Genomic DNA, 55,661 nt, shown 5'->3' with positions numbered 1-55,661 from the left:
CTCGACCGCCGTGGCCTCGATCAGCTCGTCCAGGCTGCTGCCCGGGTCGGCGGTCGATGTCTGGACGGTCACCGCGTTCGGGTCGCCTCGCTGGACGAGGTCCACGGTCCCGACCTCGGTGCCGGCGGAGTCGATCACCGGCATCCCGGTGGTGATCCGCGAAATGGTCGCCTGCTGCTTGTCCTGCTGGTCCATCCCAGTGCGGTTCCCGGGGCGGTACGCCGCTAAACGCCGTCGCCGACCCACCCGGCGCTCAGCCCGCCCGACAGCGGCAGCGGCAGCAGCAGCGGCGGCGGCTTACGGGGGCGACAGGCGTGGAGAGCGTGATGACTCTGCGGCCTATTTATGCCGCAGAGTCATCACCGTCGAAAGCAATACCGCCTCCAGGGCCCGGAGCGACGGTGGCGGGCGACGGACCGCGTCGCCAGAGGCGCACGGCACACCGCACCCGGCGGCCCGCGCAGACCGCTCGTTCAGCTGTTCGGGAGGGTCCAGCCGCCCGGCGGGCGAGGGGACAGCTCCCGCCAGGTGTCCGGGCCGTCGAGCAGCGCCCGGACCGTCTCCTCGGCCTCGTCCGCACTGCCGTACTCGTAGAACCGGGAGATGCCCTCGGCGCCGCCGGCCCGCTGCTCGACGTGCCACCGGTCGGCGTCCACCCGCAGGAAGACATCCCGCCGGGCCAGCCGCCCCCACTTCCCGTTCCACCAGTGCTTTCGCTGCTCCATGGCGGGACTCTATCGAACACATGTACGAGAAAGTGCGGCCCCTGCGGGAATCCCACAGGGGCCGATGTGCATCCGCTCGCGTCAGCGCGGCGCCGGCGGCTCGGTGCGGCGGCCCAGTACGTCGTCCAGCGCCCCGCGCTGCTGGCCCGGCGTGGTGTGACCGGCGGAGACCAGCGCGTCCCGGATCTCGGTGAGCAGCTTGACCTCCTCGCTCGGCGCCGCAGGCGGCGGCTCCTCGCCCCGCTGCCGGCGCTCGGCCAGCTTGTTCATCGGGAACACCACGAGGAAGTAGAGCACCGCCGCGGTGAGCAGGAAGGTGATGGCGGCGTTGATGAACCCCGCCCAGTCCACGAAGTTGCCCTCGCTGAGCTTCCACTGACCGGCGAACTGGTCCTCCCCGCCACCGACCAGCTTGATTACCGGCTTCAGAAAGGACGTGGTGAAGGCGGTGACCACTCCCGTGAACGCCGCGCCGATGACGACACCGACCGCCAGGTCGACGACGTTGCCGCGCATGATGAAGTCTTTGAAGCCCTTGAGCATCCGTACTCCTGAGGTGTCCGGTTTTCTGTCCGGCACAACCTATGCCCCTCCGGCGGGCTCCAGAAAAGCGCCAGCTTCGATTGCCGCCTGACCCGGATCGCCGGCCCGGATCGCCTCGACCAGCCGGGTGTGGTCGACGTAGCGCTCGGGGGTGAGCGCGTCCCCCATCGCCTGGGCGACAGTGCTGCGCAGTGCGGCGCCGACCGAGCCGTACAGCTCGCCGAGCATGGCGTTGTGCGCGGCGGCGACCACCGCCGTGTGCAGTGCCGCGTCCGCCTCGACGAACGCGTCGATCCGACCGCCGTGCCAGGCGGCCTCGCGTTCGGCGAGCGCGTCGTCGAGCGCCGCCAGGTCCTCCGGTGTACGCCGCAGCGCGGCGAGCCGGGCGGCCTCCACCTCGAAGGCGCGGCGCACCTCGATGACCTCGGTCATCCGGTCGTCGCCGAGCTGGCGGGCCACCACCGGCGCCAGTTCGTCGGTGGACACCACGTAGGTGCCGGAGCCCTGCCGGCACTCCAGCACCCCGGCGTGCACCAGGGCGCGGACCGCCTCGCGGACCGTGTTGCGCCCGACGCCCAGCGCGGCGACCAGTTGCGGCTCGGTGGGAATGCGCCCGCCGACCGGCCACTCGCCGCCGAGGATCCGGGCGCGGAGCTGCTCGGTGGTCTGCCGGACCCGGTGGCCGCGGGGCGGCACCGGCGGCGCGGAGGGGAAATTAACCGACGGTGGCACTGGTTACATCACCGGTCCCAAATTCATCCCATGATTGTAGGTTAGAGGTCATGACCCCGCCACCAACGGCCGCCTCGGCGCCGCCCGCGCCCGTCGCCGTCGACTCTCGCCCGACGCGCGACCCCGGTACGGGCCGTCGCACCCACCCGGCGACGGGCGGTGCGCTCGTGCTGGTCGGGATGCTGCTGGTCGCGCTCAACCTGCGCGCCGTGGTGACGAGCCTCGGCGCCCTGCTCGACGAGGTGCGCGACGGGCTGGGCCTCTCCGGCGCCACCGCAGGTCTGGTCACCACCCTGCCGACCATCGCGTTCGCCGGCCTCGGCGCGCTCACCCCGTGGCTGGTCCGCCGGGTGGCCCCGGCCCGGGTGCTGGTGGTCGCCATGCTCGCCCTCGCCGTCGGCCAGGTGCTCCGGGTCGTCACCGACTCGACCTTGATCTTCGTGCTCACCAGCGCGTTGGCGCTGTCCGGCATCGCGGTCGCCAACATCCTGCTGCCGATGCTGGTCAAGCAGCACTTCCCGCATCGCACCGGCCTGGTCACCGGGGCGTACACGATGGCGTTGACCGTGGGCACGACGGTGGCCGCCGCCTCCGCGGTGCCGATCGCGCACGCCTTCGGGTCGTGGCGGGCCGGGCTCGGCATCTGGGCCGCGATGGCCGCGGTGGCCGTACTCCCATGGGTGCCGCTGGCGCTGCGGGCTCGCGCCGCCGCGCGGCGAGCGACCCCGACGGCGGTCGAGGTCGCACCGGCGCGGGTCCGGCCGGCGCGGACCCGGCTCGGCTGGGCGATGGCCGTCTACTTCGGGGCGCAGTCGCTCAGCGGGTACGCGATCATGGGCTGGCTGGCCCAGCTGTTCCGGGACGCCGGCTACCAGCCGGAGTCGGCCGGGCTGCTGCTCGCCGGGGTGACCGCGCTCGGTGTGCCGATCGCGCTGGTGATGCCCACCCTGGCCGGCCGACTGGGCAGCCTGCGCCCGCTGGTGCTCGGGCTGACCACCGCGTCGACACTGGCCTACCTGGGGTTGGCGCTCGCCCCACACGGTGCCGCGCTGCTCTGGGTCGCCCTGCTGGCGATCGGTCAGGGCGCGTTCCCGCTGATCCTGACCGCCATCGGTCTGCGCGCCCGCACCGCCGAGGGGACTGTCGCGCTCTCCGCGTTCGCGCAGAGCACCGGGTACGTGATCGCCGCCCTCGGCCCGCTGATGGTCGGCATCCTCTACGGGGCCACCGGCGGCTGGACCGCGCCGATCGGGTTCCTGCTGGGCGCCCTCGCCGTGCAGACGACGGCGGGCATGGCGATCGCTCGTCCCCGCTACGTCGAGGACGAGTGACGAACGGCAGCGGTCAGGAGGAGGCCGGAGTCGGTTCGCCGGCGACTGCCTCATCCACCGTCGGGTAGGTGTGCAGCACCTCGACCAGCCCGCTCACCTCAAGGATGCGCAGCACACCCCGCTGCGGGGCGGCCAGCCGCACGACGCCGTCGGCCTCGTCGCAGCTGTTCTTGGCGCGGACGAAGACCGACAGGCCGGTCGAGTCGCAGAACGAGACACCGGCCAGGTCGAACACCAGCCGGTTGCGGCCCTTGTCGAGCAGGTCGGTGATCTGATCCTGCAGCTGTGGCGCGGTGGCCATGTCGAGCTCGCCCCCGACCGACACGACGACCACGTCGCCGCGTTGTTCCGTGTGCACCGTCAAGGACATTCGCCAGACCTCCTGTTATCGGGGGAACGGTATCCCACGACCGGGGTCGAACGCAGAACGGGAGACGTGATCCGGTGGCCATCATCATTCCGTTGCTACGGGGCAAGTAGTCGGTCAGTCCCCGGTGATAGAGTCCGCCCGGTCCAGGTCAAGGGGGTTCGAAATGGCGTTGAGCACCGAGGAAAGTGGTCGACTCGTCGCGCTGCTCGGCGGGAAGGCCGACCGGGTCACGGCCCGGTGGACCGAGATCGTCACCAGTTCGTTGCGAGGCCGACTGAGCCAGGCCGAGCTGCGCCGGCAGGTCCAGGATCTGCACGGCGCCATCGTCGTCACCGGCGAGCAGGGCGACATCGACCTGACCGCCGACAACGCGGCCGAGTTGCGGGCCGCGCTCTCCGAGTTGTCCCGTGGTCGGGCCCGGCAGGGCTTCTCCGCCACCGAGACCACGATCAGCGTCTTCGCGCTGAAGGACGTGCTGGCCGAGCTGGTGCAGGAGGCCGGCGGCGCCAACGCGCTGCATGACTACGTCGCCTTCTCCAAGCTGATCGACGAGATGGGCCTGTTCACCTTCGAGAGCTTCGTGCGCACCCGGGAGAGCCTGATCGCCGATCAGGCCGAGCAGCTGCTCGAGCTCTCCACGCCGGTGGTCAAGCTCTGGGAGGGCGTGGTCGCCGTTCCGCTGGTCGGCACCCTGGACTCGGCTCGGGCCCAGGTGGTGATGGAGCGGCTGCTGCAGACCCTGGTCGACACCGGCTCTCCGTACGCGATCATCGACATCACCGGCGTCCCGGCGGTGGACACCCAGGTCGCCCAGCACATCCTGAAGACCGTGGTGGCCGCCCGGCTGATGGGTGCCGACTGCATCATCTCCGGCATCCGCCCGCAGATCGCGCAGACCATCGTCGCGCTCGGCATCGAATTCGGCGACATCGCCACCAAGGCGACCCTCGCCGACGCGCTGCGCCACGTGCTGCGCTCGGCCGGCGTGGAGAACGCCCGCCGACAGCCACGCCGGGATGCCTGATGGAACGGGTTCCGATCCTCAAGATCGGTGACATCCTGCTCGTCTCCATCCAGCTCGACATGTCCGACCAGACCGCGGTCGCGCTCCAGGAGGACCTCGCCGAGCGGATCGTGGACACCGGCTGCCACGGCGTCATCATCGACATCACCGCGCTGGACATCGTCGACTCCTTCGTCGGGCGGATGCTCTCCACCATCGCGTCGATCTCCAAGGTGCTCGACGCGGAGACGGTGGTGGTCGGTATGCGCCCCGCCGTCGCCATCACCCTTGTCGAACTAGGGCTGTCGCTGAACGGCATCCGTACCGCGCTGAACGTCGAGCGCGGCATGGAGCTGATCGCGGCGGCCCGCGCCGACGAGCTCGACTACCAGCTCGACGACGATCCGGACGTCGAGACGGCCACGCCGTGACCGCGGGCATCGACCTGGGCCACCCGCAGGCACAGGCGATCCGGAGCGACGAGGACGTGGTGCGCGTCCGGCAGTTGGTCCGTGCCGTGGCGGTGGCCGTCAAGCTGTCACTCGTCGACCAGACCAAGGTGGTCACCGCCGCGAGCGAGTTGGCCCGCAACACCCTGGTGTACGGCGGTGGCGGCGCGGTCGAGGTGACGACCGTGGACAACGGCCGACGCAAGGGCGTACGGATCGTCTTCGCCGACTCCGGGCCGGGCATCGCCGACCTCGACCTGGCCTTGACCGACGGCTACACCACCGGCGGCGGCCTCGGCCTCGGGCTCAGCGGGTCCCGCCGACTGGTCGACGATTTCGAGATCGAGACGTCTCCGGAGACCGGCACGCGCATCACGGTGACCAAGTGGTCCCGATGATCGGCGACCCGGTCACCGACAGTGGCATCTGGTTTCGGGTGGAGGCCGGCAGCGCGACGAGCGCCGTCCGGCGCGCCGCCGAACGCCTCGGTGCGCAGGTGGCGATCGGTGAGGCGCGCATCGCCGACCTGGCCATCGTCGCCGCCGAGCTGACCAGCAACCTGGTCAAGCACGCCGACGAGGGCGTCCTGCTGCTCCGGCCGGTACGTCGCGCCGGGGAAGCCGGCGTGGAGTTGGTGGCCATCGACTCCGGGCCGGGCATGGCCGACCTGACCGTGTCGTCCCAGGACGGGCACTCCACCACCGGCACGCTCGGCATCGGCCTGGGTGCCATCGTGCGGCAGGCCAGCTGGTTCGACGGATACTCGCTGCCCGACCGTGGCACCGTCCTCGCCGTGCAGGTCTGGCCGGCGGAGCCGGCGCGGCCGTCCTGGGCCGAGGCGCTCTCCCGGCCGCTGACCGGCGAAACGGTCAGCGGCGACGGCTACGCCGTCCGGGTCGCCGAGGGCCGGCACCAGGTGCTGGTCAGCGACGGGCTGGGGCACGGCCCGCTGGCCGCCGCCGCCACCGAGGCCGCGCTGGCCGCGTTCCGCAACGCTCCGGCCGGCCCACCCGCGGCAGTGGTCGGTCACCTGCACCGGAGCATGTCGCACACCCGTGGCTCCGCGCTCGCGGTCGCCGAGCTGGTGCCGGCGGCCGGTGTGCTGCACTACGCCGGCCTGGGCAACATCTCCGGCGTGGTCGTCGAGGGCGACGGCCAGCGCCGAGGGCTGGTGTCGCTGCCCGGCATCGCCGGCCACCAGCGGCCGACAATCCGGGAGTACGACTACCCGTTCGGTCCGGGTGCCCGGCTGGTGATGCACAGCGATGGGGTGGTCGACCGTTGGCGGTTGACCGACTACCCAGGCCTGGCGGAGCGATCCCCACTGGTGATGGCGGCGACACTCCTGCGCGACGCCGCTGTGCGACGCGACGACGCGTGCGTACTGGTGGCGAGGTCCTGGGCATGACCGGGGAGTCGGCCGCGCTGCCGCTGCTGCAGATGGCGCTGCGAGTCGAACAGGACATCTTCGTGATCCGCCAACGGGGCCGCGAGGTGGCCGCGGTGGTCGGCCTGGAACACCAGGACCAGGTTCGGATCGCCACCGCGCTCAGCGAGGTGGCCCGGGATCTGCTGCGGACGGCCGGGGGCGCGGACGTTTCCCTCCACGTCGACGCGGGTGCCGACGGCAGGTTCCACCTGCGCGCTGATCTGGCCCCGGTGGCCCCGCTGCCGGACGGTCGCTACCAGCCGCAGTCCGGCGCGGTGTCCCGACTGGTCGACACGTTGAGCGTGTCGACCGTCGACGGGGTTACGGTCGTGAGGATGTCCCGACGAGTCCCGGCCAACGCGCCCATGCCGACCCTGGAGCGGCTCGCCGAGTTCCGTGTCGAACTCGGCCGTACCGCGCCGGCCAGCGCGCTGGACGAGTTGACCGCGCAGAACGGGCAGCTCATCGCGGCACTCGACGAGGTGCGCAGCCAGCGCGACGAGCTGGCCGTGCTGAACGACGAGCTGGCCGAGACCAACCGCGGTGTGCTGGCGCTCTACAACCAGCTCACCGAGGAGTTGGAGGAGACCAACCGGGGCGTCGTCGCCCTGTACGCCGAATTGGACGGGAAGTCGGCCCAGCTGCGCGCGGCGAGCGAGTCGAAGAGCCGGTTCCTGGCCAACGTGAGCCACGAGCTGCGCGCCCCGGTCACCGCGATCATCGGGTTGGCGCGGTTGCTCTCCGACTCCGCCTCCGACCCGCTCACCGCCGAGCAGGCCCGCCAGGTCGGTCTGATCCGCTCCTCCGCCGCGGACCTGCTCGGGCTGGTCAACGAACTGTTGGACCTGGCCAAGGCGGAGTCCGGCCGGATCGAGCCGGACCTGGCGGACGTCGACCTGCGCCCGGTCTTCGGTCAACTGCGCGGCACGTTGCGCGCGCTGGCCACCCGCCCGGAGGTGGAGCTGGTGGTCGAGGAGCCGACCGCACCGGCCGTGCTGCGCACCGACGAGGTGCTGCTCGGCCAGGTGCTGCGCAACCTGCTGCACAACGGGTTGAAGTTCACCGAGCGCGGCGAGGTGCGACTGCGGGCCCGCCAGCACGACGACCGGTGGAACTTCGAAGTCAGTGACACCGGGCCCGGCATCACTGCCGACCTGCGCGAGCGGATCTTCGAGGAGTTCTATCAGGTGCCGGGGGCGACCCGGGTCGGCGGCACCGGCCTCGGCCTGCCGTACGCCCGTCGGTTGGTGACGCTGCTCGGCGGGACGCTGGAGTTGACCAGCGAGCCGGGCCGGGGCAGCACGTTCACAGTCTCCCTACCGACAGACCGGGTGTGACGGCGTGGAGGGCATGCCGGCGACCGTCCTGGTGGTCGATGACAGTCGTACCAAGCGTTACCTGCTGGTCAGCTGGCTGACCCGGGCCGGGTTCACCGTGCTGGAGGCGGAGAACGGCGCCGAGGCGATGGCCCGGGTCGAGGTGGACCGGATCGACCTGGTGGTGCTCGACGTCCGCCTGCCCGACGTCAGCGGCTACGAGGTCTGCGAACAGATCAAGGCGCGGCATCCGGCGATGCCGGTGATCCACGTGTCGGCGCACGCGGTGGACGTGGCCGACCGCGCTCAGGGGCTGACCCGGGGTGCGGACGCGTACCTGACCGAGCCGATCGAGCCAGAGGAGCTGATCGCCACCACGCGGGCGGTGTTGCGCTACTACCAGGCACGGCAGCGCGCCGAACTGCTCGCCGAGCGGCTGCTCGGGCTGGCCGACACGACCGTGGCGGTGCACGCCGCGCCGACCTTCGTACGCCTGCTGGAAGCCGCCGCCGAGGGCGCCGCGCAGATCTTCAAGAGCCCGGCGGCAGTGATCGCCGAGACGTTCGACGGTGACTGTCTCGCGGGGATCTGCGCCGGTCCGGGTGCGGAGGCCGCCGTGGTGCCGTGGGTCGTCGACGACACCGGAGTGCCGACCGGCGCCACGGTCCGGGTGGAGACCCCGGCGAACTGGGCGCTGGTCGACTGGCCGGCAGGCGACTCGGTGACGGTTGCCGCCGCCCGGCTGCGGGAGGACCGGGCTCCGCTGTATGTGGTGGTCCCGACCGTCACCCAGACCGCTCGGACCCCGGTGCTGGTGCAGCTCGCCCAGGCGGTGGCGGCGGCGGTGGAGGGGCAGCGCTCGTTCGACGAGGAGCACCGGATCGCGGTCACCCTTCAGCGCAGCCTGCTCCCGCGTGGGCTGCCCACCGTGGTTGGGCTGGACCTCGCGGTGCGCTACGAGCCGGCCAGCGCGCAGACCGAGGTGGGCGGCGACTTCTACGAGTTGGTGATGCTCGACGGGCACCTGCTGCTGGCGATCGGCGATGTGGCCGGCCACTCGCTGCACGCGGCGACCGTGATGGCCGAGCTGCGGCACGCGGTGCGGGCGTACGCGGTCGAGGGCCACCAGCCCGGCGAGATTCTGCACCGGGTCAACGAGCTGATGCGGACACTGCTGCCCAACGAGCTGGCCACGCTCTGCGTACTGCTGCTGCACCCGTCGACCGGGCGGGTCCGGCTGGCCAGCGCGGGGCATCTTCCGCCGGTGCTCACCATGGACGGCAAGGTCGAATTCGTGCAGCACTCGGCGCCGTTGCTCGGCGTCCGGGCGCCTCGCCCGGCCGACCTGGAGTTCGTGCTGCCGGCCGGGGCCACGCTGGTGTTCTATACCGACGGGCTGATCGAGCGACGGGACGCCACAATCGACGAGGGGCTGGCGGCGCTCGCCGCGATCTCCGTCGCGGTCGACGACGACCTGGACCGGTTCTGCGCCCGGCTGCTGGTGGAGCTGGCTCCGCCGGAGATCCAGGACGACGTCGCGGTGGTCGTGCTGCGCCGCCGCTGAGCCGGTGTCGGCGGCAGTGCCCGGCTGGCGTCAGTGCACCGAGCGGGCGTACGCGGCTGGTGACACCCCGGCGACGGCGGTGAAGTCGCGAACCAGGTGGGCCTGATCGCTGTAGCCAAGGTCGGCGGCGAGATCCGCCCAGTTCAGCGGGCCACCGGCGGCCTGTTCGACGGCCTCCTGGAGCCGGTAGCGGCGGATCACCCACTTCGGCCCGACCCCCACGTACTCCGTGAAGAGCCGTTGCAACCGGCGGACCGGAAGGTCGTGCCGCGCGGCGAAGTCGTCGACGCGCAGCACTGACCGGTCGGTACGGATCGCCTCGGCCAGCCGGGCGACCTCGTCGGCCATCGCGTCCGGCTGCGGTTGCCAGGCGGTGAGCAGGGCGTCCAACGCGCGGCAGCGCTCGTCGTCGGTGCCCGCGCACACCGGGGAGTCGGGGAGTGTCAGCCGGCCGGTGGGCAGCGGCACCCGGCACCCGGTCAGCTCGGTGACCGGCTGCCGCCAGAACGCGTGGAAGCCACCGGGGCGGAACTGCACCCCACACACCCGGCCGGTGCCGGTCAGCGTGATCCGGAACAGATCGCGGCCCACCCCGGCCACCTCGCCGGACTCGGGCCCGTCGCCGTCACGCCGGAACACCACGTTCACCGCCGGGTGCGGCACGACCCGCTGCTCGAACGGTGTGCTCAACACCCAGTCGATCAACCAGTAGTGCTCGACCCACGGGCGTAGCGACTCCACCGGCAGGTGCCGACGGAAGCGGACCTCGCGCAGCATGCGCCCGGGGTCGAGAATTCCCCGGCTGTCGCCACGCTGTCGCATTCTTTCAAGACCACCCTCATACGCTGGCCCTATGACCACTCAGACTAGCGACCTGCTGGCGGCTGCCGCGCCGCGAACCGTCGATGTGGTGCGTGGCATCGCCGACGACCAGCTCGACCTGCCCACGCCCTGCCACGACTATGTGGTCCGTGACCTGCTCAATCACCTTTTCGAGGTGGTGGCCAACTTCCGGGATCTGGCCGTGAAGCGACCGGTGGAGTGGGCCGAGAAGCCCGACCACCTGGACGACGGCTGGCGGGACCGGTTCGAGGCGGAAACTGGCCGGTTGGTCGCCGCCTGGTCGGACCCGTCCACGCTGGAGGGGGTGTCCCGGGGCATGGGCATGCCGCAGACCGTCATTGGCGGCATGGCTCTGCTGGATCTGACCGTGCACGGCTGGGACCTCGCCGTCGCCACGGGCCAGCCCTACCAGCCGGCCCCGGAGGCGGTGGCCGAGCTGCACGGGCTGGTGGAGCAGCTGGGCCCCAACGCCCGCAAGATGGGCATCTTCGCCGACCCAACCCCAACCCCAACCCCAACCACCCCGACCCCCGATCTGGCCCACCTCCTCTCCCAAACCGGCCGCACCCCAACCTGGCCCACCCCCTAACGACCCCCCACCCCCCGGATCCCGCCGGCCCTCCGGACCCCCCTTCCCGGTTGATCATGAAGTTATTGCGCGCCCGTCCGGCGTGTCGTGGCAATAACTTTATGATTAACGGCGGGTGAGGGCGGGTGGGGTGCGGTGGGGTGGCGTGGGTTGTTGACTTGGGTATTCGCTCAGTGAATAGTGGAATGCGTGTCTACGCCGCATGTTCTGCTTGGGCTGTTGGCTGGTGGAAGCCGGCACGGCTATGAGCTCAAGCGTGCGCATGACGAGCGGCTGCCCCGGGCTCGGCCGCTGGCCTTCGGGCAGGTCTACGCCACTCTCGGCCGCCTGGAACGCGACGGCCTGGTGGCCGCTGCCGGGCAGGGTCGCGCGGCCGGGCCGGATCGCACGGCGTACGCGCTGACCGGCGAGGGGCGGGCCACGCTGGACCAGTGGCTGTCCACCGTGGAACCACCCATGCCGTACGTGGCCAGCACGCTCTTCGCCAAGGTCGTGGTGGCGCTCCTGGTCGCCGACGTCGACCGGGCCCGGTCCTACCTGATCGCCCAGCGCACCGCGCACACCGCGCGGCTGCGTGAGCTGACCGCGGTCAAGACCGACCCGGCCGCCACCCTCAGCGACGTGGTCGCGGCCGACTTCGCGATCGCCCACCTCGACGCGGATCTGCGGTGGCTGCACGCCACCCTGGGCCGGGTCGCCGACTGGCACCGGGAGGTGCATCCGTGACGCAACTCCAGGCTCGCGGCGTGGTTCGGGCGTACGGCCCGACACCCGCGCTGCGCGGTGTGACGCTCGACGTGGCCGAGGGCGAGATCGTCGCCGTCACCGGTCCGAGCGGCTGCGGCAAGTCGACCCTGCTGCACTGCCTGGCCGGGATCCTCCGGCCGGACGTCGGCGAGGTCACCTGGCGCGGGCACCGCATCGACACCTGGTCGGAGGCGGCCCGTTCCCGGCTACGGCGCACCGAGTTCGGGGTGCTGTTCCAGTTCGGCCAACTGGTCGCCGAGCTGACCGCCGCGGAGAACGTCGCCCTGCCCCTGCTCCTCGCCGGCACGGGGCGGCGAGAGGCGCGGGCGGCGGCGCTCACCTGGCTGGATCGGTTCGGCGTGGCGGAGCTGGCCGACCTCCGGCCGGGTGAGATGTCCGGCGGTCAGCAGCAGCGGTGCGCCACGGCTCGGGCGCTGGTCACCGAGCCCTGGGTGCTCTTCGCCGACGAGCCGACCGGGGCTCTGGACACGCTCACCGGCGAGCAGGTGCTCACCCAGTTGGTCCGGCTCGCCCGTGAGCAGCGCACCGCCGTCGTGCTGGTCACCCACGAGCCGCGGATCGCCGCGTACGCCGATCGGGAGATCGTGCTGCGCGACGGCCTGGTGGACCACACCGGCCTGGGGCTCGATGTGCCGCTGGCCGGCGGCGCCCGGTGAGACCGACGACGCTGGTCCGGCTCGCGCTGGCCGGCACCCGCACCGACACCGCCCGGGTGGTGCTCACCGCGCTCAGCGCCCTGCTGGCGACCCTGGCCGGGCTCGCGGCGCTCACCGTGCTGGCCATCGAGAAACCGGCCGGTGACGCCTGGGCGCAGTCCGAGCAGTACCGCAACGCGTTGCTGCGGGAGCCCGGATTGCGCGGCGGGACGGCGTTCGCGCTGGTGATGCTGATGATTCCGGTGCTGGCGCTGGCCGGCCAGTGCGCCCGGCTCGGCGCGCCAGCGCGGGACCGCCGGCTGGCCGCGCTCCGGCTGGCCGGCGCCACTCCCGGCCAGGTCACCCGGCTGGTGGTGCTGGAGACCGGCGTGGCCGCCCTGCTCGGCACGCTCGTCGGGCTGGGCGCCTACCTGGTCGGTCGCGAGCTGCTGCACCGACCGGACGAGCGCGGTCAACTGGCCCTGCCCACCGACGTGCTGCCGTCGACCGGCGCACTGACCGCGGTGGTGCTTGGTCTGCCGGTCGTCGCGGCACTGGCCACTGCCCTGATGCTGCGTACGGTCACCATGAGCCCGCTCGGGGTCAGCCGCAAGGCCGTCCGCGAGCGCGGTCCGCGGCCGTGGGCCGGGCTCCTGATCGGGTTGGGCGTGGCCTCGTTCGCAGTGGTCCGTCCGGTGATGTCCAGCTTGGACGGCAACGATGAAGTGCTGGGCTGGCTGGTGCCGCTGTTGTACGTGGCGGGTGGGTTCGCGGCGATGATCGGGGTGGTGATCGGCACCGGCTGGATCTCGTACACCTGCGGGCGGTTGTTGCGTCGGCACGCCCGCCGTCCCGCGGCCCTGCTCGCGGCGGGCCGGCTGATGGCCGACCCGTGGGCGGGCAGCCGCACGTTCGCGGCCCTGCTCGCGGCCCTGATCTTCGGTGGCGGGGCGGCCGCGCAGCGCGCCTACTTCGCGACCCAGGACCAGCTCGACCGGGAGCAGAGTCGGCTCGCCGGGGTGGACGGGGGTGGCGCCGACCCGTTCTACCTGTCCACCATGGATCTGGTCGACGCGGCGGTCGCGGTGGCCATCCTGATCGCGGCGGGCGGGCTGATCGTCGCGCTGGTCGAGGGGATCGTCGCCCGTCGGCGCGCGTACGCCGCGCTGGTCGCCACCGGGGTGCCCCGCGCCACGCTGAGCCGCTCGGTGGCCTGGCAGGCGTTGGCCCCGGCGGTGCCGGCGATCCTGCTCGCGCTCACTGTGGGCACGCTGCTCGGCCAAGGGCTCTTCCGGGAGGTGTCGACGGGCGTATCGTCGAGGGAGATCTGCGAGGCCACGGCCGCGCTGTGTGACGACCCGGCGACCCGCGACCAGTACACCCGTATCGTCTACACCCCCGAGATTGTGCGAGCCATCCCCGTACCCCTGGAGCAGTTGGCCTGGCTCGGCGCCGCTGCGTTGGTCGCGGTGCTGGTGACGGTCGGCGTCGGCCTGCTCTTCCTGCGCGCCAGCACGGCGCTGGACGAGCTGCGCACGACCTGAGCACGGGTGACTGGTCAGGTCGGGGCGTGGAAGAGGCCGGCGGACCAGGAGATCAACAGGCCGACGGCCGCGGAGCAGCAGCAGACGAGCAACGCGGCGGCGACCACCCCGAGGATCATCCACCCGGACATGCGGCGGGCCGCACCCGGCGTGTCGGTCCCCGATCCGTCCCGATCGCCGGCCTCGTCGCTCACGCCGGAAGTCTAGGTGGGCTGATCGCGCAGTTCCCTGGAAGTAGTGGCCTCGACGGACGACTGAGGCCACTACTTCCAGGATCGAGCGCGATCATGCACACCTGACGGGTCAGGCGCGGCCGATACGGTCCAGGATCCAGGCGTTGATGAACGCCTCCTCGCGCCAGGCGTCGTAGCGACCGCTCGGGCCACCGTGCCCGGCACCCATCTCGGTCTTGAGCAGGTAGTCGCCGCTCGGGGCGACCGCCCGCAGCCGGGCGACCCACTTCGCCGGCTCCGAGTAGAGCACCCGCGTGTCGTTGAGACTGGTCACCGCGAGGATCGCCGGATAGTCCACCGCGGCCACGTTCTCGTACGGCGTGTAGGACTTCATGTACGCGTACACCTCGGGGTCCTCCAGTGGGTTGCCCCACTCCTCCCATTCGGTGACGGTCAGCGGCAGCGACGGGTCGAGGATCGACGTGAGCGCGTCCACGAACGGCACCTGCGCCACGATCCCGGTGAACGCGTCCGGGGCGAGGTTGGCCACCGCGCCCATCAGCAGGCCGCCGGCCGAAGCGCCCCGGGCGACCAGCCGGTCGCTTGCCGTCCAGCCGGCCTTCACCAGGTGCCGGGCGCAGGCGACGAAGTCGGTGAAGGTGTTCTTCTTGGCCAGCAGCTTGCCCTGGTCGTACCAACGCCGGCCCAGCTCACCGCCGCCCCGGGTGTGCGCCACCGCGAAGACCACGCCCCGGTCCAGCAGGGACAGCCGGGCCACCGAGAACCACGGGTCCATGCTGGCCTCGTACGAGCCGTAGCCGTACAGCTCGCAGGGCGCCGAGCCGTCCCGGGGCGTGCCGACGCGGCAGACCAGCGAGATCGGCACCCGCGTCCCGTCGTCGGCGAGCGCCCAGTCACGGTGCTGCTCGTACTCGGCCGGGTCGTACGGTCGCCCGTCCGGACCGGGCAGCACCGGCTTCTGCTTGCGCAGCACCATCTGCCGGGTGACCAGGTCGAAGTCGTACACCGAGTCGGGGGTGATCAGCGAGGAGTAGCGCAAACGGACCTGCCCGGTGCGGTACTCCGGGTTGGCGTCCAGCCCGACGCTGTACAGCGGCTCGGGGAAGTCGATGTCGTACCCGTCGTCGCTGCCCACCGGCAACACCCGCAGCCCGGTGAGCCCGTCGGTGCGCAGCGAGACCACCAGGTGGTTGGCGAAGGCGTCGACGGCCTCCAGCCGGGTGCCGGGGGTGTGCTCGATCAGCGGCACCCAGTCGCCCGGCACGTCCGCCGAGGTGAAGGCCAGCGCGAAGTCCTCCGCGCCATCGTTGTGCAGGATCAGGAAACGGTGGCCGTGGTGCTCCACCGCGTACTCGATGCCCTGGCGGCGGGGTGCGATCACGGCCGGCGCGCCGGCCGGGTTGCCGGCGGGGATCACCAGCACCTCGCTGGTCACCTTGCTGTGGATGTCGATCAGGATGAACTTCTCCGACCGGGTCAGCTCCACGCCCACCCAGAACCGCTCGTCGTCCTCCTGGTGGACCACCACGTCGTCGGCGGCTGCCGAGCCGACGGTGTGCCGCCAGACCCGGTTCGGCCGCCAGGCGTCGTCGACCGTCACGTAGAACAGCACCGAGGCGTCGACTGACCAGGCGGTGCCGTAGAACGTGTCCGGGACCTCGTCCGGCAGCAACTCGCCGGTGGTCAGGTCCTTCACTCGCAGGGTGAAGCGCTCATCGCCGGAGAAGTCGGTGGAGTAGGCCAGCCAGCGACCGTCGGGGCTGACGTCGAACGCGCCCAGCGAGAAGAAGTCGTGCCCCTCGGCCAGCAGGTTGCCGTCGAGCAGCACCTCCTCGCCGTCGAGCGGGGCACCCTCCGCGCTGACCGGCGGCTCGGTCTCACCGTCGCGGACCGCGCGCCGGCACTGCACCCCGTACTGCTGGCCCTCGACCGTCCGGGTGTAATACCAGTGCCCGCCCTTGCGGGTCGGCACGGACAGATCGGTCTCCCTGGTGCGCCGGCGGGTCTCCTCGAACAACTCGGCGCGCAGCTCGGTCAGGTGCGCCGTTCGCGCGTCGGTGTACTCGTTCTCGACGGTCAGGTAGGCGATCGTCTCCGGGTCGTCCTTGGCGGCGAGCCAGGCGTACTCGTCGACGACGGTGTCGCCATGGTGGGTGCGCTCGCTGGGCACCCGCTTCGCCGCGGGCGGGGCAGTCTCGGTGGTCACGGCGGCCACGTTACCGGCCGGCCCCCGCTGTAGGCCGGACCAGCGGCATCCCAATAGCAACCACGAGGGCATTCGAACACATGTACGATGGCCGGCATGGCGGCAGCAGCAAGTTCCCTCGGCCGGTCCGGAGCCCTCGAGATCACCCGGCGGTTGGCGGCGATCTGCGGCCCGCCGTTCTCCCGCATGGCCGGGCCGGCCGACGAGGTGGCGGGGCGTCCGGCGCGCTGGGTGGCGGTGCCGGGCGGCCCGCACGCCGCTGCCGAGGTGCTGCGGCTGGCCGCCGCGCACGATCTGGCGGTGGTGCCCCGGGGTGCCGGCACGAAGATCGACTGGGGTGCCACGCCCGTCCAGGTCGACATCATGCTCGACACCGGCCGGCTGGCCGGCATCGGTCACGAGCCGGTCGGCGCGCTGGTGACCGAGGTGGGGGCCGGCACACCGCTGCGGGCGGTGCAGGCCACGCTGGAGCGCACCGGGCAGCGGCTGGCGATGGACGCCCCGTCACCCGGCGCGACCCTGGGTGGGGTGCTCGCCGCCGGCGAGGCCGGCCCGCTGCGCTACCGCCACGGCAGCCCCTGTGACCAACTGCTCGGTGTCCGCTACCTCGGTGCTGACGGTGAGCTGGTCAGCGCCGGGGGAGGCGCGCCCGGGCTCGACCTGGCCCGGCTGCTCTGCGGCTCCCAGGGTGCGCTCGGCGTGCTGGTCTCGGCAAGTCTGCGGGTGCAGCCGGTGCCGGCGAGCCGACTCTGGGTGTCCCGCCCGGTGTGGACGCCACTGGAGGTGCACGACCTGATCCGGACGATCCACGCCGCCCGGCTGGAGCCGGCGGCCATCGAGCTGGACCTGCCCGGAGGCACGCCCCGGCCGCGTACGCCGTACCCGCCCGGCCACCCGGCCGCCACCGCCCGTGAGCGTCACCCGTCGATGTCCGGCCGGGCCGGTGTCCCGTCCCGAGCGGGCAGCCTGGTGGTGCTGCTGGAGGGCGGCCCCGCCGACGTCACCGAACGCGCCGAGCGTCTCGTCGGTCTGCTGCACGGGGAGGCGACCGTCGCGCACTCCGCGCCGCCGTGGTGGCGCCGTTACCCGTTCGCGCCCGGCGACACGGCGCTGCGCCTGGAGGTGCCGATCGGCGACCTGCACGCCGCCGTCTACGCCCTGCGCGACGCGGCCGGCGCCCCGGTGCCGGTGCGAGGGTCCGCCGGGCTGGGCGTGGTGCACGCGGCGCTGTCCGGAGCGCTGGCTCCCGATCGGGTGGCGTCCATCCTGGCCGCCGTGCGAGGGGTGCTGCTGGCCCGGCAGGGCCGCTGCGTGGTCGTCTCCGCCCCGGCGGCGGTCCGCCAGGCGGTCGACCTCTGGGGCGAGCTGGCCGGCCTCGCCCAACTGCGAGCGGCCAAGGAGCACCTCGATCCGGAGCACCGGCTCGCCCCCGGGCGCCTACCTGGCGGCCTCTGACGCCAGCAGCACGGCGAGGAACGCGCCAACGGTGGCCAGCTGCGCGGTGCTCAACGCACGGACCACTGGCTGGGAGTACGGCGTGGCCTGCGCGACACGCGACATGACCGTCAATCTACCGAGCAGACCCGAAATTCGGGGGCCGCGTGCGGCGGTCAGGTCGCGTCGTTGCGCAGCACCAGGATGGCGATGTCGTCCCGGGGTGGCTCGACCGAGAAGTTGATCGCGGCGGCGCGCAGCCGAGCGGCCACCACGTCGGCTGAATACCCGGCCAGAGGTGCGGCGGCGTCCCGCAGCCGGTCGGTGCCGAACAGCTCCCGGCCGCGCCGCCGCTCGGTGACGCCATCGGTGTAGAAGATCAGCGAATCGCCCGCCGCGAGCGTGATCTCCGCCGTCGGCGAGGTGATCGTGTCGAGCAGGCCGAGCGCGGTGCCGCCGGTGCCCACGAACCCGGCGCCGCCCGCACCGGCCAGCAGCACCGGGCGGTCGTGCCCGGCCAGGTGCAGCGACACCTCCAACTGGTCGCCCTCACCCGGCCCGACCGCCGCCAGTGCCAACGTGCAGTACCGCCCGCCACCTCGCTCGACCAGCGTCTCGTTGAGCCGCGCCAGCGCCTCCGGCAACGGTTTGCCGTCACCGACGAGCACCCGGATCACGTCCCGGACCAGCCCGGTCACCGCGGCGGCCTGGACACCCTTGCCCGAGACGTCACCGATCACCACCAGCCAGCGCCCGTCGGGCAGCGGCACCACGTCGTAGAAGTCGCCCCCCACCTCCGCGTCGTCACCGGTCGGGACGTACTCGGCGGCGAAGCCGATCCCGTCCACCAGCGGCAGCACCGGCGGCAGCAGGGACTGCTGGAGTGTCTGCGCCACGCGGCGGCGCTCGGCGTGGATCCGGGCGTTCTCGATGGCCAGCGCGGCCCGCCGGGCCACGTCCTCCAACACCGCCATCTCGTCCGGGTCGTGCCGGTGCCGCTGGTGCCGCCCCACCGCCAGGGTGCCGAGCCGCTGCCCACGCGCGATCAGCGGGACCGCGAAACCCTCCATCGGCCCGCCCAGGGGGATCTGCGCCGCGTTGCGGGACGCCTCGCGCAGGCGGGCCTGGATCGAATCCGGCCCGGTCTCCGCCAGCACCTTGTGCAGCTGCGGCAGCACCGACTCGTCGGCGTGGCTGGCCGCCGCCAGTTTGAGCCGGCCCCACTCGTCGGTGGTGTGCACCGCGCACCACTGACCGAGCCGCGGCACCACCAGCTGCGGGACCAGCGCCATGGTCAGCTCGACGTCCAACGACTGGGCGAGCAGTTCGCTCGCCTCGGCAAGGAAGGTGAGCCACACCTGGCGGCGAAGGTCGGCCCTGCGCAGCCGGTCGTTCTCCAGGTGCAGCGACAGCCGCTCGGCGGTGAGCACCGCCAACGGCCGGGCGTACGCCGACGGTGCGGCGTCCAACTCCAGCTCCCCGGCGTACGGGCGGTGCACGGTCAGCGGCACCCGGAGCAGCTCAGTGCCGGGGCGGGGCGGTCGGCCGAAGCGGGCCAACACCTGACGGCCCTGCCCGTCGCCCCGGTCGAGGCGGATCGTGCCGCCAGCCGCGCCCACCATCTCCGCGACCCGGCTGAGCAGGCTGGTGGCGAAGTCGGGCAGCGGGTCGTCCGCGTACAGGTCGGGGGTGGTTTGCATGAGTTCGCTCATCGCGCTGGCGCTCGGCGCGGAGCTGTCGGTGCTCCCATGAGGGTCGGCGCTGGCCGGTGACGACTCGCCACCGACGGTGCCCTCGGCCGGCGGGTCGGCGCCGGGGCGGTCCAGCCGGAACCAGACGCCCTTCCCGGTGGGCAGGTACGTGGTGCCCCAGCGGCTGGCGAAGTGGTCGACCAGCAGAAGCCCTCGACCCCGCTCGGAGACCTCGTTGATCTCGGTGGAGTCGTTGCGGGTCCCGACGGTCAGCTCGTCGCCCGAGCCGGGTGCGAAGTCGGAGACGGTGACGGTCAGCCCGATCTCGTCGGCGACGACCTCGATGTCCAACTCGGTGCGGGCGTGTTCGACGGCGTTGGTGGTCAGCTCGGTGGTGAGCAGCAGGGCCTCGTTGGCCAGCTCGTCCAGGTGTGACTCGGTCAGCACCGAGCGGACCACGGCGCGGGCGGCGGCGGGCGTACGGCGGTCTGCGGGCAGGCGGACGCGCCGGACCGCCCCGTCCCGGGCCCCGGCCGTCGCGGGCCCCGCCTCGGCTGACACCCCCGTATCCTCCACCGTCGCCCTGCCGGGTGCCAAGCCGATCACTGATCCGGGCCGGCGCGTCTGCGGTAGCGCACGGGCCTCGTGCGCCGAAAGGACAGCTGCGGAATTCGCCGCGAGGTCTGCGACGCGCCGGGCCACTTCGGCGTCGATCGGGCGGATCCGGCGGCGATCCGGGCCACCTGGCGGGTCGCACACCCTGGCACCACGGCGCGCGCGGGCACAATATGGGGTGCCGGTGTGTCCGCACGGACCGGCGCCCCCGAGTTGAGCGAGGAATGATGACCACGGCGAAGCAGTCGGTGGCGGATCCGTCCGCGCCCGACCACGAGGCGCTCCTCGGTGAGTTGACCGAGGCACTGCGACGGGTCCGTCGCGGCGACCTGAAGGTCCGGCTTCCCCGCCGCGCCGGCACGGCCGGTGAGGTGGCGGACGCCTTCAACGAGGTGGTCTCGCTCCAGGAACGGCAGTACCTGGACCTGCGGCGGATCAGCCGGATCGTCGGTCGCGACGGCCGGCTCACCGAGCGGCTCGACGACGAGGGGTTGGACGGTTCCTGGGCGGAGGGGCAGCGGGCGATCAACTCGCTGATCGACGACCTGGGCCGACCGACCACCGAGATCGCCCGGGTGATCGTGGCGGTGGCGGACGGCGACCTGTCCCAGCACATGGCGTTGGAGATCGACGGTCGGCCGCTACGCGGTGAGTACCTGCGCATCGGGCGCACGGTGAACACGATGGTCGACCAGCTGTCGTCGTTCTCGAACGAGGTGACCCGGGTGGCCCGCGAGGTGGGCACCGAGGGCAAGCTGGGCGGCCAGGCCGACGTCCGGGGCGTCGCCGGCACCTGGAAGGACCTCACCGACTCGGTGAACACCATGGCGTCGAACCTGACCGGCCAGGTGCGGTCGATCTCGCAGGTGGCGACGGCGGTGGCCAAGGGCGACCTGTCGCAGAAGATCACGGTTGGCGCGCGCGGCGAGGTCGCCGAGTTGGCCGCCACGATGAACTACCTCACCGACACGCTGCGGCTCTTCGCCGAGCAGGTGACCCGGGTGGCGCGTGAGGTGGGCACCGAGGGCAAGCTGGGTGGCCAGGCCGAGGTGCCGAACGTGGCGGGCACCTGGAAGGACCTGACCGACAGCGTCAACTCGATGGCGTCGAACCTGACGGCCCAGGTCCGCAACATCGCGCAGGTTTCCACGGCGGTGGCGCGTGGTGACCTGTCGCAGAAGATCACGGTGGCGGCGCAGGGCGAGATCCTGGAGCTGAAGGACACCGTCAACACGATGGTCGACCAGTTGTCGTCGTTCGCCGACGAGGTGACCCGGGTGGCCCGTGAGGTGGGCATCGAGGGGAAGCTGGGCGGTCAGGCCCAGGTGCGCGGCGTCTCCGGCACCTGGCGTGACCTCACCGAGAACGTCAACCAGCTCGCCGGCAACCTGACCAGCCAGGTCCGCAACATCTCCCAGGTCTCCACAGCGGTGGCCAAGGGTGACCTGTCGCAGAAGATCACGGTGGACGCCCAGGGCGAGATCCTGGAGCTGAAGAACACCGTCAACACGATGGTCGACCAGTTGTCGTCGTTCGCCGACGAGGTGACGCGGGTCGCGCGTGAGGTGGGCACCGAGGGCAACCTGGGCGGTCAGGCCCAGGTGAAGGGCGTCAGCGGCACGTGGCGGGACCTGACCGACAACGTCAACTCGATGGCCTCCAACCTGACCAGCCAGGTCCGCAACATCGCCTCGGTGACCACGGCGGTGGCGAAGGGTGACCTGTCGCAGAAGATTACGGTGGACGCGCGGGGCGAGATCCTGGAGTTGAAGTCGACGGTCAACACGATGGTCGACCAGTTGTCGTCGTTCGCCGACGAGGTGACCCGGGTGGCCCGTGAGGTGGGCACCGAGGGCAAGCTCGGTGGCCAGGCCCAGGTACGCGGGGTTGCCGGCACCTGGCGCGACCTGACCGACAACGTCAACTCGATGGCCTCCAACCTGACCGCCCAGGTGCGCAACATCGCCCAGGTCTCCACTGCGGTGGCCAAGGGTGACCTGTCGCAGAAGATCACGGTGGACGCCCGGGGCGAGATCCTGGAGCTGAAGTCGACGGTCAACACGATGGTCGACCAGTTGTCGTCGTTCGCCGACGAGGTGACCCGGGTGGCCCGTGAGGTGGGCACCGAGGGCAAGCTCGGCGGTCAGGCCCAGGTGAAGGGCGTCAGCGGCACCTGGCGTGACCTCACCGACAACGTGAACTCGATGGCCTCCAACCTGACCAGCCAGGTCCGCAACATCGCCTCGGTGACCACGGCGGTGGCGAAGGGTGACCTGTCGCAGAAGATCACCGTCGACGCGCAGGGCGAGATCCTGGAGCTGAAGTCCACGGTCAACACCATGGTCGACCAGCTGTCGTCGTTCGCCGACGAGGTCACCCGGGTCGCCCGTGAGGTCGGCATCGAGGGCAAGCTCGGCGGTCAGGCCCAGGTGAAGGGCGTCTCCGGCACCTGGCGCGACCTCACCGAGAACGTCAACCAGCTCGCCTCGACGCTGACCACGCAGCTGCGTGCCATCGCCCAGGTGTCCACCTCGGTGACCCGGGGCGACCTGACCCAGCGGATCGCGGTCAAGGCGCAGGGCGAGGTCGCCGAGCTGAAGGACAACATCAACCAGATGATCGTCACCCTCCGGGAGACGACCAAGAAGAATGCCGAGCAGGGCTGGTTGGACTCCAACCTGGCCCGGATCGGCGGCCTGTTGCAGGGCCAGCGTGACCTCGGCGAGGTCTGCCGCATGATCATGACGGAGGTGACGCCGCTGGTCGACGCCCAGCTCGGCGCCTTCTTCCTGGCCGACGACACCGACGGCAGCATGCGGCTACGGCTGACCTCCTCCTACGGGTACGTGGCGCGGGGGAACGACGTCACCTTCGGGCCGGGTGAGGGGCTGGTCGGGCAGACCGCGCTCTCCCGCCGCACGATCCGGGTCAGCGCCTCCCCGAACAGCCGGCTCACCCTGCGCTCCGGCCTTGCCGAGACACCCCCGTCCGACCTGGTGGTGCTCCCCGTGCTGTTCGAGGGTGAGCTGCTCGGGGTGATCGAGTTCGCCAGCGTGTCGGCCTTCTCCGAGCTGCACCTGTCGTTCCTGGAGCGGCTGGTGCTCACCATCGGCATCGCGGTCAACACCATCCAGGCCAACCGGCGTACGGAGGAACTGCTGGCCCAGTCGCAGCGGCTGGCGCACGAAATGCAGGAACAGTCGGCGGAGTTGCAGCGCACCAACGCCGAGCTGGAGGAGAAGGCCACTCTGCTCTCCGAGCAGAAGGGCAACATCGAGACGAAGAACCGGGAGATCGAACTGGCTCGGCTGGGCTTGGAGGAGAAGGCGCAGCAGCTGACCCGGGCTTCGGCCTACAAGTCGGAGTTCCTGGCCAACATGAGCCACGAGCTGCGTACGCCGCTGAACTCCTTGCTCCTGCTGGCCCGCCTGCTGGCGGAGAACTCGGAGCAGAACCTCAGCCCGAAGCAGATCGAATTCGCCCGGACCATCCACGGTTCCGGCTCCGACCTGCTGCGCCTGATCGACGACATTCTCGACCTGTCCAAGATCGAGGCGGGCCGGATGGACGTCGAGCCGACCGAGATCCGCTTCGCCGAGCTGCGCGGCTACGTCGAGCAGGCGTTCGCGCCGCAGGCCGAGGAGAAGAACCTGGACTTCCAGGTACGCGTGAGCAAGGAACTGCCGCCGGCGCTGGTGACCGACGCGCAGCGGTTGCAGCAGATCCTCCGCAACCTGCTCTCCAACGCGGTGAAGTTCACCGACAACGGTGCGGTGACGCTGCGGATCGCCCCGGCGGCGGACAACGCGGTCTTCGACGTTCCGGCGCTGACCAACGCCCAGCAGGTGATCGCGTTCACCGTGATCGACACCGGGATCGGCATCTCCGACGACAAGTTGTCGATCATCTTCGAGGCGTTCCAGCAGGCAGACGGCACGACCAGTCGCCGCTACGGCGGCACCGGCCTGGGCCTGTCGATCAGTCGCGATCTGGCCCGGCTGATCGGCGGCACCATCACCGTGTCGTCCGCGCCCGGTCAGGGTTCGACCTTCACCCTGTTCGTACCGCAGGTGCTGGCCCCGGACGCGGTGGTCGCGCCCCAGTCTCCGTCCCCGCAGCGCGCCGGCCTGCCGTCGTCGCTGCTGATGCCGCCGATGGAGCTGCTGCCGGAGCGGCCGGAGGCTCCGGCCACCCGTCAACTGGACGGCGCCACCGTGCTGATCGTGGATGACGACGTACGCAATGTCTTCGCCTTGACCAGCGCGTTGGAGCTGCACGGGATGACCGTGCTGTACTCGGACAACGGGGCGGACGGTGTCCGCCTGCTGGCCGAGCATCCGGAGGTGGACATCGTGCTGATGGACGCCATGATGCCCGACCAGGACGGTTACGAGACCACCCGCCAGATCCGCCGCAACCACCGGTTCGCCGACCTGCCGGTCGTGTTCCTGACCGCGAAGGCGATGCCGGGCGACCGCGAGTCGGCGCTCGCTGCCGGGGGCAGCGACTACATCACCAAGCCAGTCGACCTGGACGACCTGATCGAGTTGATGTCGTCCTGGATCAGCGGCAGCCGGACCAAGGAGACCTCGTGACCCAGACGGCCAAGGCGCTGCTCGTAGACGACCGGCGGGAAAATCTGATGGCCCTGGAGGCGATCCTCCAGGGCCTGCCGGTCCAGTCCGTTGCCGTGGAGAGTGGCGAGGCGGCGCTCAAGCAACTACTGGTGGACGACTTCGCGGTGATCCTGCTGGACGCCCAGATGCCGGACATGGACGGCTTCGAGACGGCCAGCCACATCAAGCGCCGTGAGCGGACCCGGCACGTGCCGATCATCTTCCTCACCGCCGCCGACCGGGACGCCCAGCTCGCCCTTCGGGGCTACCAGGTGGGCGCGGTGGATTACCTGACCAAGCCGTTCGATCCGTGGGTGCTGCGGGCCAAGGTGTCGGTCTTCGTCGAGCTGTGGGTGAAGACCCGGCAGTTGGCCGCCCAGTCGGACCTGGTCCGGGAGCGCGACACGCAGTGGCGGCGGCTCACCGACGCGGTCGACGAGGCGACGACCCTGCTCCGTTCCGACGACCCGGAGGCCCGAAATCGGGCGGTGGATCTAATCGAGCAAGCCCGCTGGGGCAACACCGCCTAAGCCCTTCCCCCCGCCTCCCCCCTAAGCCGTCCCCGCCGTCCCCCCCAAGCCGTCCCCCGCCGATCTAGGGCGAATCGCTGTTCGCAGAGATCAACTCGCGAGGATTTCCCCTAGATCGCCGCGAGCATGGGGCGGGGGGAGGGGACGGGGGCGCGGGGACGGGGGCGCGGGGGTAGGGGTGGGGCGGGGCGTTAGCCGGTGGGTTGGTCGTTGCGGATCATTAGGGCGCTGCGGAGGCCCGTGATGTCCAGTACTCGGATCAGGAAGTCGCCCACGTGGGTCAGCATCAGCAGGCTCTGCGCGTGGCTGGCCTTGCGGCTGAGCACGACCAGGGTGCCCAGCCCCTGCGAGTCGCAGAAGGTGACGCCGCCGAGGTCGAGCACGATTCGCGGGGGCGGGTCAGCCAGCACCTCGTTGACCACGGTGGAGAGCTGCGCTGCCGTGAGCATGTCGATCTCACCGGCCAGGCGCAGCACTGCTTCGTCGCCCGTCCGGTGTAGCGTGATGGACAGTTCGGCACGATCCACCCGGTCAGCCTAGCGCGATCCGACCGCCCCGGCCTGTTGAGGCCGCGAGCCGTCGCCTCGCCCGTGTCGCCGCTGCTGGCGAGCACCGGCCATGGGTGAGCCCGGTAACCCCACTGCGGGGTGGCTGCTGGTTGGCCGTTCGGCGCTGACACAATGGCGGCATCGTGACCGACATCTTCCCAGCCGGACCCGGCCGTTACCCGGCCGAAGCGCCGGCCTCCGAGGCCCTGTTCGACCGCGCCCGCGCCATCGTGCCGGGCGGGGTGAACTCTCCCGTGCGCGCCTTTCAGGCGGTCGGTGGCACCCCGCGCTTCATGGTTCGTGGCGAGGGCCCGTGGCTGTACGACGCCGACGGCCGCCGCTACGTCGACCTGGTCTGCTCCTGGGGCCCGCTGATCCTCGGGCACGCCCACCCGGAGGTGGTGGACGCCGTGCAGGCCGCCGCTGCCCGGGGCACCAGCTTCGGCACTCCCACCCCCGGTGAGGTGGAGTTGGCCGACGAGATCGTCGCGCGGACCCCGGTGGAGCAGGTTCGCCTGGTCAACTCCGGCACCGAGGCGACCATGTCGGCGGTCCGGTTGGCCCGTGGCTTCACCGGTCGCTCCAAGATCGTCAAGTTCGCCGGGTGCTACCACGGGCACGTCGACGCCCTGCTCGCCGCCGCCGGGTCCGGCGTGGCGACCCTGGGCCTGCCCGACTCACCGGGCGTGACCGGCGCGACGGCCAGCGAGACGATCGTGCTGCCGTACAACGACATCAGGGCCGTCGAGGAGGCGTTCGCCGCCGAGGGCCCGCACATCGCCGCGGTGATCACCGAGGCCGCCGCCGGCAACATGGGCGTGGTCGCCCCCCGCGATGGCTTCAACCAGCAGCTCGCCCGGATCGCGCACGCGCACGGCGCGCTGCTCGTGGTGGACGAGGTGATGACCGGGTTCCGGGTCTCCCGCGCCGGGTGGCACGGCCTCGACGCCTCCGACGCCGACCTGTGGACGTACGGCAAGGTCATGGGTGGTGGCCTGCCCGCCGCCGCGTTCGGCGGGCGCACCGAGATCATGGCCCGACTCGCCCCGGCCGGCCCGGTCTACCAGGCCGGCACGCTTTCCGGTAACCCGCTCGCCTGCGCCGCTGGCCTGGCCACGCTGCGGCTCGCGGACGACGCGCTGTACCACCGCCTCGATCAGACGGCCGCCGTCGTGGGCAAGCTGGCCTCCGACGCGCTGGCCGCCGCCGGGGTTCCACACCGACTGTCGTACGCGGGCAGCATGTTCTCGATCTTCTTCACCGACGCCGACGTGGTCGACTACGACAGCGCCCGTACCCAGCAGGTGCCGGCGTTCAAGGCGTTCTTCCACGCGATGCTCGCCGCTGGCGTCTACCTGCCGCCGAGCGCGTTCGAGTCGTGGTTTGTCTCGGCGGCGATCGACGACGCCGCTCTGGAGCACATCGCCGCTGCGCTGCCGACGGCGGCGAGTGCGGCGGCAGCGGCTGGTCACGGGGGGTAGTGGTGAGCGCGAGGAGTGAGCCGGTTTTGCGAGCCCCGCAGTCGCGAACGAAGGGGGTCCGGTGAGCGCGAGGAGTGAGCCGGTTTTGCGAGCCCCGCAGTCGCGAACGAAGGGGGTGCAGCGGTGAGCAAGACGGTGGTCCACGTGCTTCGGCACGGTGAGGTGCACAACCCCGACCAGATCCTCTACGGCCGGTTGCCCGGGTTCCGCCTCTCCGAGCTGGGCGTGCAGATGGCCAAGGCCGCCGCGGAGGGCCTGGCGGAGCGGGAGATCGTGTACGTGGTGGCCAGCCCTCTGGAGCGCGCCCAGCAGACCGCCGAACCGATCGCCGCCCAGTTCGGGTTGCCGGTCGGGGTGGACGAGCGGCTGATCGAGAGCGCCAACTGGTTCGAGGGCAAGAAGGTCTCCCCGGGCGACGGGTCGTTCCGCGACCCGCGCAACTGGTGGGTGCTGCGCGACCCGATGACCCCGTCCTGGGGCGAGGCGTACCAGGTGATCGCCGAGCGGATGTTCGCCGCCGTGCACGCCGCCCGGGTCGCTGCCGAGGGGCGCGAGGCGGTGCTGGTGTCGCACCAGTTGCCGATCTGGACGCTGCGCCGGCACGTGGAGCGCAAGCGGCTCTGGCACGACCCGCGTAAGCGGCAGTGCGGGCTGGCGAGCCTGACCTCGTTCCACTTCGACGGCGCGAAGGTGGTGGGCATCGGCTACAGCGAGCCGGCCGCGCACCTGATCGCTCTCTCCGCGACCGCCAGGACGGCCAAGGGGGCCTGATGAACGCCCGGAGGTGGACCGCCGGTCTGCTCGCCACCGTCGCCGCGGTGGCGCTGGTCGGCTGCACGTCGAAGGGGCAGGAGAAGGCCTGCACGACCACCACCAACGGAATCTTCGAGTGCGCTCCGGACCAGCGTTCCGCGCCTCCGAAGCTCGCCGGTGAGCTGCTCCTCGGCGGCGAATACGACGTCAGCCAGGCCCGCGGCCAGGTGGTGGTCGTCAACTTCTGGGGCTCCTGGTGCGCGCCCTGCCGGGCCGAGGCGGACGACCTGGAAGCCGTCTACCAGGCCACCAAGGGCTCCGGGGTGAGCTTCCTCGGCATCAACGTCCAGGACCAGCGGGACAAGGCCAAGGCATTCGAGGAGGGCCGGGTCACCTATCCGAGCCTCTTCGACCCGTCCAGCCGACTGGCGCTCGACCTGGACATCCCGCCGAACACCGTCCCGGCGACGGTGGTGCTCGACCGGCAGGGCCGGATCGCGGCGGTGATCCGGGCCGCCGTCAAGCAGGAGGGCCTGCAACCGATCGTCGAACGGATCGCGGGCGAGAAGCCGGCGCCGAACTGATGGGCGAGACCTTCAAGGAGTTGGCCCTCAGCGGGCCGCTGCTGCTCGCCATGGGCGCGGCGGCGCTCGCCGGCCTGGTCAGTTTCCTCTCCCCGTGTGTGCTCCCACTGGTCCCCGGCTACCTCTCGTACGTCACCGGCCTCGCCGGCACCGACCTCGAAGGCCGCGCGAAGGCTGGCACCCTGGCAACGCCGAAGGCCCCGCTCGACACCGCCGCCGAGCCCGACGGCGGCGGGAATGTGGCGGTGCGGGAGCGGATCGTCCAGGTCGGCGCGGTCAAGGGCCGGGTGCTCGCGGGCACGCTGCTCTTCATCGCCGGCTTCACCGCCGTCTTCGTCGCCACCGCGATCCTGTTCGCCGGCATCGGCCGGGTCTTCTTCGAGTACGAGCGGCAGCTGGAGATCGTCGTCGGCGCGCTGATCATCGTGCTCGGGTTCGGCTATCTCGGGTTGATCCCCGCACTGCAACGGGAGTTCCGGATCTCTCGGCTGCCGTCGGCGGGGCTGCTCGGCGCACCGGTCTTCGGCGCGGTCTTCGCACTCAGTTGGGTGCCCTGCACCGGGCCCACGCTCGGCGCGGTGATGGGGATGGCCACCGCGTCCGGCCAGAGTGACCGCGCCGTGGTGCTCGCCGTGGCGTACTGCCTCGGGCTGGGGATACCGTTCATCGTCTTCGGGCTGGGCTTCCAACGCCTGCTCGGGGTCTTCCGCGCCGTCCGGCGCAACAGCCGCTGGGTCACCCGGGTCGGCGGCGCCCTGCTCATCCTGATCGGCCTGGCGCTGGTCACCGGCGGATGGCAGAGCTTCGTGATCTGGTTGCAGACCACCGTCGGGGTGGGCGAGGTGAGCATCTGATGACCGTCGTCGACGACCGGCCGGAGACCGAGGCCCCGGCGCCCCGGCGCCGGCCCAACCGGTTGTTGGCGCTGCTGCGCAACTCGTGGCGGCAGCTGACCAGCATGCGTACGGCGCTGATCCTGCTCTTCCTGCTCGCGGTCGCCGCCATCCCCGGCTCGGTGCTGCCGCAGCGTGGGGTCAGCCCGGAGAGGGTCAACGAGTACTTCATCGACCACCCGGACCTGGCCCCTCGACTGAACCAGATCGGTGCGTTCGAGGTCTTCGGCTCGGTCTGGTTCTCCGCGATCTACCTGCTGCTGTTCACCTCCCTGATCGGCTGCATCACCCCCCGGCTGCGTGACCACGTCCGGGCGTTGCGGTCCCGGCCGCCGGCCGCGCCGAAGCGGATGGCCCGGCTGCCGCAGCACACCGTGCTGCCCGCCCCGCCCGGTGGGGCGGCGGCGATCGCCGAGGTGCTGCGCAAGCGGCGCTGGCGGGTGGAGGTGCGCGGCGACGAGGTCTCCGCCGAGAAGGGCTACCTCAAGGAGACCGGGAACCTGCTGTTCCACACCTCGCTGATCGCGGTGCTGATCGGCGTCGCGCTCGGCTCGTGGTACGGCTGGAGCGGCAACCGCCTGCTGGTGGCCGGCGCGGACAACGCCTTCTGCAACACCCGGCAGCAGTACGCCGAGGCGAAGCTCGGCCCCCAGGTGGACAGCGCGGACCTACCCCGCTTCTGCCTGCGGTTGGACGACTTCGAGGCCCGGTTCCTGCCGTCCGGCCAGCCGGAGTTCTTCAACGCCACGGTGGCCGTCGACGGCCCGGACGAGCCGACCCGCAGCGCTGACTTCTCGGTGAACTCGCCGCTGCGGCTGAACGACGCGAACGTCTACCTGCTCGGTCACGGGTACGCCCCGGTGATCCGCTACACCGACCGGTTCGGCAACAGCCAGATCAGCGACGAGCCGTTCCTGACGACCGGCGACATGGGTCTGACCAGCGAGGGGCTGGCGGCCTTCCCGGACGCGAACGTCGACCCGGCCACCGGCAAGCGGGCACCGGATGAGCAGATGGCGTTCACCGGCATCTACCTGCCCACGGGACCCGAGCAGGCGCCGTTCGTCCGCTCGCAGTACCCGACCGAGCGCAACCCGATGCTGAACCTGGTCGCCTACCGGGGCAACCTCGGCCTGGACGCGGGCATCCCCGGCTCGATCTACCAGCTCGACCAGCGGCAGGTACGGACCGGCAAGGTCCAGGAGGTCGGCACCAAGCTGCTCCGCAAGGGCGAGACCTGGACGTTGGACGACGGCACGACTGTCGAGTTCCTGGGCACCGAGCGGTACGTGACCCTCTCCATCCGGCACGATCCCGGCTCGACGCCGCTGTTGATCAGCTGTGGCTTCCTGCTGGTCGGGCTGATGGGCTCGCTGTTCGGGCGTCGCCGCCGGGTGTTCTTCCGGGTGATGCCGGCCGACCCGGCGGAAGGATCTCCGACGGGCGGTAGTAGCTTGATGGAGGTTGGTGGCTTGCCGCGCACCGACTATCCAGGGTTCGCCGACGAGTTCGCTCAACTCGTCGCCGCGGTCAGCGGTGACGAACGGGCGGCCGAGCGGGCCGGCGCGAGCGCTGACTCCAGTGACCGGACCGGCGTGCGAGAAGGAGCCGAGTGATGTCCGCACTCTCCGACAATCTGGTGACCTTCGCGATCCTGGCGTATCTGGTCGCGATGATTGGCCACGCCGTGGAGTACGCGCTGGGCAACGCGCGTACCCGGGTCGCCGTGGCGGCTCCGGTCCGCGAGCTGGTGGGAGCCGGCGGCGGCGCTGTTCCGACGCCGCCCGCGCCGGTGCAGCCGTCGACCGCGGCCGACCGCTCGGCGCGGCGTGCCCGCCTAGCGGGCCTGATCGCGGTGGGCGCCACCGCCGTCGCCGCTGTGCTGCACCTGGCGGCGCTGGTCACTCGCGGCCTCGCCGCAGACCGGATGCCCTGGGGCAACATGTACGAGTTCGTGCTCACGGTGACGTTCATCGGGGTCGTGGCCTGGCTCGTGGTGCTCTGGAAGCGACCGTCGCTGCGCAAGCTCGGGCTGTTCCTCACCCTGGTGATGGTGCTGCTGGTGGCCACGGCCGAGCTGGTGCTGTACGTGCCGATCGTGCCGCTGGTGCCAGCTCTGAACTCGTACTGGTTCGTCATCCACGTCTCGACCATCGTCTTCGCGTCCGGCATCTTCCTGCTCGGTGTGGTGCCGGCGGTCGGCTTCCTGATGCGCAACGGGTACGAGCAGGGCAAGCGGAGCTTCCCGTACACCCTGGCGAAGCGGCTGCCCGGCGCGGCCGGCCTGGAGCGGTTGACCTTCACGCTGCACGCCTTCGCCTTCCCGGTCTTCACCTTCGCGGTGATCGCCGGTGCCATCTGGGCCGAGGCGGCGTGGGGTCGGCCGTGGGGCTGGGACCCGAAGGAGACCTGGGCGTTCATCTCCTGGGTCGTCTACGCCGGTTACCTGCACGCCCGGGCCACGCCCAGCGTGAAGCGCAACGTGGCCACCTGGCTGGCGGTGCTCGGCTTCCTCACCGTGCTGATGAACCTGTTCGGCGTGAACATCTTCTTCACCGGCCTGCACTCGTACGGCGGCCTGGACTGATCACCCGCGGGGCGCGGCCGGTGGCCGGGCCGCCGGTCGTCAGCGTTGCCTCCAGACCGGAGGCAGGTCGAGCGCCTCGTCGATCGCGTCGAGCACCTCCGGCCTGTCCGCCCCGGCGCTGCGCAGCAGGTCGAGGACGGCCATCCGGAGCTGACCGATCATCGTGCTGACCGGCAGTGGCTGCTCGTGCCGGAGCAACGGTGTCATCGCCCGAGCGGTGTCGACCGCGATGACGCCCGCCCGGTCGACGTGCTGGTCGGCCGTGTCGCGGTCGCCCGCGACGACGGCGACGAGCACCGCGGCGGCACATGTCGTCAACTCGTGCAGCGCGGTCAGCGCGGTTCCGAGCTGGGTCGGCACCGGATCTGGCAGACGGGTGACCGTCACCGTCAGGCGCGCCAGCGTCCGGATGTTGCGGACGGCGTAGTCGACATGGTCGACGGCAGCCCGCACGGCCTGGATACGCGGGCGGCTGTGCCGGTCCCAGGGCGCGAGACGCAGGTTCTCCTCGGCGACCAGCACGGCCCTGCGCAGCGCCTCGGTGCGCGAGTCCAGTTGCCGGGCCCGGTCGAACACGGCCTGAGCCGTCTGCTCATCGTGTCGCCGCAGCGCCTGCCGGATGCCGTCCACCACCCCGGAGAGCTCCGTGAACGCCTGCCGTCCCTCGGTCTCGAGCGGAGCCAGCGGCGAGCGTCCGACGGCGATCTGACTGATCAGCAGCGCGATCGAGCCGCCGATCAGCGCGTCGTAGAAGCGGGTGGGTGCCACCTCCTGGTTGCCCGGGGGAACCACGGCGACCAGGAAGAGCGCGGACATGGTCAACTGGTTCCGGACGACGCCTGCGGCCCCGGCGGCGACCGAGAGCCCGACCGCGACCAGGACGACGACGAAGATGGCGGCGGTGGAGCGGGCGCCGAGTGCCTCGATGGCGACTTCGCCGGTGAGTGCCCCGACGGCGATCCCGATCAGGACCTGGACCGCCTTGCGCAGTCGTACGCCCCGGGACTGGGCCAGCACGATCAGCGCTGCGGCCGGGGCGAAGAACGGCCCGCTGTCGTTGTCGCCGCCGCCGAGGAGACGGCTGGCGACGAACCAGGACGCGGTCGCGGCCAGCGTCACCTGCGCCACCAGCGGCCAACCGGTACGCAGGCGACCCCAGGCGCTGCGCAACCAGCTCGTCATCCGGGACACGTCGGTCTCCCTCGTCGTCCTCGCCGGCTGGTTAACGACTCGACTCGGATGCCGGTGACCGGGCTTGCCAGCCGCGCAGCGTGCGGTCCACCTGAACGGTGACCTGGTAGGCCACCTCGGGCACGTCGGCCAGCTCGATCCGTTCGGCGCGCAGCGCAAGCTGGGCGTGCAGCTCCCGGGCGATGGCGTCGCGTAGCTCGACCAGCAGGGGCGACAAACCGTCCGGGTCGCCGACGACGTAGGCATCCGACATGCCTTCCAGGCTGCGCCCCGGCCGGCGAGGCACGCCAGGGCCGGTGAGATTCGTCCGCTCTGCTTGACCCGCGCCACGTCGGCGATGTCGCGGTATCCCGCGCCGAGGACGCCGCCAGGTCGGCGATGGTGCGATGTCCCGCGCCGGGGACGCCGCCAGGTCGGCGATGTTGCGGTGTGCCGCGCCGACGACACCGCCAGGTCGGCGATGTTGCGGTGTGCCGCGCCGGGGACAGCGCCACGTCGGCGATGTTGCGATGTCCCGCGCCGACGACGCCGCCAGGTCGGCGATGTTGCGGTATCCCGCGCCGGGGACGCCGCCAGGTCGGCGCCATGGTGTCGATCAACCCTGGCGCGGTCAGTCGCCGAACCAGCCCGGTACGTCGAGTCGGAACCAGTTGGCGGCGGCCATCGTCCGCAGGTCGTCCTCCAGGGCGTCGACCCGCTCCGGGCCGAGGGTTTCGGCCCACCGCTCGCGCAGCCGGTCGAAGATCTCCGCCGAGCGGCGCAATCCGTCGACACCGCGCGGGGTCATCATGACCAGCCGGCGGCGGGCGTCCCGGGGGTCGTCGACCCGTTCCAGGTAGCCGACGGCGACCAGCCGGTCGACCGTCTTGCCGGCTGCCTGTTTGGAGATGCCCAGCCGCTGGCCCAACTCGGTGGCGGTGGTGCCGTCCATCCCGACCGCCTGGAGCACGAAGCCGTGCAGCGGACGCAGCTCGGGATGCCCCTGCCGGGCCAGCTCGGCGTGCAGGTCGTCGATCAGCGTGCGGAAGCCGGCGAGCAGCAGCAGCGGGAGCTGGAAGCCGGGGCGGGCGGGATCAGCGGTTGCCATGTTCGACAACCACGTTTACTATTTCGTCAACCACGTTGACCATCCTACGGGTCCACGGACAACGTGGCGCTCCCGCCCCGCTGCTGAAAGCAGGTAAACCCGTGCCCGTCTTCACCGCACACACCGCCGAGACCGCCCCCGCCGCCGCCCGATCGACCATCGAGGGCGTACGCCGCCGGTTCGGCTGGCTGCCCGCCCCGGTGGCGCTGATGGCCGACTCGCCACAGTTGCTCGCCGGCTTCCTCACCGCCAACGCGGGCTTCGAGCAGACCGATCTCTCGCCGCTGGAGCGGGAGGTCGTCGTTCTCGCCGTCGCCACCACCAACGAGTGCCACGTCTGCGTCGCCCTGCACACCGGCACGCTCACCCGGCTCGGCGCGACCGCTGAGTTGATCACCGCGCTGCGGGCCGGCACGGCGCTTCCGGAGCCACGGCTGGAAGCGCTGCGCCGCTTCACGCTGGCCGTGCTCGACCACCGGGGTGCGGTGCCCGACGACGAGCTGGACGACTTCCTGACCGCCGGCTACCAGCCCCGGCACGCGTTGGACGTGGTGCTCGGCGTCGGCGCGTACACCATGTCGACCTTCGCCAACCGGCTCACCCGGGCACCGCTCGACCCGCCGCTGGCCGCGCACGCCTGGACGCCCGCGGCCTGATCGGGAACGCCTGCCGGCCGCCCACCTCGATGCTCGAGACCACGTTCCGGCTCGCGGCCCTCTCCGCGCTGCACTGCTCAGGACGCCCCGAGGAAGTCGCGCAGCAGGGCGAGCATCTCGTCCGGGCGCTCCTCGTACAGCCAGTGCCCGCAGTCCTCGATCACCTCGCCGCGGACCGTGTCGGCGTACCGGCGAACCTGCTCGGCGACCTGCCTACCGAGGCTGGCCGCCGCGCCGACGGCCAGCACCGGCATCGTCAGCTTCGTGTCCCGGTACGCCACGTTGTCGGCGATGTCCTGCTCGAACGCCCGGAAATAGGCGAAGCTGGCCCGCAGATGCGCCGGGTCGCGCAGATGGTTCGCGAACTCCTCGATGTCCGGCGCGGCGATGCTGCCCTTGCGCACCATCAGGGCGTCGGTGAACCGGTCCACCCAGAGCGACTCCCGCCCACTGACCAGCTCCTCCGGAAGCCCGTTGCCGATGGAGAAGTAGCCGAAGTTCCACACCCCAGGCCCGGCCGAGGTGAGCGCGGGGAACGTGTAGATGCTCTCGTCGGGGATCGGCGCTTCGCTGAGCACCAGCCGACTCACCCGCTGCGGATGGGCGGCGGCGTACGCGTACGCCACCATCGTCCCCAGGTCGTGCCCGACCAGCCGAAGGTCACTGTCCAGGCCGAGCTGGTCGAGTAGTCCGTGCAGGTCGGCGGCGACCGTCTTCTTGTCGTACCCGCCGTCCGGGGCCTCGCTTCCCCCGAAGCCGCGCAGGTCGGGCGCGACCACGTCAAAGGAGCGCCCCAACTCGGGCAGCAGGTGCCGCCACATGTACCAACACTGCGGATACCCGTGCAGCAGCACCAGCGGCGGGCCGGCACCGCCTCGGACGTAGTTCATGGTGATCTGGCCGACCCGTGCCCGTTGCTCGGTGAACCCCGCCGGGACCCGCTCCCCGCCCATCGCCGCCTCCGTCCACCGTCCGCCAGTGCGCGTCCGTCTGCCGTCTGCCCGCGCGCGTCCGTCTGCCGTCCGCCCGTGCGCCGTCATGCCGTCTGCCCGCGCGCGCCGTCTGCCCACCGCCTGGCCGGCTACCCGCTTAACCGCCCGCCATGCCCGCCAGGTGCGGGCCCTGCTCCTTGATCCACCCGGCTTCCATGAAGTCGCGGTGTCCTGCGGCCTGGGACACCGCGGTTTCATGAAGCCCGAGTGGATCTAGGCTCGCCGCCGCCTGCCGCCGCCGCCCGCCAACCCCGCCTGCCGCCCGTGGCTGGCGGCTGTCCGCCGCCTGCCGGTTGGTGCTCACGGCGGGCAATCGCGAGCGTCACAGCACCCGGCTTGGGCCGGGCGGGAGCCGGTGCGGGAGACTGGGCGACATGGCGGCTCGTGGCTTCCCGTACACCGATCTCAAGGACTTCCTCGCGGCGCTGGAGCGCGCGGGGGAGCTGCGCCGGGTCGACGTCCCGGTCGACCCCACCCTGGAGATCAGCGAGGTGGTCACCCGCACCGTGCGCGCAGGCGGCCCGGCGCTGCTCTTCGAGCGCCCGACCCGGGGCGAGATGCCGGTGGCGATCAACCTGTTCGGCACCGAGAAGCGGATGGCGATGGCGCTCGGGGTGGAGAACCTCGACGAGATCGGCGCGCGGATCGGCGAGATGCTCAAGCCGGAGCTGCCGCAGGGCTTCTCGGGCGTGATGGGCGGGCTCGGCAAGGTCATGCAGCTCAAGTCCATGCCGCCGAAGAAGGTCAAGACGGCCCCCTGCCAGCAGGTGGTCTACCGCGGCGACGACGTCGACCTCAACCGGCTGCCGGGGCTGCAGGTCTGGCCGGGGGACGGCGGGATCTTCCACAACTTCGGGCTGACCCACACCAAGCACCCCGAGACGGGCAAGCGCAACCTCGGGCTCTACCGCCTCCAGCAGCACTCGCACAACACCATCGGCATGCACTGGCAGATCCACAAGAACTCCACGGCGCACCACGCGGTCGCCGAACGGCTCGGGCAGCGGCTGCCGGTGGCGATCGCCATCGGTGCCGACCCCGCGGTCGCCTACTCGGCCAGCGCGCCGCTGCCGGCCGACATCGACGAGTACCTGTTCGCCGGCTTCCTCAGCGGCGAGCGGGTCGAGATGGTCGACTGCCTGACCGTGCCGCTACAGGTGCCGGCGCACGCGCAGATCGTGCTGGAGGGCTACATCGAGCCGGGCGAGCGGCTGCCGGAGGGCCCGTTCGGCGACCACACCGGCTTCTACACGCCGGTCGAGCCGTTCCCGGTGATGCACATCGAAGCGATGACCATGCAGCGCAACCCCGTCTACCACTCGATCGTCACGTCGCAGCCGCCGCAGGAGGACCACGGTCTCGGCAAGGCCACCGAGCGGATCTTCGCACCACTGCTGCGCTTCCTGATCCCGGACATCGTCGACTACAACCTGCCCGCCGCCGGGGTCTTCCACAACTGCGCGATCGTGTCCATCCGTAAGCGCTACCCGAAGCATGCCCAGAAGGTGATGAACGCGATCTGGGGCGCGCACATGATGTCGCTGACCAAGCTGATCGTGATCGTCGACGAGGACTGCGACGTGCACGACTACAACGAGGTGGCCTTCCGCGCCTTCGGCAACGTCGACTACTCGCGCGACCTGCTGCTGACCGAGGGCCCGGTGGACCACCTCGACCACGCGTCGTACCAGCAGTTCTGGGGCGGCAAGGCGGGCGTCGACGCGACCCGCAAGCTGCCCACCGAGGGCTACAACCGCGGCTGGCCGGAGGGGATGACCATGAGTCCCGAGGTCACGTCCCTGGTTGACAAGCGCTGGAAGGAGTACGGGATCTGATGGTGGTCCTCGACGCACCGGCCGAGAAGCCGGGCCGGGTCAAGTCGTTCCTGAAGCTCGTGGCGATCGAGCACTCGGTGTTCGCGTTGCCGTTTGCTTTCCTCTCCGCGCTGACCGCCATGCAGGTCAACGGCGGGCGGGTGCGGTGGTGGGACCTGCTGCTGATCACCGTGGCGATGGTCGGGGCGCGGACGTTCGCGATGGCCGCCAACCGGATCCTCGACCGGCGGATCGACGCACGGAACCCACGTACCGCCGGGCGGGAGCTGGTCACCGGGGCGGTGAGCGTGCGGACGGCCTGGACCGGCGCGGCCGTCGCGTTGGTGGTCTTCCTCGCCGCCGCCGCCCTGCTCAACCCGCTCTGCCTGGTGCTCGCGCCGCTCGCCGTGGTGCCGCTGGTCGTCTACCCGTACGCCAAGCGGTTCACCAACTGGCCGCACGCGGTCCTCGCGGTTGCCCAGGCGGTCGGCCCGGTCGGCGCCTGGCTGGCGGTCACCGGCACCCTGGACGGCTCCTGGCCGGCCTGGCTGCTCGGTGCCGCGGTCGGGCTGTGGATCGGCGGCTTCGACCTGATCTACGCCTGCCAGGACTCCGAGATCGATCAGGAGATCGGCGTGCACAGCGTGCCCGCCCGGTACGGTCGGCGCTTCGCGCTGCACGCCTCCACGATCGCGCACGTGGTGACCTTCGCGCTGTTCATCTGGTTCGGCGCGTTGATCGGCTTCGGCTGGCTCTGGTGGATCGGGCTGGCGTTGACCGCGGTCGCGTTCGGCTACCAGCACCTGGTGGTCACCCCGACCGACCTGAGCAAGGTCAACCGGGCGTTCTTCACCGCCAACGGGTTCGTCGGCATCGCGCTGTTCGTCTTCGCTCTGCTCGACCTGGTGATCCGGCTCGACCTACGTCCCTGAGGCTGGCTACGCGGTGCCGGCGGGGTAGCGGGCGCTCTCCAAGGTCCAGTCGATGGTGCCGCGGACGGCGTACGCGACCCCGTCGAGATGGTCGGTGACCGCCTCGTCCAACATCGGACCGAACGACGGCACCGCGGCCCGCAACGCGACGAAGCGCCGCATCGACTCCCGCCAGCGCTCGGCCGCCCGTTCGACCGCCTCCGACGTCGGCACGGCCAGCTCGGCCTGCATGGCCAGGACCAGGCTGTGCCCGCCCGCGGTGGCCCGGTCCCGCTCCAACGAGGCCAGGTCGTTGTACCAGGAGAGCAGGTCGTTGCCGAGGTGGGCGATCTGGCGCAGCAGCGGGTGGTGGTAGACCGGGTCGGGCAGCGGTCGCCCGCTGGCGAACTCCACCAACGGGTACGACACCTCCGCCGCCGACGTCGCCCGACGCAGCTCGACGTACTCGTTGACGCTGGGCCGGCGGCCGGTCTCCTTGTTGACCGCCTCCTGCCAGGTGCCGTCGAGGTGCCGGGCCACCGCGTCAGCGAAGCGCAGCCGCCACCGGGCCGGCATCCGGCGACGCGGCTCCCGCCAGGCCAGCACCAGCAGCCGCCGTAGCGGGCCGGTCAGCCCGGCCTGGCGCAACCGGGGACCGTCGTGCAGCAGCGCCAGCGTGCCGTTGCGCAGCGCGCGGATCTGCTCCGGTGCGAGCCGGGCCGGCCCGTCGCAGGCGTCGTCGACCAGGAAGAACCAGGTGAACAGTGCGGTCAGCACCCGCAGGTCGGCTTCGGTCGCGTCCGGGTAGAGCCTCCCGGCGTACCGGGCGAAAGCCCCCCGGGACAGCCGGTGCAGCGCGGCGTCGTCCAGTGGGAGGCCAAGCTCGGGCAGCAGGCCGAGCAGCCACTCCTGCACGCGGTCGGCGTGCGGTGAGAGCCGGGACGGGATCGGACATTCGGCACGCAGCGCCCAGAGGATCTCGCCGGTCGTCACCGATGCCTCCTGTGCGAGATGATCCGGTGCGAATCGCCACTGGAGCATGTCAGGTGACCGGGATGCACAGGTACCCGCCGGATATGTCGGACCCACCATCCTCGGGGGTGCTCACTGGCCGGCCAGCCGGACCAGGCAGGCTGGGGGGATGCGGGAACCATGGGTGGTCGGGGTCTCCGGGGCTTCGGGTACGCCGTACGCGGCGGCCGTCATCGGAGGGCTGCTCGACGCGGGCGAGCCGGTGGACCTGATCGTGTCCCGGGCGGCACGACTCACCGTGCTCGACGAGACCGGCCGACCGTTCCGCGACGGGCACTGGGCCGAGGACCTCACCGCCTGGCTCGACCGGGACCTGACCGGTGCGGATGTGCGGCACTGGCCGGCTGGCGACCTGGCCGCCGGGCCGAGCAGCGGCTCCTACCGGGTACGCGGGATGGCCGTGGTCCCGGCCAGCACGGCAGCCTGCGCGGGTATCGCGATCGGGCTCTCCAAGGACCTGTTGCAGCGCGCCGCCGAGGTCAACCTCAAGGAACGCCGACCCCTGGTGGTGGTGCCCCGGGAGACACCGGTGACCCGCAGCCACCTGGAGCACCTGATCGCCCTGCACGACGCCGGCGCGGTGGTGCTGCCAGCCAGCCCCGGCTTCTACGGAGCCGGCGCGGCGGCCAGCGCACAGCAGTTGGTCGACTTCGTGGCCGGCAAGGTGCTGGACGCGCTCGGCGTCCCACACACTCTGTTCCGACGGTGGTCCGGCCAGCTCGGCGCGGCCCGGAGCTGAGCCGCCCGCTCAGCGAGCATCGGCCTTCCGCTCAACGTGCCTCGTGGTGCCGTCTGGCAGTCCGCAGAAGCGGGACGCGGACCGGACTGGTGTCCGGTCCGCGTGACGTTGTCCGCACCAGTTCAATACATGCCGGCGTTGGCCGGACCCGGCCCGGTGGATGCTGCCGGCCCCACATTGCGTGGCTTTCCGACCTCGTCCACCTCGTCCAGCATGCCCTCCCCCTCAAGCAGGGCTCGCACCTCGGATTCCCGAAACCGGCGATGCCCGCCTGGAGTCCGGATGCTTCCTATCCGGCCGGCCGCCGCCCATCTCGTCACAGTCTTCGGGTCCACCCGAAACAGCGCGGCGACCTCACCCGGTGTCAGCAGGCGATCTCCAGTGTCCACAGCCCCCTCCTCGCGTCGACGAAGCCCCTGGCTGAACACACTGCCCCCGGCTGGTGCGAGCCCAGAGCCGTCATGAGGGACGTATGGCAATTACAGCACCAGGGACCTGGCCTGTCCGCCAAACGCGAAAAATGCACTGACTTGGAAGTTAGTAAATGGTACTGGTGCAACCCCTGCTTTGACCGTCGGTTTGTTAACACTTACTCACTGCTCAGTCCAACGGATGCCGAAGGCACCGCGTTACGCCTAACCGGTTAAGGTCACTCTCCGTGGACGCCATCGACCTGAGCCTCGTCGACCTGCTGCGCGGCAACGCCCGCCTCTCGTACGCCGAGTTGGCCCGGCAGGTGGGCCTCTCCGCCCCGGCCGTTCACGAGCGGGTCGGCAAGCTGGAGAGCAGCGGCGTGATCCGTGGCTACCGCGCGGACGTGGCGCCGGAGGCGATCGGGCTGGGTGTCACCGCGTTGATCGGCATCGTCGAGGACTCCGGCGCGGACAGCGACGACATGCTGGAGTCGCTCCGGGTACTGCCCGAGATCGAGTCCTGCTACTTCATGGCCGGCGTGGAGTCGTTCCTGCTCAAGGCGCGGGTCGGCACGATCGCCGAGCTGGAGCAACTGATCGTGCGGCTGAACCGGACCCCCGGGGTCGCCTCCACCCGCACCGCCATCGCGCTCTCCACGAAGTGGGAGAACCGCCCCCAGCCCGTCGGCCCGCACGCGGCCTGACAGCCGCTGGTGTCGCCCGGTTGGTCGGCGGTAGCGTGCGCCGATGACCCGACCGGGACGTCGAGTGGCCGTGGTGACCGGCGCTGCCGGAGGTCTGGGCCACGCCATCGCCACCGCGCTGCACGCCGACGGCTGGTCGGTGCTGCTCACCGACCTCGACCCGGCGGCGGTGGCCACCGCCGCAGCACCGCTCGGCGGATGGTCTGCCGCCTTGGACGTCCGGGACGAGGACGGCTGCGCCGACATCGCCGCGACCGCGGCGAGCCGGGGCGACCTCGCCCTCTGGGTCAACAACGCCGGCATCCTGGTCACCGGGCCATCGTGGGAGCACGACGGCCCGACCCGCCGCCGGGTGCTCGACGTGAACGTCCTCGGCGCCATGAACGGCACCCTCGCCGCGCTGGCGGTGATGCGCGAGCAGGGCCACGGCCACGTGCTCAACGTCGTCTCGCTGGCCGGGCTGGTCGCCGCGCCCGGCGAGACGGTGTACGCGGCCAGCAAGCACGCCCTGCTGGCGTTCAGCCTCGGTACCCTGTCCGACCTGCGGATGGCCGGTTACCGCCGGGTGCACGTCTCCTGCCTCTGCCCGGACGGCATCTGGACTCCGATGCTGCACGACCGGCTGGACGACCCCGGGGCGCTGGCCTCGTTCACCGGGTCGATGCTGACCGCGCAGCGGGTGGCAGCCCGGGCAGTCCGGCTGGCCCGCCGGCCCCGCCCGGTGGTCAGCCTGCCCCGCTGGCGGGGAGCGCAGGTGCGCCTGCTGGACGCCCTGCCCGGGCTGGCCGTCGCCCTGACCCCGCTCGTCCAGGCCGCAGGCCGGGCCGGTCAGCGCCGCCAACGTCGCCGGACCGCGTCGCCGGACCGGCGCTGACCACCTCTGGCCTGCTTGCTACGTTTCCGGCGTGACTCATCTCGACCGGTCCGACGAGGCCAGCCGGACCTGGGTGACGGAGGCGATCGCCGCCGTCGAGGCGGACGCGAACCGCTCGGCCGACACCCACCTGCTGCCGTTCCCGCTCCCCAGGGCATGGGGGATCGACCTCTACCTCAAGGACGAGTCGTCACACCCCACCGGCTCGCTGAAGCACCGGCTGGCCCGCTCACTCTTCCTCTACGGTCTCTGCAACGGCTGGATCGGGCCGCGCACCACGATCGTCGAAGCGTCGTCGGGCTCCACGGCGGTCTCCGAGGCGTACTTCGCCCGGATGCTCGGTCTGCCGTTCATCGCGGTGATGCCCGCCTCCACCTCGCCGGAGAAGATCGCGCAGATCGAGTTCCAGGGCGGCCGGTGCCACCTGGTGGACGACCCCGCGACCGCGGTGGTCGAGGCCCGCTGGCTCGCGGAGGACTCCGGCGGGCACTTCATGGACCAGTTCACCTACGCCGAGCGGGCAACCGACTGGCGGGGCAACAACAACATCGCCGAGTCGATCTACGCCCAGCTGGAACTGGAGCGGCACCCGATCCCCGCCTGGGTCGTGGTGGGCGCCGGCACCGGGGGCACCAGCGCGACAATCGGCCGGTACGCCCGTTACCGCCGGCTTGCCACCAGGCTCTGCGTGGTCGACCCGGAAAACTCCGCGTTCTACCCGGCCTGGATGGCCGCCGACTGGTCGGTGCGTACCGGGAAGGGCTCCCGGATCGAAGGGATCGGCCGTCCCACCGTGGAGGCCTCGTTCGTGCCCTCGGTGGTGGACCGGATGGTCCAGGTGCCGGACGCGGCGTCACTGGCCGCCATGCGCGCCGGATCGGCGCTGCTCGGTCGCCGGGTTGGCGGCTCCACCGGCACCAACCTGTGGGGTGCGTTCGGCCTGATCGGCGCGATGCTCGCCGAGGGCCGCACCGGCTCGGTGGTCACGCTGATCTGCGACCCAGGCGACCGGTACGCCGACACGTACTACGCCGACGACTGGGTGGCCGCCCAGGGTCTCGACCTGAAGCCGCACCTGGCCACGATCGAACGCTTCCTGGCGAGCGGCGCCTGGCCGGTCTGAGCCCTGCCCGCGCCGTTCAGCGCGGGTCGATCCGTTCGGCCAGCCCGGGGTAGCGCACCACGTAGCCGCTGTCGTCCAGATCGATGTCGGCCGTGAAGGTGCCGCTGGCGAACCGCACCCGACCCGGCCCGAGCCCGGTGTAGATCTGCTCGGCCGGCACCACCTCCAAGCCGGGCAGCAGCACCCACGCGACGGTGATCCGGTGTGCCAGGTCGGCCGGCTCGGCGGCCAGCCCGAGCCGGTGGACCGGCAAGGAGTTGAACAGCGGCGAACCGCTCAGGTCGACGTCGAGCGCGTCGGCCAGCCGGTCCGGGTCATCTGTGCCCGGCAGACCGGCCCGGGGATGACCGGCCGCGACCAGCGCCGCGTCCAGGTTGCCCTGCTCCGCGGTGGTCACCCGCCACCGGTCCGTGGCCCGCTCCAGCGTCACTCTGCGCAGCCAGCCCAGCCCTTCGGCCTCGACCTCGACCCGGGCGGTGGTCCAGTCCGGCGTGGTGGTCAGGTGGTAGCGAGCGGTCCAGGGGATCGGGTCCACGGCGAGCAGGGTTCCCCGGGCCGACAACCCGTGGCCGTCGTCGAGCAGGACCTGCTCGCTGCCGGCGGTGTCCGTCCGGGACCAGAAGATCGACTTCGGCATGGTCGGCATGAGCGGGACGTTACGCGACCGGGACGGCATCGGCAGGGCATGCGCGAACGCCGCCGCGAAGCGTGTGCTCCGCGACGGCGTTCGGTAGATCAGTGGATCAGTGGATCAGTAGGTACGCGCCGGCGGTCGCCCGCCAAAACCGCGCCGGTCGTCACGCGGCCGGTCGTCCCGAACACGGCTCTCCGGGCGGAAGCCACCCCGGGCGTCCCGGTCGCCGAAGCGCCGCTCGCCGGTCGGGCGGTCGCCCTGGTGCCGCTCGCCCTGAGGGCGGTCGCCTCGGCCGTCCCGGTCACCGAACTGCGGCCGGTCACCAAACCGCCGCTCGCCCTGCGGCCGGTCACCGTAACCCCGGGTGTCCCGATCGCCGTGACGCCGGTCGCTGGCAGGCCGGTCGCCGTAGCCCCGCTCGCCCTGCGGACGGTCGCTGTGCTGCCGGTCACCCTGCGGCCGGTCGCCGTACTGGCGGTCGCCCTGTGGGCGGTCGCTGTAACGGCGCTCGCCGGTGGGTCGGTCGCCGTACTGGCGGTCACCCTGTGGGCGGTCGCCGTACTGGCGGTCGCCCTGTGGGCGGTCGCTGTAACGGCGCTCGCCGGTCGGCCGGTCGCCGTACTGGCGGTCACCCTGCGGCCGGTCGCCGTACTGGCGGTCACCCTGTGGGCGGTCGCTGTAACGGCGCTCGCCAGTCGGCCGGTCGCCGTAGCGGCGCTCGCCGGTGGGTCGGTCGCCGAACCGGCGCGGGCCTCCGGCCCGGTCGTCGAATCGACGCGGACCGCCGGAGCGGTCGCCGTAACCCCGGGGCTCTGCCTCAAGGCGAACCGGGACGCCGCTGGGTTCGCGGGCGCCGATCAGCTCGGCCAGCGCCGGGTCTCCGAGCCGGACCCGGGTCTCGGCCGGCGCGACGCCGGCCTTCTCCAGCATCGCCAGGGTGGTGCGGCGCTGCTTGGGCAGCACCAGCGTGGCGACCGCGCCCGACTCGCCCGCTCGGGCGGTGCGCCCTGCGCGGTGCAGGTAGTCCTTGGGGTCCTTCGGCGGGTCGACGTGCAGCACCAGGGTGACGCCGTCGACGTGGATGCCCCGAGCCGCCACGTCCGTGGCGACCAGCACGTTCATCCGGCCCTCACGGAACTCGGCCAGCGTCTTGGTACGCATCCGCTGGGTCTTGCCGCCGTGCAGGCCACCGGCGCGTACGCCGACCGCCGCGAGCTGCTCGACCAGCCGATCCACCCCGAGCTGGGTACGGGCGAAGACCATCGTCCGGCCGTCACGGGCGGCGATCGAGGCCGCCACCGGGAACTTCTCGTGCGGCGGGATCAACAGCATGTGATGGTCCATGGTGGACACCGAGGCGGTCGACGGTGCCGTGGAGTGGGTCACCGGGTCGGTCATGAACCGCCTGACCAACGCGTCGACGTCACCGTCCAGGGTGGCCGAGAAGAGCAGGCGCTGACCGTTTGCGGGCGTCTTCGCCAGCAGGTCGGTCACCTCGGGCAGGAAGCCCATGTCGGCCATCTGGTCGGCCTCGTCAAGCACCGTGACCTCGACGTCGTCGAGCTGGCAGATGCCCCGCTCGATCAGGTCGCCGAGCCGGCCCGGGGTGGCCACGATGACCTCCACGCCGCGCCGCAGCGCGTCGATCTGGCGGTCGTACGGGACGCCGCCGACGGCGGTCTTGAGGAAGATGCCGACGGCCTTGCCCAGCGGCACCAGGGCGTCGTTGACCTGCATGGCCAGCTCGCGGGTGGGGACCAGGACCAGGGCGCGGGGCCGCAGCGGCCGGGCCCGGTTGCGGTTGGCGAGCCGGGCGATCATCGGCAGGCCGAAGGCGAGCGTCTTGCCCGACCCGGTCTGGCCGCGGCCGAGCACGTCCCGGCCGGCGAGCGCGTCCGGAACGGTGGCCCGCTGAATCTCGAACGGGCTGGTGATGCCCTGCCGCGCCAGCGCGCGGACCAGCGGCTCGGGCAGGCCGAGTGCGGCGAAGTCGGGCTCAGTCGCCGTGGGCTCAGTCGCCGTGGACTCCGCCGGCGTGGACCCCGCCGGAGCGGGCTCGGCCGGTTGGGCGGCGGTCGCCGCCGGCGCGGTGCCGGCGTCGCTCGGAGCGGCGTCGAGCGGCTCCCGCGCGGTGTCGGTCGCCGCGGCTGCGTTGGAAACGGACGTAACGGTGCTGGGGTCAGCAGAGGTGGTCAACAAAAGCCTTTCGAGCGGGGCGCATCTTCGCGATGGCCTGCCGCGGCTGTGCCGCCGGATCGCCCGCAAGATCGCCCAGGGTCGCGCACCACGCGCGCCGGGTCAGTGATCTCAGCCAGTGTACGGCGGTCTGGCGAAGCCGCCAGCCGGTTGCCCGACGGTAGTGGGCGGACTCACCATCATTCCCGCTCGTCGGCTCACCCGTTGAGCACGCTGCCCACCAGACCGTCGAGGGCGTCGCCAGCCAGAAGAACGATCATGACACTGATCGCCACCAGCAGCCCCAGAGCGGCGGCCAGCACGATCATCACCCGGGCGTTACTGGACCGTTCGGCCGGCGTGTCCGCCCAGCCCTGGGCCAGGATGTGCCCGGTCAGGGAGCCTGAATTCTCCACCGCGTTGGCGGGAATCGCGATCGTGCTGAAACCCGGCCCCTCGCCGCTGCCGTAGACGGTGCCGGCCAGGTCGGAGCCACCGTCGCGCCGCCCACCGTGGGCACCGCCCGCAGCCCGTCCGGCAGGGCTACCCGACGGGCTGCCCGTCGGCACGATCGTTCGGGAGTTTCCGGTGCCATTCCCAGTCGAGCGGGGAGCGTCGGGGACGGACGGCGGCCAACTCGGCAGCGCTGGCGCGGGTACCACCGGCGGTGCGGAGGCGGGTGTCGCAACCCACCCACTGCTGGACCTCGGGCCAGCCGTCACTGGGGTGGACGGCCACCCGGCCGGTGGTGCGGAGACCGAAGCACTGGCCCGTACGCCGGGCGTGTCGGCCATCGCTGGCGGCGGCGGGAACGGCGGTGCCGGCATCGGGCCGGGCGGAGCTGGTGGCGCGGGCACCGGCGGACCGGGTGGCGGCATCGGCGGGCTCGGGACGGGCGGCGCCGGCGGACCCGGAATGGGCGGCACCGGCGAGGGCGGCGGTATGGGTGGACCCGGGACGGGAGGCACCGGACCGGGCGGCGGTGTGGGCCGTGGCCCCGGCGTCGGCATCGGGCCGGGCGGGTACGGCCCCGGACCCGGCGCGGGCTCCGGTTCGGGTGGCGACGGCTGAGTCGGCCCGGGGCCGGGTGGCGTGGGGGTCGGCTCCGGCTGCGCGGGCTCGGACGGCTCGGGGTTCACCGGGGCGGATCGGTAGACGGCGGGCGTGCCCACCCGGGGATCTGGGGTGCCCATGGCACGGGCCGTGCCCCGGCTGCTGCCGGGAACCGTGGCGCTGGCCCGGGCCGGCGCGGTCGAATCGTTCCGCTGCCCGGGCAACGGAACGTCGGCCGGGCTGGCCGAGCCGGTCGCACGGTAGGTGGTCGCGGTGACCGGAGCGCTGGCCGGCAGGTCACTGCGGAGAGCCCCGGCGGTCGCGACGCTGGCGCGGGCTCGCACCGGCGAGGCGGCCTTGTCCGGGCGAGCGTCGGAGGGCGCTGGCTGCCCGGCGGCCGTGTCAGGAACGTCCGTGGCGACGTCGGTGCCGGCGGGAGCGGCGTCGGAGGCGTCGTCGTCAGCGGTCTCGGCGGAGGCGCTGCTGGTGGCCGGGGCGGCATCGCTCGTGGCCGGGGCTGTGTCGCTGGTGGCCGGGGTCGTGCCGCTCGAGGCCGGGGTCGTGCCGCTGGTGGCCGGGACTGTGCCGCTGGTGGCTGTGCCGTTGGTGGCCGGGCCGGCGTCAGTGGCATCCGGGACGGCGTCGGTGGCGGGCACCGGGTCGGCGGTGCCCGGCCCTGACGGGTCGGCCCGGTCGACCACGGGGTCGACAGTCTCCGCCGGATCTCTCTGCTCGGCCATCTCCGCCCTCCGTGCCACGCTCGCACCCGGACCCGTGACGTCGAGTCGGATGTGCCTGGATGTCACGGTGCCACAGATCGCCCCGAGCGGACAGCCGGAGCCGGTCGTGGCGAATCAGCCGTCGGTGCTCGGGCTGCCCGTCGCGCTGCCGCTCCCTGTCGCGCTGCTGCTGGCCTTCGGCGTGGTCGTCGGGGACGTGCTGCCCGGCGCGCTGGCTGGTGCCGAGGGCAGGGTCGTCGGCGTGTTGCTCGGGCTGCTCGACTGGCTCGGCGAGGTGCTGCCGGTCGGCGTAGGCGTGGGCGTCGCGCTGCCGGTGGGCTTCGGGGTGGCTGACCCGGTCGGTGTCGGCGTGGGCTTCGTGGTGGGCGTCGGCTTGGTGGTGGGCGTGGGCTTCGTGGTGGGCGTGGGCTTCGTCGTCGGCGTCGGCTTCGTGGTGGGCGTCGCGCTCGGCGTCGGGACCGGCGGGGTCGGGACGGTCACGATGGGCCCCGGCACCGCGCCGATCACCCGGGTGGCGGCGTACAGCCGGGACCAGCCGACGACCGAGATCTTGACGACGTCCCCGGTGGTGGGCGCCTGCACCATCTTGCCGTTGCCGATGTACATGCCGACGTGGTGGATCGTCGTCCAGCTGCTGCCGGAGGCGAAGAAGAGCAGGTCGCCGGGGAGCAGCGCGCTCTGCGGCACGGTCCGGCTCCGGGTGGCCGCGTACTGGTCCCGGGAGACCCGGGGCAGGTCGAAGTAGTCGGCGCCCGACGACCGGTACGCCGCCCACATCAGACCCGAGCAGTCGAACTGGTTCGGACCCTCCTCGGACCACTTGTACGGGTCGCCGAGCTGGGCGAGCGCGTACCGGACCGCGGCCAGTGCCCGGGGGTGCGCGGCCATGCCGCTGATGTTCTGGCTGGAGACGTAGCCGGCGCCGATCTGCTGCTCGGTCGCTTCCTGCTGTCGTTCGATCTCGATCAGCTGGGCGGCGTTGTCGCGGCGCAGCTTGAGCAGGCTCGCCTCGGCCGTGCGCAGAGCCGTCTCGCCCGCGGTGAACTCCGCCTGGGCGGCGGCGAGCAGATCCTTGGCCTGGGTGTGCTTCTGGTAGGCGTCCTGCTCACCGACACGGGCACGGGACAGCTCCCCGGCCACTCCGGTGGTGCCGCCGTCGACCTTCTCGCCGCGGGTGATCTGCTGGAGGCGGCTCAGCCCCCGGATGTCCTCGGCGAACTCGCCGGGCGGCAGCGCGGCGGCCGCCTTGAAGGCGTCCGCGGCGGCGGAATCGGCCGCCTGCTGGGCCCGGAGCAGGGTGTCCTGCGCGGTCGCGAGCACCTTGCCGGCCGCGTCGAGCTGCGCCTGTGCGTCGGTGCGTTTCTGCTGGCTCACCAGCAACGCATCGCCGAGCGCGCCGACCTGGGCCTCACCCGCGGAGATGGCGGCGGCCAGCGGGCCGGTGCCAACGTTGACGACTGGCGGAACGGGCACGCCGGCGACGGGAGCACCACCGGGCAGCTGGAGTGCGCCGGTCACCGCCGGGCGGGAACCGCTGTCCGGAACGGTGGTGGGCAACCCTGGCTCGGCGTACGCGGGGGTGGCCAGCACGGCGGCGGCGATCGCGCCGAGCAGGGCGGCCCAGAGCTTCGGACGCAGCACCGGCGAGATCACCGGGCTCCGTCGTCGCTGCCGTCGCCCGCGCCCGCTGTCGACCATGCCGCTCCCCGTCCCGCCGCTCGTCGCCGCGCTGGGTGGGCGCGGTCGTCGGGACGGTACCAGTGTGTGTGTTCCGCCCCACCTTGTCTTACCGCACGCCGCTACAGATGTCGATGCGTCGCCGGGTTACGGGAAGCTGAGAGTCTGGTGAAGTGGGTCGCTGTCGCCGACCGCGCCGCCGGGGCTGTCGGCGTCCCGACGTACGCTCGACCGGGACCGCAGGTGGAAGGGACGTGCCATGGACGCCGGACTCAAGCGTGAGCTCGAAGCGAAGGTGTACGCCGGTGAGCGGCTGACCCGGGAGGACGGGGTCGCCCTCTACGACAGTGACGACCTGACCTGGTTGGGGCGGCTGGCTCATCACAAGCGCACCGAGCTCAACGGCGACCGGGTGATGTTCAACGTCAACCGGCACCTCAACCTGACCAACGTCTGCTCGGCGTCCTGTGCGTACTGCTCGTTCCAGCGTAAGCCGGGCGAGAAGGACGCGTACACGATGCGCATCGACGAGGCGGTCCGCAAGGCCAAGGAGATGGAGGATGAGCAGCTCACCGAGCTGCACATCGTCAACGGCCTGCACCCGACGCTGCCCTGGCGTTACTACCCGAAGGTGCTGCGCGAGCTGAAGGCGGCGCTGCCGAACGTCAAACTCAAGTGCTTCACGGCGACCGAGGTGCAGTGGTTCGAGAAGATCAGCGGTCTGAGCGCCGACGAGATCCTCGACGAGCTGATGGACGCCGGCCTGGAGTCGCTGACCGGCGGTGGCGCGGAGATCTTCGACTGGGAGGTCCGGCAGCACATCGTCGACCACGCCTGCCACTGGGAGGACTGGTCGCGGATCCACGCCCTGGCACACAGCAAGGGCATGAAGACTCCGGCCACGATGCTGTACGGCCACATCGAGGAGCCCCGGCACCGCGTCGATCACGTGCTGCGGCTGCGTGAGCTGCAGGACGAGACCGGCGGCTTCGCGGTGTTCATCCCGCTGCGCTACCAGCACGACTTCGTGGACTCGGCGGACGGCAAGATCCGTAACCGGATCCAGGCGCGCACCACGATGGCCTCGCCGGCCGAGTCGCTGAAGACGTTCGCCGTCTCCCGGCTGCTGTTCGACAACGTGCCGCACGTGAAGAACTTCTGGGTGATGCACGGTCTCTCGGTGGCCCAGCTCTCGCTGAACTTCGGCGTGGACGACCTGGACGGCTCGGTCGTCGAATACAAGATCACCCACGACGCCGACTCGTACGGCACCCCGAACACCATGCACCGCGACGACCTGCTGCACCTGATCTGGGACGCCGGTTTCCAGCCGGTCGAGCGGGACACCCGCTACAACGTGGTCCGGGAGTACGACAAGGCACCGTCGCTGGCCGAGCGTCGTGCCGAGCCGCAGCAGGTCTGGGCCTGAGTCACCACGTACCCTCGCAGTCGATGACCGAGCAGCGTGAATCCGAGCAGCAGGGCGGCTTTCCCCGACGGGACGCCGAGGGACGCGTCCGTACCCTGGGCGATCTGCTCGGGGTGTGCCTGGCCGGCCTGGTCATCGGCGCGTTGGCGTTGGTGCTGTTCGACTGGGCGTTCGCCTCGATCGGCGCCGGCGATTTCGGGCACACCAACGGCTGGCTGGCGGTGATCCTGCCGGCCTGGCTGTTCTGGGACGACTTCCGGGCGTGGGACTTCGGCGCGGCCCGGGTGGTGGCGGCGCTGGTCGCGGCTGCCGTCGGGGTGTTCGTCGGGCTGCTGATCGCCGGTCTGGGCACCGGGTTGCCGCCGCTGCTCTCCGGCGCGTTGGCGGCGGCGGCGTTCACGGTGGCGTACGCGACGGTCTGGTTCCCGGGCGTCCGCTGGCTGGCCCGCCGGACCGGCTGACCGCGACCGCCCGCCGGGCGGATCGATTCTTCCGCCGACACCGGCGGGTGACGGAGAGAACGGAGTGGTGCAGGTGAGCGCCGCGCTCAAGTACACGCTGGGCCGGATCGGGCTGTTCGTCGCCGTGCTGGCGGGCCTCTGGCTGATCGACATGAACGTGTTCCTGAAGCTGATGCTGGCCCTGGCCTTCTCCGCCGCGCTCTCCTTCTTTCTGCTGCGTGGCTGGCGGGACGAGATGGCCGAGGAGATGGCCAGCGCCGCCGAGCGCCGCCGCACCGAGAAGGAACGCCTCCGCTCCGCCCTGGCCGGCGACGACCCCGAACCCGAACCCCCCACCACCCCCACCGACCAACCCTCGCGGTGATCAAGAGGTTTGCGTCACCGGAAGCCGTTCCCGTGACGCAAACCTCTTGATCAACCGAGTTCCGGCGGAGGGGGCGGGCGCTCTACCAGTTGGTGGAGCCGGGGACCTTGGGCCAGGGCTTGTGCAGCGGCTTGATGAGGTACGCGACGCCGCCTGAGCCACCGGAGATGCCACCCGTGGCGTTGGTGCGCTTCGTTCGCAGCCAGATCTGCTCGAACTGCGCGCGCTTGTAGACGTTGCGCACCACGTCGTTGCTGGACGAGGCGGGATCGTTGACGATCACGTCGCCATCGGCGGTGAAGCCGACCACCACGAAGAGGTGCCCGGAGGTCCCGTAGTTTGCCCCGTCCAGCTCACTGGCGAGGAAGGACTGGCTGGTCACGACGGGAATGCCGGCGGCGATGAAACGCTCCAGCTCGTCCAGCGAGTGCAGTCGGGTCACCCGACCCTCCAGACCGGGGAAGCTGGCCGCGTACGCGGTGTTGAACGGCCAGTTGCCAGCACCGTCGTACGCGTAGTCGTAGGTCATCCGCGCGGCGTGGTTGACGGTCGGGTCGGGGTAGGTCGGGTCCACCCAGGAGGTGTCGGCCTCCGATGGCCCCCGACCCCAGTACTCGACCACCATCTCGGTGGAGGTGGGGGAGCACCACGCCTCGCCGCCGCCGTCGTACTCGGGGTAGTGCCCGGAGTGCACGTTCTGCGAGTAGCGCGGCACCGGCAGCTCGACGCCCCAGGCGATGTGCCCGGCGCTCGGCGTGACGGTGAACCGGTCCGGCACGGTGGAACTCATCGCGCCGAGCATCCGGACCACCGGCGCGGCGGTCTGCCCGGGCGCCCGGTAGAGGGTCAGCCGCAGCTGGTACGACCGCAGCAGCACCCCGGCGGCGGCGTCGTCGATGCTGAAGGTGTCGGTCCAGATCGTCGACCAGGGGTCGCCCTGCCGGTTGACGGTGGTTCGCTTGATGTCGCTGTCGCCGGACGCCCAGCGACCCATGACGTACCACGGGGTCTGGTCACCGCTGGTGTAGCTGCCCTGCATCTCCACCTGGATCCAGGTGCCGGCGGGGGTCTCCGCGTTCCACGAGGCGATCAGCTCGGTGGCGTCGAACCCGACCCGGGTCATCGGTGAGGTCCAGGTGCCGTATTCCCAGGTGCGGGTGGCGCCGGTGTGCGGGTCGGCGTACTCGGTGGTGCCGGCCGGACGCGCCAGCGTGATGCCCGCTCGGGCGCCGGGCACCACGCGGGTTCCGGCCCGGCTGCCCCGGTGCCAGTCGGCGGGCCCGGACCAGTCCTGGAAGGTGATCTGCTCGTCGTGAGTGGCGGCGGGCGGGCGGGCCGCCGTCGCGGGCGCGGTGGTGGCGAGCAGGGTGAGCGCGGTGACGCCGGCGAGGGCGGCCGCGTGCAGGCGGGATCTGGCCATGGGTGCTCCGCGGTGTCGAGAGGGGCATCGTCGCTGGTCAGTTTCCCGCTTGGAGGGAAGTTTCGCCAGATGTTCCCGCGTGGAAAATCATTGCCGCAGGGATGATCCGCTCGGGATGCATCAGGGAACGATCAATATTGATATGACCATGTGACAGGTGGTGAAGTGTCCTTCACCGAGCGGGATCTCCCGCCCATCGAGGAGGTAGTCCATGGCCCTCCGCACGCCCATCTCTCTCCGCCGCGTCCTGGTGCTCGCCGTCGTCACCGGTCTGGGAATCGTCACCGTCGCCGCCGGTCCGGTCGCCGCCCGACCGGCACCCGACCGGACCACCGAGCCGGCCGCCGCCGCCAGCTACCGGGTGCTCGGGCCCCGGACCTCCGCAGACCGCAGCGCGGTGGCCCGCACCGGAGCGGCCATCGACTACTCCGAACACGGCGTGCTGCACGTCTCGGCCACCGCCGGTGAGGCCGCCGCGATCGGCAAGCTCGGCTTCCGACTGGAACCGCTCGCCCCGCCGCCCAACGCCGAGCGCGGCGCTGGCGACATGGGCACGCTGGCCTTCCCGCCAGCCGACTCCAACTACCACGACTACGCGGAACTGACCGCCGTCGTGAACCAGGTCGTCGCCGACCATCCGGCGATCGCCCGCAAGATCAGCATCGGTTCGTCGTACGAGGGCCGCGACCTGATGGCGGTGAAGATCTCCGACAACGTCGGCACCGACGAGAACGAGCCGGAGATCCTGTTCAACTCCCAACAGCACGCCCGTGAGCACCTGACCGTCGAGATGGCGATCTACCTGCTCAACCTCTTCACCGACAGCTACGGCGGCGACTCCCGGATCACCAACATCGTCAACAGCCGGGAGATCTGGATCGTGCCGACGGTCAACCCGGACGGCAGCGAGTACGACATCGCCACCGGGTCGTACCGGTCCTGGCGCAAGAACCGTCAGCCCAACAGCGGCTCGTCCAACGTCGGCACCGACCTGAACCGCAACTGGGGCTACAACTGGGGCTGCTGCGGCGGCTCGTCCGGCACGACCTCGTCGGAGACCTACCGCGGGCCGTCCGCGTTCTCCGCACCCGAGACGCAGGCGCTGCGCAACTTCGTCAACGGCCGGGTGGTCGGTGGCGTGCAGCAGATCAAAGCCAACATCGACTTCCACACGTACTCGCAGTTGGTGCTCTGGCCGTACGGCTACACCACCGCGAACACCGCGACGGGGATGAGCGCGGACCAGTACAACACCTTCGCCACCATCGGCCAGCAGATGGCGGCCACCAACAACTACGCCCCGGAGCAGTCCAGCGACCTCTACATCACCGACGGAGACAGCCTCGACTGGATGTGGGCCACCCACAACATCTGGGCGTACACCTTCGAGATGTACCCGGGCTCGTCCGGCGGCGGCGGCTTCTACCCGCCGGACGAGGTGATCCCGGCGCAGACCTCGCGCAACCGGGAGGCCGTGCTGATGCTCAGCGAGTACGCCGACTGCCCGTACCGGGCCATCGGCAAGCAGGCGCAGTACTGCGGCAGCGGCGGTGGCGGCACCACGGTCTGGTCGGACACCTTCGAGACGGCCACCGGCTGGACCATCAACCCGGCCGGCACCGACACCGCCACCCTCGGGGCGTTCGAGCGTGGTGCCGCCCAGGCGACCACGTCCTCCGGCGCCAAGCAGCTCACCCCGTACGCCGGCGCGAACGACCTGGTCACCGGTCGGCTCGCTGGCTCGGCAGCCGGTGACTACGACCTCGACGGCGGCGTGACCAGTGCCCGGTCCCCGGCGGTGACCCTGCCGTCGTCCGGGACGCTGAGCCTCTCGCTGGCCTGGTACCTGGCGCACGGCTCGAACGCCTCGTCGGCGGACTACCTGCGGGTGAGCGTGGTGCACAACGGCGGCACCACCGCGCTGCTCACCCAGGCCGGCGCGGCGGCCAACCGCAACGGGAGTTGGGCGGTGGCGAACCTCAACCTCACCCCGTACGCCGGCCAGTCGGTGCGCATCCTCGTCGAGGCGGCGGACGCCTCCGGCGCAAGCCTGGTGGAGGCGGCTGTGGACAACGTCACCATCACCTCCTCCTGATCGGGTGGGGCCCCGTCCCGCCCCCAACGGGGCCCCACCACCCGCCCCCGCCCCCGCGACAACCCTTGAGGGGTACGAAGCCAGCGGCGGAAGGGCGGCATGAT

The 55,661-nt window shown here is 71.6% G+C and carries 55 protein-coding genes (1 of these 55 running past the window's edge); 33 read left to right on the top strand and 22 right to left on the bottom strand.

Going from position 1 to position 55,661, the window contains the following annotated elements:
* From ABZS37_RS07725 to ABZS37_RS07710, 4 genes are all read right to left on the bottom strand, one after another.
* Positions 1-195: the 5' portion of a hypothetical protein gene (locus ABZS37_RS07725; RefSeq protein WP_355166630.1), read on the bottom strand. The gene continues 177 nt to the left of window position 1, outside the view; only the first 195 of its 372 coding nucleotides appear in the window; the start codon lies at positions 193-195; its stop codon lies off the left edge, out of view.
* 278 nt (positions 196-473) lie between these two features.
* Entirely contained in the window at positions 474-725 is a 252-nt protein-coding gene (locus ABZS37_RS07720) for a hypothetical protein (RefSeq protein WP_089018164.1), read from the bottom strand.
* 81 nt (positions 726-806) lie between these two features.
* Positions 807-1,268: a large conductance mechanosensitive channel protein MscL gene (gene mscL, locus ABZS37_RS07715; protein ID WP_355166628.1), complete on the bottom strand. Its 462-nt coding sequence runs from the start codon at positions 1,266-1,268 to the stop codon at positions 807-809.
* Between the two features lie 39 nt (positions 1,269-1,307).
* Positions 1,308-2,000 carry an FCD domain-containing protein gene (locus tag ABZS37_RS07710; protein ID WP_355166626.1) on the bottom strand — a complete coding sequence of 231 codons (693 nt, stop codon included), beginning with the start codon at positions 1,998-2,000 and terminating at the stop codon, positions 1,308-1,310.
* Positions 2,001-2,179: 179 nt separating this feature from the next.
* Between ABZS37_RS07710 and ABZS37_RS07705 the strand changes: the two genes are divergently transcribed.
* Positions 2,180-3,331, top strand: coding sequence for an MFS transporter (locus ABZS37_RS07705; protein ID WP_355167070.1), 1,152 nt, complete (start codon positions 2,180-2,182; stop codon positions 3,329-3,331).
* Between the two features lie 13 nt (positions 3,332-3,344).
* Here the strand turns inward: ABZS37_RS07705 and ABZS37_RS07700 are convergent, their stop codons facing one another.
* On the bottom strand, positions 3,345-3,701 hold the full coding sequence (locus ABZS37_RS07700; protein ID WP_355166624.1) for an STAS domain-containing protein: 357 nt from the start codon (positions 3,699-3,701) through the stop codon (positions 3,345-3,347).
* Between the two features lie 163 nt (positions 3,702-3,864).
* Between ABZS37_RS07700 and ABZS37_RS07695 the strand changes: the two genes are divergently transcribed.
* Genes ABZS37_RS07695 through ABZS37_RS07670 form a run of 6 tightly spaced genes read left to right on the top strand, consistent with a single transcriptional unit; the run spans position 3,865 to position 9,462 of the window.
* A complete protein-coding gene (locus tag ABZS37_RS07695) occupies positions 3,865-4,725 on the top strand; it encodes an STAS domain-containing protein (RefSeq protein WP_355166622.1) in 861 nt (286 codons plus the stop codon).
* Complete coding sequence (locus tag ABZS37_RS07690) at positions 4,725-5,135, top strand: STAS domain-containing protein (protein ID WP_355166620.1); 411 nt, start codon at positions 4,725-4,727, stop codon at positions 5,133-5,135. Before ABZS37_RS07695 ends, ABZS37_RS07690 begins: the two co-directional genes overlap by 1 nt.
* A complete protein-coding gene (locus tag ABZS37_RS07685; protein ID WP_355166618.1) occupies positions 5,132-5,551 on the top strand; it encodes an anti-sigma regulatory factor in 420 nt (139 codons plus the stop codon). Before ABZS37_RS07690 ends, ABZS37_RS07685 begins: the two co-directional genes overlap by 4 nt.
* Positions 5,548-6,561, top strand: a complete 1,014-nt coding sequence (locus ABZS37_RS07680) for a SpoIIE family protein phosphatase (protein ID WP_355167068.1) — start codon at positions 5,548-5,550, stop codon at positions 6,559-6,561. The genes ABZS37_RS07685 and ABZS37_RS07680 overlap by 4 nt, the downstream gene beginning before the upstream one ends.
* A complete protein-coding gene (locus ABZS37_RS07675) occupies positions 6,558-7,919 on the top strand; it encodes a sensor histidine kinase (RefSeq protein ID WP_355166616.1) in 1,362 nt (453 codons plus the stop codon). The genes ABZS37_RS07680 and ABZS37_RS07675 overlap by 4 nt, the downstream gene beginning before the upstream one ends.
* 13 nt (positions 7,920-7,932) lie before the next feature.
* Positions 7,933-9,462 carry a SpoIIE family protein phosphatase gene (locus tag ABZS37_RS07670; protein ID WP_355167066.1) on the top strand — a complete coding sequence of 510 codons (1,530 nt, stop codon included), beginning with the start codon at positions 7,933-7,935 and terminating at the stop codon, positions 9,460-9,462.
* 30 nt (positions 9,463-9,492) lie between these two features.
* On the opposite strand, the gene ABZS37_RS07665 is transcribed toward ABZS37_RS07670, so the two are convergent.
* On the bottom strand, positions 9,493-10,284 hold the full coding sequence (locus ABZS37_RS07665; RefSeq protein WP_355166614.1) for an AraC family transcriptional regulator: 792 nt from the start codon (positions 10,282-10,284) through the stop codon (positions 9,493-9,495).
* Between the two features lie 31 nt (positions 10,285-10,315).
* Between ABZS37_RS07665 and ABZS37_RS07660 the strand changes: the two genes are divergently transcribed.
* From ABZS37_RS07660 to ABZS37_RS07645, 4 genes are all read left to right on the top strand, one after another.
* Entirely contained in the window at positions 10,316-10,894 is a 579-nt protein-coding gene (locus ABZS37_RS07660; protein ID WP_355166612.1) for a TIGR03086 family metal-binding protein, read from the top strand.
* A 189-nt stretch (positions 10,895-11,083) separates the two neighbouring features.
* Entirely contained in the window at positions 11,084-11,620 is a 537-nt protein-coding gene (locus ABZS37_RS07655; protein ID WP_354992754.1) for a PadR family transcriptional regulator, read from the top strand.
* Complete coding sequence (locus ABZS37_RS07650) at positions 11,617-12,318, top strand: ABC transporter ATP-binding protein (protein WP_355166610.1); 702 nt, start codon at positions 11,617-11,619, stop codon at positions 12,316-12,318. The genes ABZS37_RS07655 and ABZS37_RS07650 overlap by 4 nt, the downstream gene beginning before the upstream one ends.
* Positions 12,315-13,841 carry an FtsX-like permease family protein gene (locus tag ABZS37_RS07645; RefSeq protein ID WP_355166608.1) on the top strand — a complete coding sequence of 509 codons (1,527 nt, stop codon included), beginning with the start codon at positions 12,315-12,317 and terminating at the stop codon, positions 13,839-13,841. Before ABZS37_RS07650 ends, ABZS37_RS07645 begins: the two co-directional genes overlap by 4 nt.
* A 14-nt stretch (positions 13,842-13,855) precedes the next feature.
* Here the strand turns inward: ABZS37_RS07645 and ABZS37_RS07640 are convergent, their stop codons facing one another.
* Complete coding sequence (locus ABZS37_RS07640) at positions 13,856-14,035, bottom strand: hypothetical protein (RefSeq protein WP_355166606.1); 180 nt, start codon at positions 14,033-14,035, stop codon at positions 13,856-13,858.
* 109 nt (positions 14,036-14,144) lie between these two features.
* Positions 14,145-16,241: a S9 family peptidase gene (locus ABZS37_RS07635; RefSeq protein ID WP_355166604.1), complete on the bottom strand. Its 2,097-nt coding sequence runs from the start codon at positions 16,239-16,241 to the stop codon at positions 14,145-14,147.
* A 96-nt stretch (positions 16,242-16,337) separates the two neighbouring features.
* Between ABZS37_RS07635 and ABZS37_RS07630 the strand changes: the two genes are divergently transcribed.
* Entirely contained in the window at positions 16,338-17,696 is a 1,359-nt protein-coding gene (locus tag ABZS37_RS07630; protein WP_355166602.1) for an FAD-binding oxidoreductase, read from the top strand.
* On the opposite strand, the gene ABZS37_RS07625 is transcribed toward ABZS37_RS07630, so the two are convergent.
* Together ABZS37_RS07625 and ABZS37_RS07620 are read right to left on the bottom strand one after the other, a co-directional pair.
* Complete coding sequence (locus ABZS37_RS07625; protein WP_355166600.1) at positions 17,679-17,801, bottom strand: hypothetical protein; 123 nt, start codon at positions 17,799-17,801, stop codon at positions 17,679-17,681. The genes ABZS37_RS07630 and ABZS37_RS07625 overlap by 18 nt on opposite strands.
* A gap of 50 nt (positions 17,802-17,851) precedes the next feature.
* A complete protein-coding gene (locus tag ABZS37_RS07620) occupies positions 17,852-19,927 on the bottom strand; it encodes a SpoIIE family protein phosphatase (RefSeq protein WP_355166598.1) in 2,076 nt (691 codons plus the stop codon).
* A gap of 281 nt (positions 19,928-20,208) precedes the next feature.
* Between ABZS37_RS07620 and ABZS37_RS07615 the strand changes: the two genes are divergently transcribed.
* Together ABZS37_RS07615 and ABZS37_RS07610 are read left to right on the top strand one after the other, a co-directional pair.
* Entirely contained in the window at positions 20,209-24,576 is a 4,368-nt protein-coding gene (locus ABZS37_RS07615; RefSeq protein WP_355166596.1) for a HAMP domain-containing protein, read from the top strand.
* A complete protein-coding gene (locus ABZS37_RS07610; RefSeq protein WP_354992745.1) occupies positions 24,573-25,127 on the top strand; it encodes a response regulator in 555 nt (184 codons plus the stop codon). Before ABZS37_RS07615 ends, ABZS37_RS07610 begins: the two co-directional genes overlap by 4 nt.
* Before the next feature lie 191 nt (positions 25,128-25,318).
* Here ABZS37_RS07610 and ABZS37_RS07605 read toward each other — a convergent pair whose 3' ends face one another.
* Positions 25,319-25,654 (bottom strand): STAS domain-containing protein, encoded by a 336-nt coding sequence (locus ABZS37_RS07605; protein WP_007454492.1) that lies wholly within the window; start codon positions 25,652-25,654, stop codon positions 25,319-25,321.
* A 164-nt stretch (positions 25,655-25,818) separates the two neighbouring features.
* Here ABZS37_RS07605 and hemL point away from each other — a divergent pair, with 164 nt between their 5' ends.
* The 6 genes from hemL to ccsB all read left to right on the top strand — a co-directional run bounded on the left by hemL (position 25,819) and on the right by ccsB (position 31,973).
* Positions 25,819-27,156 carry a glutamate-1-semialdehyde 2,1-aminomutase gene (gene hemL, locus ABZS37_RS07600; protein ID WP_355166594.1) on the top strand — a complete coding sequence of 446 codons (1,338 nt, stop codon included), beginning with the start codon at positions 25,819-25,821 and terminating at the stop codon, positions 27,154-27,156.
* 123 nt (positions 27,157-27,279) lie between these two features.
* Positions 27,280-27,927, top strand: coding sequence for a histidine phosphatase family protein (locus tag ABZS37_RS07595; protein ID WP_355166592.1), 648 nt, complete (start codon positions 27,280-27,282; stop codon positions 27,925-27,927).
* Positions 27,927-28,493, top strand: a complete 567-nt coding sequence (locus tag ABZS37_RS07590; RefSeq protein ID WP_355166590.1) for a TlpA disulfide reductase family protein — start codon at positions 27,927-27,929, stop codon at positions 28,491-28,493. The genes ABZS37_RS07595 and ABZS37_RS07590 overlap by 1 nt, the downstream gene beginning before the upstream one ends.
* A complete protein-coding gene (locus ABZS37_RS07585; RefSeq protein WP_355166588.1) occupies positions 28,493-29,347 on the top strand; it encodes a cytochrome c biogenesis protein CcdA in 855 nt (284 codons plus the stop codon). The genes ABZS37_RS07590 and ABZS37_RS07585 overlap by 1 nt, the downstream gene beginning before the upstream one ends.
* Entirely contained in the window at positions 29,347-31,002 is a 1,656-nt protein-coding gene (locus ABZS37_RS07580) for a cytochrome c biogenesis protein ResB (RefSeq protein WP_355166585.1), read from the top strand. Before ABZS37_RS07585 ends, ABZS37_RS07580 begins: the two co-directional genes overlap by 1 nt.
* Positions 31,002-31,973: a c-type cytochrome biogenesis protein CcsB gene (gene ccsB, locus ABZS37_RS07575; RefSeq protein WP_355166583.1), complete on the top strand. Its 972-nt coding sequence runs from the start codon at positions 31,002-31,004 to the stop codon at positions 31,971-31,973. The genes ABZS37_RS07580 and ccsB overlap by 1 nt, the downstream gene beginning before the upstream one ends.
* 39 nt (positions 31,974-32,012) lie before the next feature.
* On the opposite strand, the gene ABZS37_RS07570 is transcribed toward ccsB, so the two are convergent.
* From ABZS37_RS07570 to ABZS37_RS07560, 3 genes are all read right to left on the bottom strand, one after another.
* Positions 32,013-33,155, bottom strand: coding sequence for an FUSC family protein (locus ABZS37_RS07570; RefSeq protein WP_355167064.1), 1,143 nt, complete (start codon positions 33,153-33,155; stop codon positions 32,013-32,015).
* Between the two features lie 40 nt (positions 33,156-33,195).
* Positions 33,196-33,417: a hypothetical protein gene (locus tag ABZS37_RS07565; RefSeq protein WP_355166581.1), complete on the bottom strand. Its 222-nt coding sequence runs from the start codon at positions 33,415-33,417 to the stop codon at positions 33,196-33,198.
* Positions 33,418-33,774: 357 nt separating this feature from the next.
* A complete protein-coding gene (locus ABZS37_RS07560; protein WP_355166579.1) occupies positions 33,775-34,251 on the bottom strand; it encodes a MarR family winged helix-turn-helix transcriptional regulator in 477 nt (158 codons plus the stop codon).
* A 101-nt stretch (positions 34,252-34,352) separates the two neighbouring features.
* Here ABZS37_RS07560 and ABZS37_RS07555 point away from each other — a divergent pair, with 101 nt between their 5' ends.
* Positions 34,353-34,907, top strand: coding sequence for a carboxymuconolactone decarboxylase family protein (locus tag ABZS37_RS07555; RefSeq protein ID WP_355166577.1), 555 nt, complete (start codon positions 34,353-34,355; stop codon positions 34,905-34,907).
* Between the two features lie 77 nt (positions 34,908-34,984).
* On the opposite strand, the gene ABZS37_RS07550 is transcribed toward ABZS37_RS07555, so the two are convergent.
* Positions 34,985-35,860, bottom strand: coding sequence for an alpha/beta hydrolase (locus ABZS37_RS07550; RefSeq protein WP_354992735.1), 876 nt, complete (start codon positions 35,858-35,860; stop codon positions 34,985-34,987).
* Between the two features lie 413 nt (positions 35,861-36,273).
* Between ABZS37_RS07550 and ABZS37_RS07545 the strand changes: the two genes are divergently transcribed.
* Positions 36,274-37,734 (top strand): menaquinone biosynthesis decarboxylase, encoded by a 1,461-nt coding sequence (locus tag ABZS37_RS07545; protein ID WP_355166575.1) that lies wholly within the window; start codon positions 36,274-36,276, stop codon positions 37,732-37,734.
* The gene (gene mqnP, locus ABZS37_RS07540) at positions 37,734-38,645 is read left to right on the top strand and encodes a menaquinone biosynthesis prenyltransferase MqnP (RefSeq protein ID WP_355166573.1); all 912 of its coding nucleotides are present in this window, start codon (positions 37,734-37,736) and stop codon (positions 38,643-38,645) included. Before ABZS37_RS07545 ends, mqnP begins: the two co-directional genes overlap by 1 nt.
* Before the next feature lie 6 nt (positions 38,646-38,651).
* Here mqnP and ABZS37_RS07535 read toward each other — a convergent pair whose 3' ends face one another.
* Complete coding sequence (locus ABZS37_RS07535) at positions 38,652-39,617, bottom strand: terpene synthase (RefSeq protein WP_355166571.1); 966 nt, start codon at positions 39,615-39,617, stop codon at positions 38,652-38,654.
* A 148-nt stretch (positions 39,618-39,765) separates the two neighbouring features.
* Between ABZS37_RS07535 and ABZS37_RS07530 the strand changes: the two genes are divergently transcribed.
* On the top strand, positions 39,766-40,395 hold the full coding sequence (locus tag ABZS37_RS07530; protein ID WP_355166569.1) for a UbiX family flavin prenyltransferase: 630 nt from the start codon (positions 39,766-39,768) through the stop codon (positions 40,393-40,395).
* A gap of 122 nt (positions 40,396-40,517) precedes the next feature.
* Here ABZS37_RS07530 and ABZS37_RS07525 read toward each other — a convergent pair whose 3' ends face one another.
* Entirely contained in the window at positions 40,518-40,784 is a 267-nt protein-coding gene (locus ABZS37_RS07525; protein WP_007454516.1) for a BldC family transcriptional regulator, read from the bottom strand.
* Positions 40,785-41,053: 269 nt separating this feature from the next.
* Between ABZS37_RS07525 and ABZS37_RS07520 the strand changes: the two genes are divergently transcribed.
* Genes ABZS37_RS07520 through ABZS37_RS07510 form a run of 3 tightly spaced genes read left to right on the top strand, consistent with a single transcriptional unit; the run spans position 41,054 to position 43,509 of the window.
* A complete protein-coding gene (locus ABZS37_RS07520) occupies positions 41,054-41,512 on the top strand; it encodes an Lrp/AsnC family transcriptional regulator (protein ID WP_355166567.1) in 459 nt (152 codons plus the stop codon).
* Between the two features lie 43 nt (positions 41,513-41,555).
* Positions 41,556-42,386, top strand: a complete 831-nt coding sequence (locus ABZS37_RS07515) for an SDR family NAD(P)-dependent oxidoreductase (protein ID WP_355166565.1) — start codon at positions 41,556-41,558, stop codon at positions 42,384-42,386.
* Positions 42,387-42,417: 31 nt separating this feature from the next.
* Entirely contained in the window at positions 42,418-43,509 is a 1,092-nt protein-coding gene (locus ABZS37_RS07510) for a PLP-dependent cysteine synthase family protein (protein ID WP_355166563.1), read from the top strand.
* A 16-nt stretch (positions 43,510-43,525) separates the two neighbouring features.
* Here ABZS37_RS07510 and ABZS37_RS07505 read toward each other — a convergent pair whose 3' ends face one another.
* The 3 genes from ABZS37_RS07505 to ABZS37_RS07495 form a co-directional block, all read right to left on the bottom strand.
* On the bottom strand, positions 43,526-44,146 hold the full coding sequence (locus ABZS37_RS07505) for a putative glycolipid-binding domain-containing protein (protein ID WP_355167062.1): 621 nt from the start codon (positions 44,144-44,146) through the stop codon (positions 43,526-43,528).
* Between the two features lie 114 nt (positions 44,147-44,260).
* On the bottom strand, positions 44,261-46,339 hold the full coding sequence (locus ABZS37_RS07500) for a DEAD/DEAH box helicase (RefSeq protein WP_355166561.1): 2,079 nt from the start codon (positions 46,337-46,339) through the stop codon (positions 44,261-44,263).
* 197 nt (positions 46,340-46,536) lie between these two features.
* Positions 46,537-46,887, bottom strand: coding sequence for a hypothetical protein (locus ABZS37_RS07495; protein WP_355166559.1), 351 nt, complete (start codon positions 46,885-46,887; stop codon positions 46,537-46,539).
* Between the two features lie 19 nt (positions 46,888-46,906).
* Here ABZS37_RS07495 and ABZS37_RS07490 point away from each other — a divergent pair, with 19 nt between their 5' ends.
* Positions 46,907-47,389 (top strand): hypothetical protein, encoded by a 483-nt coding sequence (locus ABZS37_RS07490; RefSeq protein ID WP_355166557.1) that lies wholly within the window; start codon positions 46,907-46,909, stop codon positions 47,387-47,389.
* Between the two features lie 114 nt (positions 47,390-47,503).
* The gene (locus ABZS37_RS07485) at positions 47,504-47,635 is read left to right on the top strand and encodes a hypothetical protein (RefSeq protein ID WP_355166555.1); all 132 of its coding nucleotides are present in this window, start codon (positions 47,504-47,506) and stop codon (positions 47,633-47,635) included.
* Positions 47,636-48,225: 590 nt separating this feature from the next.
* Here the strand turns inward: ABZS37_RS07485 and ABZS37_RS07480 are convergent.
* Positions 48,226-49,809: a C40 family peptidase gene (locus tag ABZS37_RS07480; RefSeq protein WP_355166553.1), complete on the bottom strand. Its 1,584-nt coding sequence runs from the start codon at positions 49,807-49,809 to the stop codon at positions 48,226-48,228.
* A gap of 238 nt (positions 49,810-50,047) precedes the next feature.
* Here ABZS37_RS07480 and mqnE point away from each other — a divergent pair, with 238 nt between their 5' ends.
* From mqnE to ABZS37_RS07465, 3 genes are all read left to right on the top strand, one after another.
* A complete protein-coding gene (mqnE, locus tag ABZS37_RS07475) occupies positions 50,048-51,217 on the top strand; it encodes an aminofutalosine synthase MqnE (RefSeq protein WP_355166551.1) in 1,170 nt (389 codons plus the stop codon).
* A gap of 23 nt (positions 51,218-51,240) precedes the next feature.
* Positions 51,241-51,678, top strand: coding sequence for a hypothetical protein (locus ABZS37_RS07470; protein ID WP_355166549.1), 438 nt, complete (start codon positions 51,241-51,243; stop codon positions 51,676-51,678).
* A gap of 73 nt (positions 51,679-51,751) precedes the next feature.
* Positions 51,752-52,042 (top strand): DUF4229 domain-containing protein, encoded by a 291-nt coding sequence (locus ABZS37_RS07465; RefSeq protein ID WP_355166547.1) that lies wholly within the window; start codon positions 51,752-51,754, stop codon positions 52,040-52,042.
* Positions 52,043-52,124: 82 nt separating this feature from the next.
* Here the strand turns inward: ABZS37_RS07465 and ABZS37_RS07460 are convergent, their stop codons facing one another.
* Positions 52,125-53,462, bottom strand: a complete 1,338-nt coding sequence (locus ABZS37_RS07460; RefSeq protein ID WP_355166545.1) for a C39 family peptidase — start codon at positions 53,460-53,462, stop codon at positions 52,125-52,127.
* A gap of 211 nt (positions 53,463-53,673) precedes the next feature.
* Here ABZS37_RS07460 and ABZS37_RS07455 point away from each other — a divergent pair, with 211 nt between their 5' ends.
* A complete protein-coding gene (locus ABZS37_RS07455) occupies positions 53,674-55,557 on the top strand; it encodes a M14 family metallopeptidase (RefSeq protein WP_355166543.1) in 1,884 nt (627 codons plus the stop codon).
* Positions 55,558-55,661: the final 104 nt, after the last annotated feature.

Origin of the sequence: Micromonospora sp. NPDC005413 (genome assembly GCF_040606435.1) — a bacterium.
In the GTDB taxonomy this organism is placed as follows: Bacteria; Actinomycetota; Actinomycetes; order Mycobacteriales; family Micromonosporaceae; genus Micromonospora.
Note: the sequence above shows the minus strand (reverse complement) of the source record. Positions and strands in the feature narration are given on the sequence as shown.

Bases quoted from the DNA above. Each gene is read 5' to 3' on its own strand.
- ABZS37_RS07720 (WP_089018164.1), bottom strand. From the start codon at position 725: ATGGAGCAGCGAAAGCACTGGTGGAACGGGAAGTGGGGGCGGCTGGCC.
- mscL (WP_355166628.1), bottom strand. From the start codon at position 1,268: ATGCTCAAGGGCTTCAAAGACTTCATCATGCGCGGCAACGTCGTCGAC.
- ABZS37_RS07705 (WP_355167070.1), top strand. From the start codon at position 2,180: ATGCTGCTGGTCGCGCTCAACCTGCGCGCCGTGGTGACGAGCCTCGGC.
- ABZS37_RS07700 (WP_355166624.1), bottom strand. From the start codon at position 3,701: ATGTCCTTGACGGTGCACACGGAACAACGCGGCGACGTGGTCGTCGTG.
- ABZS37_RS07695 (WP_355166622.1), top strand. From the start codon at position 3,865: ATGGCGTTGAGCACCGAGGAAAGTGGTCGACTCGTCGCGCTGCTCGGC.
- ABZS37_RS07690 (WP_355166620.1), top strand. From the start codon at position 4,725: ATGGAACGGGTTCCGATCCTCAAGATCGGTGACATCCTGCTCGTCTCC.
- ABZS37_RS07680 (WP_355167068.1), top strand. From the start codon at position 5,548: ATGATCGGCGACCCGGTCACCGACAGTGGCATCTGGTTTCGGGTGGAG.
- ABZS37_RS07675 (WP_355166616.1), top strand. From the start codon at position 6,558: ATGACCGGGGAGTCGGCCGCGCTGCCGCTGCTGCAGATGGCGCTGCGA.
- ABZS37_RS07670 (WP_355167066.1), top strand. From the start codon at position 7,933: ATGCCGGCGACCGTCCTGGTGGTCGATGACAGTCGTACCAAGCGTTAC.
- ABZS37_RS07665 (WP_355166614.1), bottom strand. From the start codon at position 10,284: ATGCGACAGCGTGGCGACAGCCGGGGAATTCTCGACCCCGGGCGCATG.
- ABZS37_RS07660 (WP_355166612.1), top strand. From the start codon at position 10,316: ATGACCACTCAGACTAGCGACCTGCTGGCGGCTGCCGCGCCGCGAACC.
- ABZS37_RS07630 (WP_355166602.1), top strand. From the start codon at position 16,338: ATGGCGGCAGCAGCAAGTTCCCTCGGCCGGTCCGGAGCCCTCGAGATC.
- ABZS37_RS07625 (WP_355166600.1), bottom strand. From the start codon at position 17,801: ATGTCGCGTGTCGCGCAGGCCACGCCGTACTCCCAGCCAGTGGTCCGT.
- ABZS37_RS07615 (WP_355166596.1), top strand. From the start codon at position 20,209: ATGACCACGGCGAAGCAGTCGGTGGCGGATCCGTCCGCGCCCGACCAC.
- ABZS37_RS07590 (WP_355166590.1), top strand. From the start codon at position 27,927: ATGAACGCCCGGAGGTGGACCGCCGGTCTGCTCGCCACCGTCGCCGCG.
- ABZS37_RS07585 (WP_355166588.1), top strand. From the start codon at position 28,493: ATGGGCGAGACCTTCAAGGAGTTGGCCCTCAGCGGGCCGCTGCTGCTC.
- ABZS37_RS07580 (WP_355166585.1), top strand. From the start codon at position 29,347: ATGACCGTCGTCGACGACCGGCCGGAGACCGAGGCCCCGGCGCCCCGG.
- ccsB (WP_355166583.1), top strand. From the start codon at position 31,002: ATGTCCGCACTCTCCGACAATCTGGTGACCTTCGCGATCCTGGCGTAT.
- ABZS37_RS07570 (WP_355167064.1), bottom strand. From the start codon at position 33,155: ATGACGAGCTGGTTGCGCAGCGCCTGGGGTCGCCTGCGTACCGGTTGG.
- ABZS37_RS07565 (WP_355166581.1), bottom strand. From the start codon at position 33,417: ATGTCGGATGCCTACGTCGTCGGCGACCCGGACGGTTTGTCGCCCCTG.
- ABZS37_RS07560 (WP_355166579.1), bottom strand. From the start codon at position 34,251: ATGGCAACCGCTGATCCCGCCCGCCCCGGCTTCCAGCTCCCGCTGCTG.
- ABZS37_RS07550 (WP_354992735.1), bottom strand. From the start codon at position 35,860: ATGGGCGGGGAGCGGGTCCCGGCGGGGTTCACCGAGCAACGGGCACGG.
- ABZS37_RS07545 (WP_355166575.1), top strand. From the start codon at position 36,274: ATGGCGGCTCGTGGCTTCCCGTACACCGATCTCAAGGACTTCCTCGCG.
- mqnP (WP_355166573.1), top strand. From the start codon at position 37,734: ATGGTGGTCCTCGACGCACCGGCCGAGAAGCCGGGCCGGGTCAAGTCG.
- ABZS37_RS07530 (WP_355166569.1), top strand. From the start codon at position 39,766: ATGCGGGAACCATGGGTGGTCGGGGTCTCCGGGGCTTCGGGTACGCCG.
- ABZS37_RS07515 (WP_355166565.1), top strand. From the start codon at position 41,556: ATGACCCGACCGGGACGTCGAGTGGCCGTGGTGACCGGCGCTGCCGGA.
- ABZS37_RS07505 (WP_355167062.1), bottom strand. From the start codon at position 44,146: ATGCCGAAGTCGATCTTCTGGTCCCGGACGGACACCGCCGGCAGCGAG.
- ABZS37_RS07480 (WP_355166553.1), bottom strand. From the start codon at position 49,809: ATGGTCGACAGCGGGCGCGGGCGACGGCAGCGACGACGGAGCCCGGTG.
- mqnE (WP_355166551.1), top strand. From the start codon at position 50,048: ATGGACGCCGGACTCAAGCGTGAGCTCGAAGCGAAGGTGTACGCCGGT.
- ABZS37_RS07470 (WP_355166549.1), top strand. From the start codon at position 51,241: ATGACCGAGCAGCGTGAATCCGAGCAGCAGGGCGGCTTTCCCCGACGG.
- ABZS37_RS07460 (WP_355166545.1), bottom strand. From the start codon at position 53,462: ATGGCCAGATCCCGCCTGCACGCGGCCGCCCTCGCCGGCGTCACCGCG.
- ABZS37_RS07455 (WP_355166543.1), top strand. From the start codon at position 53,674: ATGGCCCTCCGCACGCCCATCTCTCTCCGCCGCGTCCTGGTGCTCGCC.